The organism is Pseudomonas sp. S04 (assembly GCF_009834545.1).
In the GTDB taxonomy this organism is placed as follows: Bacteria; Pseudomonadota; Gammaproteobacteria; order Pseudomonadales; family Pseudomonadaceae; genus Aquipseudomonas.
Genome location: NZ_CP019427.1, coordinates 1 through 54,804 on the forward strand (window position 1 = coordinate 1; position 54,804 = coordinate 54,804).

Genomic DNA, 54,804 nt, shown 5'->3' on the forward strand with positions numbered 1-54,804 from the left:
GTGTCAGTGGAACTTTGGCAGCAGTGCGTGGAGCTTTTGCGCGATGAGCTGCCTGCCCAACAATTCAACACTTGGATCCGTCCACTACAGGTCGAAGCCGAAGGCGACGAGTTGCGTGTCTACGCACCGAATCGCTTTGTTCTCGACTGGGTCAATGAAAAGTACCTGAGCCGCGTGCTCGAACTGCTGGATGAGCATGGCAACGGCATGGCGCCTGCGCTTTCCTTATTAATAGGCAGCAAACGCAGTTCGGCACCGCGGGCCGCGCCCAATGCACCTTTGGCTGCTGCGGCATCGCAAGCCCAGGCTGCAGCGGTGCCGGCACCGGTCAATACACCAACGCCGGCTCCAACCAGCAAGCGTTCGACGCAGAAAATCGTCGAGGTCAATGAAGAGCCGTCCCGCGACAGCTTCGATCCGATGGCTGGCGCCAGTTCGCAACAGGCCCCGGTGCGTGCCGAACAACGTACCGTGCAGGTAGAAGGTGCGCTCAAGCACACCAGTTACCTGAACCGGACCTTTACCTTCGAAAATTTCGTCGAGGGTAAGTCCAACCAGCTGGCCCGCGCTGCGGCCTGGCAGGTCGCGGACAATCCCAAGCACGGTTACAACCCGCTGTTCCTGTATGGCGGCGTTGGCTTGGGTAAAACTCACTTGATGCACGCTGTGGGTAACCATCTATTAAAGAAGAATCCGAATGCCAAGGTCGTGTACCTGCATTCCGAGCGCTTCGTGGCCGACATGGTCAAGGCGCTGCAACTGAATGCGATCAACGAGTTCAAGCGTTTCTACCGTTCGGTGGACGCCCTGCTCATCGATGACATTCAGTTCTTCGCCCGCAAGGAACGTTCCCAGGAAGAGTTTTTCCACACGTTCAACGCCCTGCTTGAAGGTGGCCAGCAGGTCATCCTCACCAGTGACCGTTATCCCAAGGAGATCGAAGGCCTTGAAGAGCGCTTGAAGTCGCGCTTCGGCTGGGGCCTGACGGTTGCCGTCGAGCCTCCTGAACTGGAAACCCGCGTCGCGATTCTGATGAAGAAAGCCGACCAGGCCAAAGTCGACCTGCCGCACGATGCCGCGTTCTTTATCGCCCAGCGCATTCGCTCCAACGTGCGTGAACTCGAAGGCGCGCTCAAGCGTGTTATCGCGCACTCGCACTTCATGGGCCGCGACATCACCATCGAGTTGATTCGCGAATCCCTGAAAGACCTGTTGGCGCTCCAGGACAAACTGGTCTCTGTGGATAACATTCAGCGCACCGTCGCCGAGTACTACAAGATCAAGATTTCCGACTTGCTGTCCAAACGCCGTTCGCGTTCGGTGGCCCGTCCACGTCAAGTGGCCATGGCCCTGTCCAAGGAACTGACCAACCACAGCCTGCCGGAAATCGGTGATGTGTTTGGCGGTCGCGATCACACCACGGTGTTGCACGCCTGCCGCAAGATCAACGAACTTAAGGAATCCGACGCGGACATCCGCGAGGACTACAAGAACCTGCTGCGTACACTGACCACTTGATGAACACCAGCGCAGCTTATTAAGGCAAGGGACTAGACCATGCATTTCACCATTCAACGCGAAGCCCTGTTGAAACCCCTGCAACTGGTCGCAGGCGTCGTCGAGCGCCGACAGACCTTGCCGGTGCTTTCCAACGTGCTGCTGGTTGTCGAAGGCCAGCAGTTGTCGCTGACCGGTACCGACCTGGAAGTCGAGCTGGTCGGTCGTGTGCAACTTGAAGAACCGGCCGAGCCGGGCGAAATCACTGTCCCGGCACGCAAGCTGATGGACATCTGCAAGAGCCTGCCGAACGACGCGCTGATCGACATCAAGCTCGATGAGCAGAAGCTGGTGGTCAAGGCCGGTCGTAGCCGTTTTACCCTGTCGACCCTGCCAGCCAACGACTTCCCTACCGTGGAAGAAGGCCCGGGTTCGCTGACGTGCACCCTGGCGCAAAGCAAACTGCGTCGTTTGATCGAGCGCACCAGCTTTGCCATGGCGCAGCAGGATGTTCGCTACTACCTCAACGGCATGCTGCTGGAAGTGTCCGCCGGGATCATCCGCGCCGTGGCTACCGATGGTCACCGTCTGGCCATGTGCTCGATGCAGGCTGACATCGGCCAACCGGATCGCCACCAGGTGATCGTGCCACGCAAAGGTATCCTGGAACTGGCACGCCTGCTGACTGAGCCGGACGGCAACGTGAGCATCGTGTTGGGCCAACACCACATCCGTGCCACCACCGGTGAATTTACCTTTACCTCGAAACTGGTCGACGGCAAGTTCCCGGATTACGAGCGCGTCCTGCCAAAAGGCGGCGACAAGTTGGTACTGGGCGATCGCCAGGCCCTGCGTGAAGCATTCAGCCGTACGGCGATTCTGTCCAACGAGAAGTACCGCGGCATTCGCCTGCAACTGGCCAATGGTCAGCTGAAGATCCAGGCGAACAACCCGGAACAGGAAGAGGCGGAAGAAGAAGTAGGCGTTGAGTACAACGGCGGCTCCCTGGAAATCGGCTTCAACGTCAGCTATTTGCTGGACGTGCTGGGCGTGATGACCACCGAGCAGGTGCGCTTGATCCTGTCTGACTCCAACAGCAGTGCGCTGGTGCAAGAGTCCGACAACGACGACTCGGCTTACGTTGTCATGCCGATGCGCCTGTAAACATGTTCAGCAGCCGCTAGATGTCCCTCAGTCGCGTCTCGGTCACCGCGGTGCGCAATCTGCACCCGGTGACCTTCTCCCCCTCCCCCCGCATCAATATTCTGTACGGCGCCAACGGCAGCGGAAAAACCAGTGTGTTGGAAGCCATCCATCTGCTGGGGCTCGCCCGTTCGTTTCGCAGTACCCGCCTGCTACCGGTGATCCAGTACGAACAGTTGGCCTGTACGGTATTCGGCCAGGTCGAATTGGCCGAAGGCGGCCACAGCGCGCTGGGGATTTCCCGTGATCGGCAAGGCGAGTTTCAGATTCGCATCGATGGGCAGAACGCCCGCAGTGCCGCACAACTCGCAGAAATCCTGCCACTGCAATTGATCAACCCGGACAGTTTTCGCCTGTTGGAAGGTGCGCCGAAGATTCGCCGTCAGTTCCTGGACTGGGGGGTGTTCCACGTGGAACCGCGCTTCATGTCCACCTGGCAGCGCTTGCAGAAGGCCCTGCGCCAGAGAAACTCTTGGCTGCGGCATGGTACACTTGACGCCGTTTCGCAAGCGGTTTGGGACAGAGAATTGTGCCAGGCCAGCGCTGAAATTGATGAATACCGCCGCGCTTACATCAAAGCCTTGAAACCAGTCTTTGAACAGACCTTGAGCGAACTCGTCGAACTCGAGGGCTTAACGCTTAGCTATTACCGGGGTTGGGACAAAGAGCGGGAACTGAGTGCAGTGCTCGCCGCGTCCGTACACCGGGATCAGCAAATGGGGCATACCCAGGCCGGACCGCAACGCGCTGATTTGCGCCTTAGATTAGGCGCGCACAATGCCGCGGACATCTTGTCCCGGGGTCAGCAGAAGTTGGTGGTTTGCGCCCTGCGGATCGCCCAAGGGCATTTGGTCAGCCAGGCCCGGCGCGGCCAATGTATTTATCTGGTGGATGATTTGCCGTCCGAACTGGATGAGCAGCACCGCCGCGCGCTTTGCCGTTTGCTGGAAGACTTACGCTGCCAGGTGTTCATCACCTGTGTAGACCACGAATTATTGAGGGAAGGCTGGCAGACGGAAACGCCAGTCGCTTTGTTCCACGTGGAACAGGGCCGTATCACCCAGACCCACGACCATCGGGAGTGAAGGCATGAGCGAAGAAAATACGTACGACTCAACGAGCATTAAAGTGCTGAAAGGCCTGGATGCCGTACGCAAACGTCCCGGTATGTACATTGGTGACACAGACGATGGCAGCGGTCTGCACCACATGGTGTTCGAGGTGGTCGATAACTCGATCGACGAAGCTTTGGCTGGCCATTGCGACGACATCAGCATCATCATCCACCCTGATGAATCGATCACCGTACGCGACAACGGTCGCGGCATTCCGGTAGACGTGCACAAAGAAGAAGGCGTTTCGGCAGCCGAGGTCATCATGACCGTGCTGCACGCCGGCGGTAAATTCGACGACAACTCCTACAAAGTATCCGGCGGTCTGCACGGTGTAGGTGTGTCGGTAGTGAACGCACTGTCTGAAGAACTGATCCTGACCGTTCGCCGTAGCGGCAAGATCTGGGAACAGACCTACGTGCACGGCGTTCCGCAGGAGCCGATGAAGATCGTTGGCGAAAGCGAGACCACCGGTACCCAGATCCACTTCAAGCCATCGGCTGAAACCTTCAAGAACATCCACTTCAGCTGGGACATCCTGGCCAAGCGGATTCGTGAACTGTCGTTCCTCAACTCCGGTGTGGGTATCGTCCTCAAGGACGAGCGCAGCGGCAAGGAAGAGCTGTTCAAGTACGAAGGCGGCCTGCGTGCGTTCGTTGAATACCTGAACACCAACAAGACTGCGGTCAACCAGGTGTTCCACTTCAACATCCAGCGTGAAGACGGCATTGGCGTGGAAATCGCCCTGCAGTGGAACGACAGCTTCAACGAGAACCTGTTGTGCTTCACCAACAACATTCCCCAGCGCGATGGCGGCACTCACCTGGTGGGTTTCCGCTCCGCGCTGACGCGTAACCTGAACACCTACATCGAAGCCGAAGGCTTGGCCAAGAAGCACAAAGTCGCCACCACTGGTGACGATGCGCGTGAAGGCCTGACCGCAATCATTTCGGTGAAAGTGCCGGATCCGAAGTTCAGTTCCCAGACCAAGGACAAGCTGGTTTCTTCCGAAGTGAAGACCGCGGTCGAACAGGAAATGGGCAAGTACTTCTCGGACTTCCTGCTGGAAAACCCGAACGAAGCCAAGCTGGTAGTCGGCAAGATGATCGACGCCGCCCGTGCCCGTGAAGCGGCGCGTAAAGCTCGTGAGATGACGCGTCGTAAAGGTGCGCTGGATATCGCCGGCCTGCCGGGCAAACTGGCGGACTGCCAGGAAAAAGACCCTGCCCTCTCCGAACTGTACCTGGTGGAAGGTGACTCTGCTGGCGGTTCCGCCAAGCAGGGTCGTAACCGTCGCACCCAGGCCATCCTGCCGCTCAAGGGCAAGATCCTCAACGTGGAGAAGGCACGCTTCGACAAGATGATCTCTTCCCAGGAAGTGGGCACCTTGATTACCGCGCTGGGCTGCGGTATCGGCCGTGACGAGTACAACATCGACAAGTTGCGTTATCACAACATCATCATCATGACCGATGCTGACGTCGACGGTTCGCACATCCGTACCCTGCTGCTGACCTTCTTCTTCCGTCAGTTGCCGGAGCTGATCGAGCGTGGCTACATCTACATCGCCCAGCCGCCGTTGTACAAGGTGAAGAAAGGCAAGCAAGAGCAGTACATCAAAGACGACGACGCCATGGAAGAATACATGACGCAGTCGGCCCTGGAAGATGCGAGCCTGCACCTGAACGAGGACGCGCCAGGTATCTCCGGTGAGGCCCTTGAGCGCTTGGTGAACGACTTCCGCCTGGTGATGAAGACCCTCAAGCGTCTGTCGCGTCTGTACCCGCAGGAGCTGACTGAGCACTTCATCTACCTGCCGGCAGTGAGCATGGAGCAGTTGTCCGATCACGCAGCGATGCAGGATTGGCTGGCCCAGTACGAAGTACGTCTGCGGACCGTCGAGAAGTCGGGCCTGGTCTACAAGGCCAGCCTGCGTGAAGACCGTGAGCGTAACGTCTGGCTGCCGGAGGTCGAACTGATCTCCCACGGCCTGTCGAACTACGTCACTTTCAACCGCGACTTCTTCGGCAGTAATGACTACAAGACCGTGGTCTCCCTGGGCGCGCAACTGAGCACCCTGCTGGACGACGGTGCGTACATCCAGCGTGGCGAGCGCAAGAAAGCCATCACCGAGTTCAAGGAAGCCCTTGAGTGGCTGATGAACGAAAGCACCAAGCGCCACACCATCCAGCGCTACAAAGGTCTGGGCGAGATGAACCCGGATCAGCTGTGGGAAACCACCATGGACCCAGCACAGCGCCGGATGCTCAAAGTGACCATCGAAGACGCCATTGGCGCGGACCAGATCTTCAACACCCTGATGGGTGATGCGGTCGAGCCACGCCGTGACTTCATCGAAAGCAACGCTCTGGCAGTGTCGAACCTGGACTTCTGATCCGGTTTCTCCTGCAGTAAACAAAAAGGCCAACGCATCGCGTTGGCCTTTTTTATTGCTCGCTGGTTTCAGGCGCTGACGCTTTCCAGTCGATAGCCGTAACCGTAGATCGTCAGCAGTTGCCAACCCCGGTCGGCGGTCAGCCCCAGCTTGTTGCGCAAGCGGTAGATATGGGTGTCCAGCGGTCGGGAAGAGACCATTTCTTCATGGGTCCAGAAACGCTGGTACAGGTATTCCCGGGACAACGGTCGACCCAGGTTGGCGAACAGGCAGCGTGCCAGGCGGTACTCGCGCTCGGTACAACTGATGGGGATACCGGCACGGGTGACCGTGAGCTCGGCGTCATCGAACACCAGGTCGTTGAAGCTCTGCACTTCGCTGGCGGCGTGGCGCAACACGCCATGGCGGCGCAGCACCGCATTGACCCGGGCCTTGAGCTCGTTGGGGCGAAAGGGTTTGCTGAGGTAATCGTCTGCCCCGGCGTTAAGCGCCTGGACAATATCGCTCTCGGCATCGCGGCTGGTGAGCATGATCGCCGCCGGCGGGGCTTCCATGTGCTCGCGCGTCCAGCGCAACAGCGCCAGGCCACTGAGGTCTGGCACTTGCCAGTCGAGGATCAACAGGTCGAAGGTCTCGCGCCGCAGTTGCCGCAACAGTTCCTCGCCGCGCTCGAAACTGTGCAAGCTCCAGGCGTCTTCCCCGGCTTCCGGCATCTGTCGCAGTGTCTGTTCCACCCGGCGTAGCTCGGCGGGTTCGTCATCCAGTATGGCGACACGCATTCGGGGTCGTTCCTTTATTTCGTGAAGTGTGGACGGGCAAGGCAAGGCCGTGCCGGAGCGAGTTTAGGCTGATTGGTTGAATCTGAACAATTATGGCGATTTGCTCCAGGTCGAGTGATGGCTGGTTACGCTGATATCAATTAGCCGGTAACTGGCCAAAATCTGACTCGATGGCGCAAGGAAAGGAACGATGGTTAGCAGGTTGGATCTTCGCGCCGGGATGTCGGAGGTGACCTTGGGCGTGGTGCTGACCCGGTGCCTGTGTTTGGCATTTTTCACCAGTATGGGGATGGCTTCGCCCACGGTGAACTCCAGCACCGCGGCTGCGCCCGTGGCGCAGGCGCCACGCTACTACAGCCCGGCAGTGATCAATGTCGGCTTCAGTGATTCACGGGGTTTTGCCCCGGTCAGCGGCGCCGAGGACGGCGACCAGGGCACGCGTTTGCGAACCCGGGAAGACCAACCGCGCTGGGTGTTCTGAAGGGCTGGACGGAGAATTCTGAACAAATATGCAGAATCGACTTTTCGGTCATTGGTGTAGGTAAATTCGTAAGTGTCGAGCGGCAATGGAGCATTCGGAAGTGCTCCGACACAGGGAGTGTCGACGCCAACCTGGCGGGACCGCCGATCGCCGGTTCGCTTGCGGTCTGCAGTCCAGGGGGAAAACAGGGAGCCGCTCAAGATCCACGCTGGATCCTGACAGATCCGGCCGACACAGGGACGTGTCACCTCAATCCCTTCAGGTCTGTGCAAATCTGCCTACCTGGCGCAGCGCCCCGTCAGGTATGGTGCGTGCTGCTGTTGACTCAGCGGCTCGAACAGATTTTCAGAAAATGCGCCAAAGCGAATCCCATGACTCCAATCTCCTCCTTGCACTGTCGCCACTTGGGTACTTGCCTGTTGCTCGTGGCAGGCCTGGTCGGTCCGTTGACCCAGAGCGCCACTGCCGCCTCTTCCAGCGCCAAGCGCCTGCCCTACATCGATGACCAGCAGCAATGCCGTGGCCAACCGCTGCCCGCTACGGTCGAACACCTGACGGGCGAAGCCTGGAAGCTTGATCGCAAGGGCCAGCAGGTGGCGCTGGAGGAAGGCATGACGGTGGATGAGGAGGAAGGCGTGAAGACTTCTCCTACAGCCTTTGTCAGCCTGTCCCTGGGTGATGGCTCGCGTATCGTCCTGCCCTCCAGCTCCCAGGTCACCCTGAGCCTCAACGATGAGCTCAAGGTGCCTCAGGTCCTTCTGCAACAAGGTCAGGTCGAGTCTTATGTGATCAAGCGCGCCAGCGACTATGATCGTTTCCAGATCGTCACACCGGTAGGTGTGCTCGGCGTTCGCGGTACCCACTTTCGGGTGCGCAACGATGCTACCGGGCACTCGCTGCTCGAGGTGCTCAATGGCCAGGTGGCCGTGGATCGGGATGAGCTGGCGAAAAAACCTGCGGGCAAACCCTTGCCCGTAGCCCGCGCGGATGATGAAGTACAGGTCATGGCTCGCCAGGGGCTGCGCATCCAGAAGGAAGGCAAGTTGACTCCCAGCGACCTGCTTCCGGCTCCTCGATTGCTCGGCCAGGCCGGGCAGACGGGCCCGACACCGGTCTGGAAATTGATCATGAAACCGCTGGAAGGCGCCACGCGTTATCGGGCCCAGGTCGCCACCGATTCCGGGTTCATGAACATCAAGCAGGAACAGTTTTCCGATACGCCAGAGATCAATTTCAGCGGATTGAAGGCGTTTTATTATCACGTTCGGCTCTCGGCATTCGATCAGCAGGGGCTTGAAGGAGAAACCGGGGTATATGACATCTTCTATTACCCCAGCCCCTCACGGGTCCAATAGCGCCGCGGCGATGGGCCGATGACGCGCTGGCCAAGGAAGGAAGGTCGCGAGCCGACCCAGGCGCAGCGATTGTTTCGGCGAATGGTCCGCGAATGGCTAGGGGTCAGCCTGATCCTGCTGCCGCTGACGGCGGTATTGTCCCTGAGCCACGGCCTGACCCTGAGCAACTTGCTGTACGACAACCTGCGACGCTTGAGCCCGCTGCCGGTCGACCCGCGCATTCTCATCGTGACCATCGACGACTACAGCCTGCAGCAACTCGGCAAGTGGCCCTGGCCGCGGACCGTGCACGCCGACCTGCTCGACCGGTTGACCGCGGCCGAGCCCAAGGGCGTGTTGTTCGATGTGATCTTCAGCGAGCCGGACTCCTCCCCCGAGAATGACCAGCGCCTGGCCCAGGCACTCTGCCGGGCCGGCAATGTGTACATTCCGTTGCTGCGCGAAGGGGCCGCTCGCTTTGACCAACCACTGGGTGAGATCGAACCCGTGGCACCCTTGAGCCAATGCGCCAAAGGGGTCGGACACATCAATGCCGAAGCGGACGCTGACGGCAAGGTACGTAGTGTCTACCTGCGTGAAGGTCCGGCGCCGCAACTGCGAGCGCAATTGGCGTGGCTGCTCTACCAAGCGAGCACCGACGCTCCTGCCGCCCTGCCCGGCTCGTATGCGCCGCAGACGGTGCAAGGCTGGCAACGGGCCAATAGCGTGCGTATTCCGTTCATCAGCCAGCCTGGTGGATTTCCCACAGTGCCTTACGCCAGCGTGTTGCGTGGGGACGTGCCAGCGCAACTGTTGCGCGACCGCTTGATTCTGATCGGGTCCACCGCGCCGGGCCTGGGCGACCGCTATGTGACACCACAGTCAGCGAGCCTCGGCACCACACCGGGCATCGAGATCCAGGCCAATCTACTCAACGGCCTGCTGCAACAGCGCAGCATCCTGGTGCTGGGCAATGGCTGGACGCTGAGTTTATCCACAGCCCTGGTTGCCGGACTGCTGGCCCTGCTGCTGTTCCGGCCGCGGCGCGCGCTGTGGTTGACCCTGGGCGGCATGGCGAGTGCCCTGCTGGTCTCTGCGTTATTGCTGCGGGCAGGATGGTGGTGGTCGCCGATGGCCAGCCTGCTGGGGATGCTACTGGGCTATCTGATCTGGAACTGGCGTCGCCTGAATGCGGTGCTCGCCTATTTCGGCTGGGAACTGGAGAGGCTGGATAACGAACCCAAGGTATTCCCCGAGCGCCGGCGTACAGCGGCCCCGGCTGGCGATGTACTTCAGGGACAGATTGTCGCCCTGGAACAGGCCATGAGTCGCACCCGCGATACTCGTCGGTTTATTGCCGATGGCCTGGAGTACTTGCCAGTGGCGACCTTGATCAGCGGACCGGATGGCCAAGTGCTGTTGGCCAACCGCAATGCCCGCGCGCTGTTCGCCGATGACCTGGTGGGTGAGCCACTGGTGGCCCGCCTGGCCGGACTAGGTTATCCAGGGCTGCAGGAAGGGGCTTTGCCGGCGGTTTCGACCCTGGGCAGCAGCGAGTTTCGCGACCATCAGGGACGCAGTCTGCGGCTGGAGCTGGCACCGTTGCTGCCGGCTGAAGGCGGCGTGGCGATTGGCTGGCTGCTCAGCCTGACCGACCTGAGCCTTGAGCGTGAGGCCGAGGAACAGCGCGCGGTGCTGCTGCGCTTTCTTTCCCATGATCTGCGTGCGCCGCACTCGGCGATCCTGGCCCTGCTCGACGTGCAGCATCAACAAGGCAGCGCGGACCCGCACCTGCACAGTCAGATCGAGCTACAGGTGCGCAAGGCCCTGGGCCTGACCGAAGCCTTCGTACAACTGGCCAAGGCGGAATCGGAGGCCTATCAGTTCGCGCCGAGCATGTTTGCAATGTTGGTGCTCGACGCATTCGATCAAGCCATGAGCAGCGCCCAGCTGAAACAGATCGAGCTGCTGCATGACCTGGATGACGAAGCCGAAGGCATGGTGCTGGCGGACCAGTCGCTGCTGACCCGGGCCCTGTTCAATCTGTTGGAGAACGCCATCAAGTACAGCCCGGCCGGGAGCCAGGTACGGCTGCGGGTCAGTTGTGCACAGGGCTGGCTGAGCTGTGAGATCAGTGATCAGGGCCAGGGTATCGCGGCCGAGGAGCTACCAGAGTTATTCAGCCAGTACCGGCGCTTTGCATCCTCGCAGGGCAGTGAAGGCTTGGGCCTGGGACTGTCGATGGTCAAGGCGGTAGTGGATCGCCATGGCGGGCGGATCCTCTGTCAAAGCCGGGTCGCCGAGGGCACGACTTTCCGGGTTGAGTTGCCGTTACTGGAGGATTGATTGGTGGTTCGAACGGGCATAAAAAAACCGGCATCCATGGCCGGTTTTTTTATCACTGGGAAAACTTATGCACGTTTTACGGAGTTTTATCAGCTTAAGAAATATGCATATAAATCATTAAGTTAGATAAAGAATAAAGCATTCAGCAGGAAATCCGTGCACAGGTTATCCACAGAATCACTGCGCTTGTTTATCCACCGCAGCGGACAGTGGCGGCAGTGAGCCCATGTCGCGCTGGGTCTGCTCATTCCATGCGGCAGCGCGGTCGTTCAACTCGGCAACCGCCCGCGGCCCGCTGCCTTCGGCGTACATTGGCGCGCCGATGACCACGGTGATAACCCCCGGCTTCTTCGCCCAGCCGGTTTTCGGCCAGAACTTGCCAGCGTTGTGCGCAATCGGCAGCACCGGCAACTGGGCGTTGACCGCCAGCGCCGTACCGCCCCGGGAGAACTTGCCGACAGTACCAAACGGTACGCGGGTGCCTTCCGGGAAAATCAGCACCCAGACCTTGTCCTTGAGCAGTTCGTCACCCTTCTTGGCGACATGCTTGAGGGCGGCCTTCGGGTTGTCGCGGTCGATGGCGATCGGGCGCAGCATGGCCATTGCCCAGCCGAAGAACGGCACGAACAGCAACTCGCGCTTGAGCACTTGGCTCAAGGGCTCGAAGTACGCGGAGAGAAAGAAGGTCTCCCAGGTGCTCTGGTGGTTCGACAGGATCACGCACGGCTGGTCCGGGACGTTCTCGGCGCCTTTGACTTCATAGCGGATGCCCAGGAACACCTTGCTCAGCCACAGCGCGCAGCGGCACCAGTAGACGTTGATGAAACGGTAGCGTGCCTTGAACGGCAGGAAAGGCGCGATGAAAAAGCTCAGGCTGCACCACAGCAACGAACTGGTGCCCAGCAGCAGGTAAAAAAGAAAGGTTCTGATTGCCTGCAAGATCGACATGGTCGCGATTACCGTTGCGGGTCAGTGCCCGCCTTCTAAAAGCGCGCTCCCGAACAGTCCTTGGTCAGGAAGTCAGAATCGCCCTAGTTGTTGATAAGTTCTGCGGCAATCGCCGCCAGATCGTCAAAAATCAAAGTGCCTGCCGGCAGGGTCTTGCCCTGAGTCTTTGCGCCTTTACCGGTTTTTACCAAGACTGGCTGAGAGTCGACGGCTTTTGCCGCCTCCAGGTCACTGAGACTGTCGCCGACGAACCATAGGCCCGTCAGCGGCACGTCGTAATGTGCGGCAATGGTTTTTAGCATGCCGGGTTTCGGCTTGCGACAGTCACAGCCTGCGTCCGGCCCGTGGGGGCAGTAGACGATCAGGCCGAGTTCGCCACCCTGCTCGGCCACCAGCGTACGCAAGCGCGCATGCATGGCGTCCAGGGTGGCGACATCGTAATAGCCACGAGCGATGCCCGACTGGTTGGTAGCAACCGCTACCGTCCAGCCGGCCTTGCTCAACTGCGCGATGGCTGCGATCGATCCCGGCAGTGGAATCCACTCCGCCACCGACTTGATGTAAGCGTCGGAGTCATGATTGATCACCCCGTCCCGATCGAGAATCAGCAGTTTCAAACGGTCTTACCCCAGCAACGAAATGTCGGCAACGCCCAGGAACAGGCCACGCAAGCGTGCCAGCAGTGCGTAACGGTTAGCCCGCACGTTGGCGTCTTCGGCATTGACCATTACCGCTTCGAAGAACGCATCCACTGGCTCGCGCAGGGCTGCCAGGCGCGCCAGTGCTTCACGGTACTGGCGAGCGGCGGCCATTGGCTGCACAGCCTGGTCCGCTTGCTGGATCGCCGAGTACAGGGAGAACTCGTTGGCGTTGTCGAAGTACTTGGCCTCAACCGTGGTCGGTACGCTGCCTTCGAGCTTGCTCAGCAGGTTCGACACGCGCTTGTTCACCGCGGCCAGGGCGGCGGCTTCAGGCAACTGACGGAAGGCTTGTACCGCCTGCACGCGTTGATCGAAGTCCAGCGCCGAACCCGGGTTCAGGGCACGCACCGACAGGTAGGTAGCCACGTCCACGCCTTCGTCTTCGTAACGCGCACGCAGGCGGTCGAAGATGAACTCCAGCACCGAGTCAGCCAGGCCTGCGGACTTGACCTTGGCCCCGAAGGCTGCCACGGCGAAGGCCACGGCGTCGGTCAGGTCGAGTTCCAGCTTCTTGTCGATCAGGATGCGCAACACGCCCAGCGCTGCACGGCGCAGGGCATACGGGTCTTTGCTGCCGGTTGGCAGCATGCCGATACCGAAGATGCCGACCAGGGTGTCGAGTTTGTCGGCGATCGCCACGGCCGCACCGGTCAGGGTGCTCGGCAGCTCGGCGCCAGCACCGCGCGGCATGTACTGCTCGTTCAGGGCCAGGGCAACGTCTTCTGGCTCGCCATCGTTGAGGGCGTAGTAGTAACCGGCGACGCCTTGCATCTCCGGGAACTCACCGACCATTTCGGTCGCCAGGTCGCACTTGGACAGTAAGCCCGCGCGCGCAGCCCATTGAGCGTTGCCGCCAATGTGCGGGGCGATGAAGGCGGCGAGCTTGGAAACGCGCTCGGCCTTGTCGTAGACGCTGCCCAGTTTTTCCTGGAACACCACGTTCTGCAGGCGCAGGTTGAAGTCTTCGAGTTTCTGCTTCTTGTCTTGCTTGAAGAAGAATTCGGCATCGGTCAGGCGTGGGCGAACCACTTTCTCGTTACCGTCGATGATCTGCTGCGGGTCTTTGCTCTCGATGTTGGCCACGGTAATGAAGCGTGGCAGCAACTTGCCGTCGGCATCCAGCAGGCAGAAGTACTTCTGGTTGTCCTGCATGGTGGTGATCAGGGCTTCTTGCGGCACGTCGAGGAAACGTTCTTCGAACGAGCACACCAGCGGCACTGGCCATTCGACCAGCGCGGTCACTTCATCGAGCAGCGCTGGCGGAACGATCGCCGTGCCTTCCTGGCGGGTGGCCAGCTCTTCGGTGCGCTTGCTGATGATCTCGCGGCGCTCGTTGGCGTCAGCCAGCACGTAGGCGGCACGCAGGTCGGCCAGGTAGCTTGCCGGCGAACCGATGCGCACGTTTTCCGGGTGGTGGAAGCGGTGACCACGGGAATCGCGACCGGCCTTCTGGGCCAGGATGGTGCAGTCGATGACCTGGTCACCCAGCAGCATGACGAGCCATTGGGTCGGACGGACGAACTCTTCCTTGCGGGCACCCCAGCGCATGCGCTTGGGAATCGGCAGGTCATTGAGGGAATCTTCGACGATGGTCGGCAGCAGGCTGGCGGTTGGCTTGCCCTTGATCACCTGGCTGAAACGCAGTTTCGGGCCGCTCTGGTCGATTTCGCTCAGCTCGACACCGCACTTCTTGGCAAAACCCAGGGCGGCCTGGGTCGGGTTGCCTTCGGCATCGAACGCGGCCTGGCGTGGCGGGCCGTCGAGGTTGATGCTGCGATCCGGTTGCTGGGTCGCCAGCGCGCTGATCAGCACGGCCAGGCGCCGTGGCGCGGCATAGACCTGCTTGGCTTCATAGCCCAGGCCCGCAGCTTGCAGGCCCTTGTCGATACCGGCCAGGAAGGCCTCGGCCAGGGTGTTCAGGGCCTTGGGTGGCAGCTCTTCGGTGCCCAGTTCAACCAGGAAATCTTGCGCACTCATTGTGCAGCCTCCAGCTTGGCCAGTACTTCATCACGCAGGTCCGGTGTCGCCATCGGGAAGCCCAGCTTGGCGCGCGCCAGCAGGTAGGCTTGCGCAACGGAACGCGCCAGGGTGCGCACACGCAGGATGTATTGCTGACGCGCGGTCACCGAGATCGCCCGGCGCGCATCCAGCAGGTTGAAGGTGTGCGAGGCCTTCAACACCATTTCGTAGCTTGGCAGCGGCAGCGGCTGGTCGAGTTCGATCAGGCGCTTGGCTTCGCTTTCGTAGAAGTCGAACAGTTCGAACAGCTTCTCGACGTTGGCGTGCTCGAAGTTGTAGGTCGACTGCTCCACTTCGTTCTGGTGGAACACGTCGCCGTAGGTCACCTTGCCCATCGGGCCGTCAGCCCAGACCAGGTCATAGACCGAGTCCACGCCTTGCAGGTACATGGCCAGGCGCTCGAGGCCGTAGGTGATTTCGCCGGTCACCGGGTAGCACTCGATGCCGCCCGCCTGCTGGAAGTAAGTGAATTGGGTCACTTCCATGCCGTTGAGCCAGACTTCCCAGCCCAGACCCCAGGCGCCGAGGGTCGGCGATTCCCAGTTGTCTTCGACGAAACGGATGTCGTGCACCAGCGGATCCAGGCCCACGTGCTTGAGGGAGCCCAGGTACAGCTCCTGGAAGTTGTCCGGGTTCGGCTTCAGGACTACCTGGAACTGGTAGTAGTGCTGCAGACGGTTCGGGTTTTCGCCGTAGCGGCCGTCAGTCGGGCGACGACTGGGCTGCACATAAGCGGCGTTCCAGGTTTCCGGGCCGATGGCGCGCAGGAACGTGGCGGTATGGAAAGTGCCGGCGCCTACTTCCATATCGTAGGGCTGAAGTACCACACAACCTTGCTCGGCCCAGTATTGCTGGAGGGCGAGGATCAAGTCTTGGAAGGTACGCACGGCTGGCGTAGGCTGGCTCACGAAATTCACCTGTTTCTTGGGCTGCGATTTAAAGAGCGGGAGTATACCCGATTCGTTCGTGCGCACGCCCCCTGGAGCCTTATGCCACGCTGCTTTTGGTGTTCCGAAGATCCGCTGTACATGGCCTATCACGATCAGGAGTGGGGCGTACCGCTACGCGATGCGCAGCGCTTGTTCGAGTTGCTTTTGCTCGAAGGGTTCCAGGCCGGACTGTCATGGATCACTGTGCTGAAGAAGCGCGAACGCTACCGTGAGGTGCTGTACGGCTTTGATGTGCAGCGCGTGGCGCAGATGAGCGACGCCGAAATCGATGACCTGATGCTCGATCCCGGGATCATCCGCAACCGCCTGAAACTCAATGCCGCCCGGCGCAACGCCCAGGCCTGGCTGGCGCTGGAAGATCCGGTGGGCTTTCTGTGGTCGTTTGTTGGCGGGGTGCCGACCATCAACCATTTTCAGGATCGCAGCCAGGTGCCGGCCGTGACCCCGGTCGCCGTGGAAATGAGTCGCGGGCTGAAAAAGGCCGGTTTCACGTTCGTCGGGCCGACCATTTGTTATGCCCTGATGCAGGCCTCTGGCATGGTCATGGACCACACCCGCGATTGTGATCGTTACGCCGAGTTGGCGGTGCGCGGTTAGAATAGCCGGCTCGCAACAGGATTCAGACAACAGGAGTGACCTGTGGATAAGTTTAAAGGCGCCTTGCTGGTAGGCGCTCTAAGGTTGTTTGCCCTGCTCCCGTGGCGGGCAGTGCAAGCGGTGGGCGCGGCGATTGGCTGGGTCATGTGGAAAACCCCCAACCGTTCCCGCGACGTGGTGCGCATCAACCTGGCCAAGTGTTTCCCTGAAATGGACCCCGCCGAGCGTGAGCGCCTGGTGGGCCAGAGTCTCAAGGACATCGGCAAGTCCCTGACCGAAAGCGCCTGCGCGTGGATCTGGCCTGCCCAGCGTTCGATCGACCTGGTGCGTGAAGTCGAAGGCCTGGAGGTGCTCAAGGAAGCCCTGGCGTCGGGCAAGGGCGTAGTCGGCATCACCAGCCACCTGGGCAACTGGGAGGTGCTCAACCACTTCTATTGCAGCCAGTGCAAACCGATCATTTTCTACCGTCCACCCAAGCTCAAGGCGGTGGATGAACTGCTGCGCAAGCAGCGCGTGCAACTGGGCAACCGCGTGGCGGCGTCCACCAAGGAAGGCATTCTCAGTGTCATCAAGGAAGTGCGCAAAGGCGGCGCGGTGGGGATCCCGGCTGACCCGGAGCCGGCTGAATCGGCCGGTATCTTCGTGCCCTTTTTCGCCACCAAGGCCCTGACCAGCAAGTTTGTGCCGAACATGCTCGCCGGCGGCAAGGCGGTCGGGGTATTCCTGCACGCCCTGCGCCTGCCGGACGGCTCGGGCTACAAGGTGATCCTGGAAGCCGCCCCCGAGGCGATGTACAGCACCGACACCGAGACGTCCTGCGCGGCCATGAGCCAGGTGGTCGAACGCTATGTGCGGGCGTATCCGAGCCAGTACATGTGGAGCATGAAGCGCTTCAAGAAGCGTCCGCCGGGTGAAGAGCGCTGGTACTGAAGATTCACTGAGCTTCAGGATACCCGTGTCATCGTTGACGACCATCGCGGGCAAGCCCGCTCCCACAAAAGCCGCGATGGTCTCAAGAGCACCGCGCCCCTACAGGGCGCTCGTGCGATCGAGCTTTTTCAGGAACACCGTCATTTCCTTTTCGGCCTGCTTGTCGCCATGGGCGCGAGCAGCTTCCAGGCCCTGTTCCCAGGCCTGGCGCGCGGCCGGATAGTCCGCGAGCGCCAACTGAGCCTTGCCCAATAGCTTCCAGGCCGCAGAATATTTCGGATCGAATGCCACGCAGCGCGTGAAGTGTTCGGCGGCCTTGGCGTTTTCTCCCAGATCCAGATACCCCTTGCCCAGCCCGAAGCGCAGCAATGAGTTATCCACACCCTTGGCGAGCATTTTTTCCAGGGATTCGAGCATGGTTCAATTCCTTAAATCCAATGTAGGAGCGGGTGCCCGCTTGCGGCTTACTCGCGAAGAGGCCCGCCCAGGCGCCGCAAATCCGCGATCAGAAGAAGCTCAATCCCACGTGGAACAGCTTCTCCACATCGCGAATATGCTTTTTATCCACAAGGAACAGAATCACATGGTCCCCGGCTTCGATCACTGTGTCGTCGTGGGCGATCAACACTTCCTCGTCGCGGATGATCGCGCCAATGGTGGTACCTGGCGGCAATGCGATGTTCTCGATGGCCTTGCCGATGACCTTGCTCGACTTCTCGTCACCGTGGGCAATTGCCTCGATGGCTTCTGCCGCCCCCCGGCGCAGTGAGTGCACGCTGACGATGTCGCCTCGACGCACGTGAGCCAGCAAGGTGCCGATGGTCGCCAGTTGCGGGCTGATGGCGATGTCGATGTCACCGCCCTGGATCAGGTCCACATAGGCGGGGTTGTTGATGATGGTCATGACCTTCTTCGCACCCAGGCGCTTGGCCAGCAGCGAAGACATGATGTTGGCTTCATCGTCGTTGGTCAGCGCCAGGAAGATATCGGCGTCGGCGATGTTCTCCTCCAGCAGCAAGTCGCGGTCCGATGCGCTGCCCTGCAACACCACGGTGCTGTCGAGGGTGTCCGACAGATAGCGGCAGCGGGCCGGGTTCATCTCGATGATCTTGACCTGGTAGCGGCTTTCGATGGCCTCGGCCAGGCGCTCGCCAATCTGCCCGCCACCGGCGATGACGATGCGCTTGTAGCTTTCGTCGAGGCGGCGCATTTCGCTCATGACCGCGCGAATGTTGGCTCGGGCGGCAATGAAAAACACTTCATCGTCGGCCTCGATTACGGTGTTGCCTTGCGGCAGGATCGGCCGGTCACGCCGGAAAATCGCCGCCACCCGGGTATCGACGTTCGGCATGTGTTCGCGCAACTGGCGCAGTTGCTGGCCTACCAGCGGTCCGCCGTAGTAGGCCTTGACCGCCACCAACTGGGCCTTGCCCTCGGCGAAGTCGATCACCTGCAGGGCACCGGGGTGTTCGATCAGGCGCTTGATGTAGTTGGTCACTACTTGTTCCGGGCTGATCAGCACATCGACCGGAATCGCGTCATTGTCGAACAGCTCGGCGCGGGTCAGGTAGGACGCCTCGCGCACCCGGGCGATCTTGGTCGGGGTGTGGAACAGGGTATGGGCGACCTGGCAGGCGACCATGTTGGTTTCGTCGCTGTTGGTCACGGCCACCAGCATGTCGGCGTCGTCGGCGCCGGCCTGGCGCAGCACCGTAGGCAACGAGCCGCGACCTTGCACCGTGCGGATGTCGAGGCGATCGCCGAGATCGCGCAGGCGTTCGCCGTCGGTGTCGACCACAGTGATGTCGTTCGCTTCGCTGGCCAGATGTTCTGCCAGTGATCCACCCACCTGCCCTGCGCCGAGGATGATGATCTTCATCCGTCTACTCCCTTAAAACCGGTTAACCGCGCGCGGCGGCAATCTTGATCAGCTTGGCGTAATAGAACCCGTCATGGCCACCCTCTTGCGCCAGCAACTGGCGACCATGGGGTTGCTTGATGCCGGCCTGGCTGGCGATGTCCAGTTCGCGAGCGCCGGGGGTGCGCCCGAGGAAGGCTGCGATCACTTCGGTGTTCTCGGTCGGCAGTGTCGAGCAGGTGGCGTACAGCAAGATGCCGCTTACCTCGAGGGTTGGCCACATCGCGTCGAGCAGTTCGCCTTGCAGCACGGCCAGCGCGGCGATGTCATCGGGTTGGCGGGTCAGCTTGATGTCCGGGTGCCGGCGAATTACGCCCGTCGCCGAACAAGGCGCGTCGAGCAGAATCCGCTGGAACGGCTTGCCGTCCCACCAGGCCTGGGTGTCGCGGCCATCGGCGGCGATCAGCTCGGCGCTCAGGCCCAGCCGTTCGAGGTTCTCCTTGACCCGTACCAGGCGCTTGGCTTCGAGGTCCACCGCCACCACACCGGCCAGCCCAGGCTCGACTTCGAGGATATGGCAGGTCTTGCCGCCGGGTGCGCAGCAGGCGTCGAGCACTCGCTGGCCCGGCGCCAGGTCCAGCAGTTCGGCGGCCAGTTGCGCCGCTTCGTCCTGCACGCTGATCCAGCCTTCGCTGAAGCCCGGCAGGCTGCGCACATCAGTCGGGGTCTCGAGCACGATACCGTCCTGGCTGAAGGTGCACGGCTGAGCGGCTACCCCGGCCTGGCTCAGCAACTGCAGGTAGGCAGCGCGGTCATGATGGCGGCGATTGACCCGCAGAATCATCGGAGGGTGTGCGTTGTTCGCGGCGCAAATGGCTTCCCACTGCAGGGGCCAGAAGGCCTTGAGGGATTTTTGCAGCCAGCGTGGATGGGCGGTGCGTACTACCGGGTCGTGCTCGAGTTCGGCCAACAGCGCTTCGCTTTCACGTTGCGCGCGGCGCAGCACGGCGTTGATCAGGGCCTTGGCCCAGGGCTTTTTCAGCTTGTCGGCGCAGCCCACGGTTTCACCGATGGCGGCGTGGGCTGGTACCCGGGTGTAGAGCAGTTGGTACAGGCCGACCAGCAGCAACGCCTCGACATCGGCATCCGCCGCCTTGAAGGGCTTTTGCAGGAGTTTTCCCGCCAGCGCCGACAAGCGTGGCTGCCAGCGTGCGGTACCGAAGGCCAGGTCCTGGGTGAAGCCGCGATCGCGGTCTTCGACCTTGTCCAGTTGAGTCGGCAGGGAGCTGTTGAGGGACGCTTTGCCACTGAGGACAGCGGCCAGTGCCTTGGCGGCGGCCAGACGTGGGTTCATTGCGCGTCCACCGACTGGCCGAGCACGGTGCCCAGGGCAAATTTCTCGCGGCGGCTGTTGAACAGGTCGCTGAAGTTCAGGGCCTTGCCACCGGGCAATTGCAGGCGGGTCAAGCACAGCGCTTGCTCACCGCAGGCGACGATCAGGCCGTCCTTGCTGGCGCCGAGCACCTCGCCCGGGGCGCCTTGGCCATCGGCCAAGTGGGCGGCCAGGACTTTCAGGGCCTCGCCATTGAGGGTGCTGTGGCAGATCGGCCATGGGTTGAAGGCGCGTACCAGGCGTTCCAGTTCGACCGCCGGGCGGCTCCAGTCGATGCGCGCCTCGTCCTTGTTCAATTTGTGCGCATAGGTGGCGAGGCTGTCGTCCTGCACTTCGCCTTGCAGGGTACCGGCGGCCAATCCGGCAATCGCCTGCAGCACTGCGGGCGGGCCCATCTCGGCAAGTCGGTCATGCAGGGTGCCGCCGGTGTCCTGGCCGCTGATCGCAGTGCTCACCTTGAGCAGCATCGGCCCGGTGTCGAGCCCCGCCTCCATGCGCATCACGGTGACGCCGCTCTGCGCATCGCCCGCTTCGACGGCGCGCTGGATCGGCGCCGCACCGCGCCAGCGCGGCAACAGGGAAGCATGGCTGTTGATGCAACCCAGGCGTGGGATATCCAGCACCACCTGCGGCAGGATCAGGCCATAGGCGACCACCACCATCAGGTCCGGCTGCAGCGCGGCCAGTTCGGCCTGGGCGTCGGCATTGCGCAGGGTCGGCGGCTGGAATACTGGAATGTTGTGTTCCAGGGCCAGTTGCTTGACCGGGCTTGGCATCAGCTTTTGCCCACGACCTGCCGGACGGTCCGGTTGGGTGTAGACCGCCACGACCTCGTAAGGGCTGTCGAGCAGGGCCTTGAGGTGTTCGGCGGCAAATTCGGGGGTGCCGGCAAAGACGATGCGCATTGAGGAGGCTCTCGGTTTCAGAAGCAGTCACAAAAGAAAAAGGCTTGCCGCAGCAAGCCTTTGGAAGAAAGGAATCAAGCGTTCTGGCGATGGAGCTTTTCCAGCTTCTTCTTGATCCGGTCGCGTTTGAGCGTGGACAGGTAGTCGACGAACAATTTGCCGTTGAGGTGATCGCATTCATGTTGAATGCACACCGCCAGCAGGCCTTCGGCGATCAGTTCGTACGGCTTGCCGTCGCGATCCAGGGCCTTGATCTTGACCTTCTGCGGGCGATCGACGTTTTCGTAGAAGCCGGGTACCGAAAGGCAGCCTTCCTGGTACTGGTCCATTTCGTCGGTCAGGGTCTCGAACTCGGGGTTGATGAACACCCGCGGTTCACTGCGGTCTTCGGACAAGTCCATGACCACGATGCGCTTGTGCACATTGACCTGGGTCGCCGCGAGGCCGATACCTGGCGCTTCATACATTGTTTCAAACATGTCATCGACCAACTGCCGCACTTCGTCGTCCACTACGGTCACCGGTTTGGCGATCGTGCGCAGGCGCGGGTCGGGGAATTCGAGGATGTTCAAAATGGCCATAAGCGTAATTGCTGCACGTGTGAAGTAAGGTCAGGGCCGATCGCCTGGCAGTCCGCAGAGGCTGGCGATGGCTGTAAAACGAAGCCCCCTCGCGGGAGCGAGCCATGCCGGCTCTGGCGTTTTACGCGAGCCCACATAATAAAGGGATTCACTGCGTGAGGGAAATCACAAACCTTTGGCCGTCGCCCGCCACAGCCTGCACGCAGGGCAAAAATCCCTGCCCTCCAGGGCCTCTGGGCGGGAAAACACTCAACAAGTTACCAACAGACTTATCCACAGCTTGTTCCTGGCTCGTCAGGCGCAATTACGATCAAGGATGATCTTATGCCGTCGTCTATATCCCTGCCGGTTTCGCCGGCGGAACTGGAAGCTCGTCTGCGTTTACACCTCCTGCCTGAACTGGGGCCGCGGCGTTTTCAGAAGTTGCTGCAAGCCTTTGGTTCGGCCTCCAAAGCCATCAGCGCCCCGGCCAGTGCCTGGCGCGCCCTGGGTTTGCCCGCCGCCTGCGCAGAGGCCCGGCGCAGCCCGTTGATTCGTGATGGCGCGCATCACGCAATGACCTGGCTAGAGCGTGAGGGCCAGCATTTGCTGATGATTGACCAGCCCGGTTACCCCGCGTTGCTGGCCGAGATCAGTGACCCGCCGCCCTTGTTGTTTGTCGCCGGGGATCCGTCGATCCTGGAAAAACCGCAACTGGCGATGGTCGGCAGCCGTCGCGCTTCCAGGCCGGGAATGGACACCGCGGCGGCGTTCTCCCGCAGCCTGGCAGGCGCCGGTTTTGTGATCACCAGTGGCTTGGCGCTGGGCATCGATGCGGCTGCGCACCAGGCCGCGCTGGATGTTGGAGGGCAGACGGTGGGCGTGCTGGGTACTGGCCTGGAAAAATTTTATCCACAGCGCAACCGCGCCCTTGCCGAGGCGATGATTGCCCAGGGTAGCGCGGTGGTTTCCGAATTTGCCCTGGATGCCGGGCCGCACCCCAGCCATTTTCCAAGGCGTAACCGGATCATCAGTGGTTTGTCCCTGGGCGTGCTGGTGGTCGAGGCCAGTGTCGCCAGTGGTTCGTTGATCACCGCCCGGCTGGCGGCAGAGCAAGGGCGCGAGGTCTATGCGATTCCCGGCTCCATCCATCACCCCGCTGCCCGAGGCTGTCACCAGTTGATTCGCGATGGGGCAACCCTGGTGGAGACCATCGAGCATATTCTCGAAGGCTTGCGTGGCTGGCAGTACCTGCCGGCCGCCCCGGTCATGGCCCCGGTCCCAGCCGAACTCGATCACCCGCTGTTGCGCCTGCTGTTTGCCGCGCCCCATACCAGCGAAGCCCTGGCCGACTCCAGCGGCTGGGCCTTGCCCAAAGTGCTGGTGGCGCTGACCGAGCTGGAAATGGAAGGTCGGGCGGTGGCGGAAGGCGGACGCTGGTTTGCCCGCCTAAGCTAGGTTCATGCACTGGGATTTATAAGGAAGATGGGTAAACTGCGCACAGCCTTATTTTGGAGAGTCGGTCATGGTCAACAGTTGGCGTGTGCAACAAGCCGCACGAGGAATTCGCGCAGGGGCGGTGCTTGCCTATCCAACCGAAGCCGTCTGGGGCCTGGGGTGCGACCCCTGGGATGAAGAGGCGGTGTATCGCCTGTTGGCGATCAAGGGACGCTCGGTGGAAAAGGGCCTGATCCTGGTAGCCGACAATATCCGCCAGTTCGATTTCCTGTTCGATGACTTCCCGCAGTTGTGGCTCGATCGAATGGCCAGCACCTGGCCAGGGCCGAATACCTGGCTGGTGCCCCACCAGAACATGTTGCCGCAATGGATCACCGGGGTTCACGAAACCGTGGCCCTGCGCGTCAGCGATCACCCGCAGGTGCGCGATCTGTGTGCGTTGGTCGGGCCACTGGTGTCGACGTCCGCCAACCCTCAGGGACGGCCGGCGGCGCGCACGCGGATTCGCGTCGAGCAGTATTTCCGTGGGCAAGTCGACCTGGTGTTGGGCGGCCAACTCGGCGGGCGCAGGAACCCCAGTGTGATTCGCGACCTGGCGACCGGCCACGTGGTGCGTCCGGACTGAGATCGCGCTGCTGCGGTTCGCTGCAGGAGCAAAGCTTGCTCGCGTACGCCACCTTCGCGAGCAAGCCGCCAGCGAAGACCTCCTGTCTGAGGCAATAACTCTCAGGGCAGCAGAATGGTCGAGCCAGTGGTACGTCGAGCCGACAGCTCGGTCTGGGCCTTCGCCGCTTCAGCCAGCGAGTAACGTTGGCTGATATCAACCCGCAACTGACCACTGATGATCATCTCGAACAGCTCATCGGCCATGCGCTGCAGGTTCTCTGCATTGTTGGCGTAGGTCGCCAGGGTCGGTCGGGTGACGTACAGCGAACCCTTGGCCGAGAGAATTCCCAGGTTCACCCCGTCCACCGCCCCCGACGCGTTGCCGAAACTCACCACCAGCCCACGGGGTGCAGTGCTGTCGAGGGAGGTCAGCCAGGTGTCTTTGCCGACGCCGTCGTAGACCACCGGGCACTTCTTGCCGTCAGTCAGTTCCAGTACCCGCTCTGCGACATTTTCATGGCTGTAGTCGATGGTCGCCCAAGCGCCGTTGGCCTTGGCCAGTGCGGCCTTTTCCGGTGAACTGACGGTGCCGATCAGCTTCACGCCCAGGGCCTTGGCCCATTGGCAGGCCAGCGAACCGACACCGCCGGCAGCGGCGTGGAACAGGATGGTTTCGCCAGCCTTGAGTTCATAGGTCTGACGCAGCAGGTATTGCACCGTCAGGCCTTTGAGCATTACACCGGCGGCCTGTTCGAAGCTGATGGCCTCGGGCAGATGCACCAGGTTGGCTTCCGGCAGTACGTGTACATCGCTGTAGGCCCCCAGTGGGCCGCTGCCATAGGCCACGCGGTCGCCGACCTTAAATCGGCTGACCTGGCTGCCGACGGCCTCGACCACGCCGGCACCCTCGGCGCCCAGGCCCGATGGCAAGGCTGGAGGCGCATACAGGCCACTGCGAAAATAGGTATCGATGAAATTCAGGCCGATGGCTTTGTTGCTTACGCGCACCTGCTGCGGGCCCGGCTCGGCCGGCTGATAGTCCACATACTCAAGCACTTCGGGGCCGCCATGGGCACGGAACTGGATTCGTTTGGCCATCTGCACTCTCCTTGGGTGGTTTTGCGTAGGGTCCTATCGGACTCCTAAGCTTGATCTTCGTCAACTGTGGCAGGCCCGGGTGCAGTGTTATGCTACGCGCCCATTTGCGTCGGCTGCCGTTCTGATCGAGCGCCGCGTAGCTTTGCCCGATTCAAGGTGATGCCATGACTACCCGCACCGAAGCCGTTAAAGCCTACCTGCTCGACCTGCAAGACCGCATTTGTGCCGCGCTGGAAACAGAAGACGGCGGCACGCGCTTTGTCGAAGACGCCTGGACCCGACCAGCCGGCGGTGGCGGGCGGACGCGGGTGATCGAAAATGGTGCGGTGATCGAAAAAGGCGGCGTCAACTTTTCCCACGTGTTTGGCAGCGGCCTGCCGCCCTCGGCCAGCGCACACCGGCCGGAGTTGGCTGGACGCGGCTTTGAGGCCCTCGGCGTGTCACTGGTGATCCACCCGCACAACCCTCACGTGCCGACGTCCCACGCCAACGTGCGCTTTTTCATCGCGGAAAAACCCGGTGAAGAGCCGGTGTGGTGGTTCGGTGGTGGCTTCGACCTGACCCCTTACTACGGCAATGAAGAAGACTGCGTGCATTGGCACCGTGTCGCCGCCCAGGCCTGCGCGCCATTCGGGCCGGATGTCTACAGCCGTTACAAGGCGTGGTGCGACAGCTATTTCCACATCAAGCATCGCAACGAGCCCCGGGGCATCGGCGGCCTGTTTTTCGATGACCTGAACGAGTGGGATTTCGACACCTGCTTCGCGTTCATCCGCGCCATCGGCGATGCCTACATCGAGGCGTACCTGCCGATCGTGCAGCGCCGCAAGGCCCAGGCCTACACCGAGCAACAGCGTGAATTTCAGGAATTTCGCCGTGGTCGCTACGTCGAATTCAACCTGGTTTACGACCGTGGGACGCTGTTCGGCCTGCAGTCGGGCGGGCGTACCGAGTCGATCCTCATGTCGCTGCCACCGCAAGTGCGCTGGGCCTACGACTGGAAGGCCGAGCCGGGTAGTGAAGAAGCGCGCCTGACGGAGTACTTCCTGCAAGACCGCGATTGGCTGGCGGGCTCGGCCTGATCTGCAGGCGCCGGATAGCCGGCACACAACGCTAAGTGGTTGAGCACAAAAGCGCCTGCAGGGGCGCGCTCCAAGAGGGTTTGAGATGGATCAGTACGTCGTTTTCGGTAACCCGATTGGCCACAGCAAGTCGCCGTTGATCCATCGCCTGTTTGCCCAGCAGACGGCACAGCAACTGGACTACAACACCCTGCTGGCACCGCTCGATGATTTTTCCGGCTGTGCCACGGCATTTTTCGCTGAAGGGCGCGGGGCCAATGTCACGGTGCCCTTCAAGGAAGAGGCCTACCGCCTGGCCAGCCAACTGACGGCCCGTGCGCAACGGGCCGGGGCGGTCAATACCCTGAGCAAGTTGGCCGACGGCAGCCTGTTGGGTGACAACACCGATGGCGCCGGGCTCGTTCGAGACCTGACGGTCAATGCCGGATTCAGCCTGCACGGCAAACGCATCCTGTTGCTCGGCGCCGGTGGCGCGGTGCGCGGTGCGCTGGAGCCGTTGTTGGCCGAGCATCCGGCCTCAGTGATCATCGCCAATCGCACGGTGGAAAAAGCCGAGCTGCTGGCCGAGCTGTTCGCCGATCTGGGCCCGGTCTCGGCCAGCGGCTTCGATTGGCTGCGCGAGCCAGTGGACCTGATCATCAACGCCACGTCGGCCAGCCTGTCAGGCGATGTACCGCCGATCGCCAGCAGCCTGATCGAACCCGGCAAGACCCTGTGCTACGACATGATGTACGGCAAGGAGCCAACATCCTTCTGCCGCTGGGCCAGTGCCCATGGCGCCGCCATGGCACTGGACGGCCTGGGCATGCTCGCCGAACAGGCCGCCGAAGCCTTCTTCCTGTGGCGCGGGGTGCGTCCGGACACGGCACCAGTGTTGGCTGAACTGCGCCGGCAATTGGCGCTGTAGTTCAATCCTCGAAGCGGATCGGGCATTTCTCCGCGCCTTCGAGTTTGCGCAACTCTTCGACCACATGCCCCCGCGCCCGACGCAAGGTCAGGCTGCGGTCCTGTCTGAGCAGGCGGCGGGCTTCCTGGTGGAGCATTTCCACACCGGAATAGTCGATGAAGTTGATGTATTGCGCCTCGATCACCACCGCCAGGCCCTGGGTGCGCTGCAGGCGCACTTGCAGGTAATGGCTGGCGCCGAAAAAGATCGAACCGCCGACCCGCAGAATCTCTTCATCGCCCTCGCGCCATTGCTGCACGCGGGGCTGTGAGGTGCGCTTGAGGTAGAAGAACAGCGAGGCCAGCACGCCGGCGTAGATTGCCGTTTGCAGCTCCAGCAGCAGCGTGGCGACGCAGGTCAGCGCCATCACCGCAAACTCGGCCCGGCTTACCCGAAACAGCGCCCGAATGCCGCGGTGGTCCACCAGGCCCCAGCAAATCAACAGAATGCTGCCGGCCATGGCAGGGATCGGGATGTGCGCGATGAGTTTTGCTCCGGCCAGTGCAAACAGGGCTACCCACAGCGCCGAGAACACGCCCGCCAGCGGTGAGCAGGCCCCGGCTTCATAACTCAAGCCGGAGCGGGTGAAGGAGCCGGCCGACAGTGAGCCGGAGAAAAAACTGCCGACGATGTTGGAAAAGCCCTGGGCGCGGACTTCCTGATTGGCGTCGAGCAACTGTTGCGAGCGTGTCGACAGCGAGCGGGCAATCGACAGGCTGGTGACCAGCCCCAGCATGCCGACCGCCACGGCACTGGGCAGCAGGCGCAGGATCAGGTCCAGATCCAGGGGCAAGGGGTTGAACGGTGGCAGTCGCCCGACAAACGCGCTGACCCGTTGCACATGACCGAACCACGAGGGCCACAGCCAGACCACCAGGCTGCTCAGTACCAGGGTGATCAACAGGCTCGGCCAGCGCGGCAGGCACAGCTTCAGGGCGAAACCCAGCGCCAATGTGCCGAGGCCCAGCGCCAACGAGGGTTTGTCCAGCTCATGCAGATGGCTGGCCAGCGACACCAGGCTGTCGAGTGCCGTGGCCTGGCTGGGCAGGTCCAGCCCCAGCAAGTTTGGTAGTTGCCCGAGGGCGATGACCACCGCGGCACCGAGGGTGAAGCCCAGCACCACCGAATGCGAGACGAAGTTCACCAGGGCGCCGAACCGCAGCAGGCCGAGCAGCCACTGGAACGCCCCCGCGAGGAAAGTCAGCAACAGGATCAGGGTGACGTAGTCCTGGGAACCGGGCACGGCCAGCGGGCTGACACTGGCGTACAGGACGATGGAGATGGCCGCCGTAGGACCGCAGATCAGATGCCAGGAGGAGCCCCAGAGGCAGGCAATCAGCACCGGGATGATGGCGGCGTACAAGCCGTACTCCGGCGGCAGGCCGGCAATCAGTGCGTAGGCAATCGATTGTGGCAGCGCCAGAATCGCCCCGCTCAACCCGACGACAAGATCGCGGCCGACGCTGGCGCGGGTCTGCCGGGGCAGCCAGCGGAGAAAGGGAAAGAGCGAATGGCGGCTGGGGAGTGCCATGAATCCTCGCGAATGGGCTTTTGCCAAAGAGTATCAGGGCAAAGGTGATTGTTCCCACGTGTGCGCAGGAACAATCCCGTGGGCCAGTGCTTAGAGCTTGGCCTTGACCGCCGGCAATGCCTCTTTGCCGTCTGCCGTTTGCACCCCGTCCAGCCACTTGTCCAGCACCGCCGGGTTGGCCTTGAGCCAAGCCTTGGCGGCCTCGGTGTTGCTGACCTTGTTGTTCAGCACCTCGGCCATGATGCTGTTTTCCATGTCCAGGGTGAAGCTCAGGTTGCTCAGCAGTTTGCCGACGTTCGGGCAGGCTTGGGCATAACCCTTGCGGGTCAGGGTATGGACACTGCCGGTGTCGCCGAAGTACTTCTCACCGCCCTTGAGGTAGCGCATTTTCAGCTGTACGTTCATCGGGTGTGGAGTCCAGCCGAGGAAAGTCACGAACTTGTGTTTCTTCACTGCGCGCGAGACTTCCGCGAGCATCGCCTGCTCACTGGACTCCACCAGCTTCCATTGGCCCAGGTCGAAGTCGTTTTTCTTGATGATGTCCTGCAACGAGAGGTTGGCCGGTGCACCGGAGCCGATGCCGTAGATTTTCTTGTCGAACTGCTCGGCGTACTTGTTCAGGTCGGCGAAGTCATGCACGCCGGCCTCCCAGACGTAGTCCGGAACTGCCAGGGTGAACTCGGTGCCGTCGAGGTTCTTCGCCAGTTGGGTGACCTCGCCGCTGGCCACGAACTTGTCATAGAAGCCCTGCTGGGCTGGCATCCAGTTACCGAGGAAGACATCGACCTGACCGTCCTTGAGGCCACCAAAGATGATCGGCACCGCCAGGGTATCGATCTTGGCCTTGTACCCCATGCCCTCAAGCAGCACGCTGGTGATCGCGTTGGTCGCGGCGATGTCGCTCCAGCCGGGGTCGGCCATCTTCACGGTGTCGCAACGTTGCTCGGCCCAGGCCGAAACACTGCCAAGCATCAGTAACCCGGCGGTCACTACTGTGGATAACCTTTGCATGCGCTTCCCCTTACATTATTGGTTTTGGCAGGGTTGTGGATAACGAGCCTTGCGCTCCAGATCATCGAGGTCGATGTGGTTGCGCATGTACTGCTGGCTGGCGTCGACCAGTGGCTGGTGGTCCCAGCTCTTCAGGTGGCCAAGGCGCAGTGCGTCAGCCACGAATCGCCGGCGGCGCTGGCTGGCCAGGACCTGCTGGTGAATCGCCGGGATATCCCACTTGGCGCGAGCTTCGGCAAGAAAGGCGGCGTAAACCGGTTGATGCTGAGGCGAGTGACTGAGCTCTTCCTGTTCGCGAGGGTCGTTGCGTACATCGAACAACAGGCAGGGGTCGTCTTCACTGTAGATAAATTTGTAGGGCCCCCGGCGGATCATCATCAACGGGCTGACGGTGCCTTCGGCCATGTACTCACCAAACACTTCATCGTGGCCGCCCTGCCCCTGCAGGTGCGGCAACAGCGAGCGGCCGTCCAGTGGCAGGCCAGGCTGCAGCTCGCCACCGGCCAGGGCGACGAAGGTCGGGAGCAGGTCGGCGGTGGACACGGCGGCACTGACGCGTCCGGCCGCGAACTGGCCAGGCGCATAGACCAGCAGCGGCACCCGGGCGGCCATTTCGAACCAGTGCATTTTGTACCAGAGGCCACGCTCGCCGAGCATGTCGCCGTGGTCGCCGGAAAACACGATGATGGTGTCGTCGCTCAGCCCGGTGTCTTCGAGGGTCTGCAGGAGTTTGCCGACGTTGGCATCGATGTAACTGCATGCGCCGAAATAGGCTCGGCGGGCATCACGGATCTTGTCCACGGGCAGTGGCTTGTTCCACAGGTCGTAGACCTTGAGCAGGCGTTGGGAATGTGGATCGAGGTCGGCCTGCGCCGGGGTCGCCGGCAGCGGGATGTCCTGGTCGTCATACAGATCCCAGAATGCCTTGGGAATGGTGTACGGGTCGTGTGGGTGGGTCATCGACACCGTCAGGCAAAACGGTTGGTCGCCGTCTTCGCGGATGTGATCGAACAGGTACTGCTGGGCCTTGAAGACCACCTCTTCATCGAAGTCCAGCTGGTTGGTGCGCACGCAAGGTCCGGCCTGCAGGACTGAGGACATGTTGTGATACCAACTCGGGCGCACATCCGGTTCATCCCAGTTGACTGCCCAACCGTAATCGGCCGGGTAGATGTCGCTGGTCAGCCGTTCTTCATAGCCATGCAGTTGGTCCGGGCCGCAGAAATGCATCTTGCCGGACAGGGCGGTGCGATAGCCGAGGCGACGCAGGTAGTGGGCATAGGTCGGCACATCGGCGGGAAAGTCTGCGGCGTTGTCGTAGGCGCCGATCTTGCTCGGCAACTGGCCACTGACCAGGGTGAAGCGCGAGGGTGCGCATAACGGGCTGTTGCAGTACGCAGCGTCGAATACCACGCCCTTGTCCGCCAGTCGGCTCAGGTTGGGCAGCTTGATCGGTGAAGCGCCGTAGAACGGCAGCAAGGGCGCGGCCATTTGGTCGGCCATGATGAAAAGAATGTTCTTGCGCTTCATGTGATAGCGGCATTCCATAGTGGGCAGTTATGCGAAAGTGCTGTGATCGAGAATGTAGCCCGTGCTCTTCGCGGTAAAGCCCATGTCCGGCAATGACTAGGATAAGCCCACCTTATGTATGACGCCCTTGGTGAACTCTCCCTGGACTTGTTGCGCACCTTTGAAGCGGCAGCGCGCCATGGCAGTTTCACCGCCGCCGCAGTGGAGTTGGGCACCACCCAACCTGCTGTCAGCCAACAGCTCAAGCGGTTGGAGGAGCAACTGGCAACACGCTTGTTCGACCGCATCTACCGGGGCATCGAGCTGACCGAAGCCGGGTCGATCCTGTTCGAGCAGGTGCAGGGCGGCCTGCAGAGTATCGAGGCCGGGTTGAGCGCGATCAGTGCCCAGCACCAGCATGAGGTGTTGCAGGTGGCCACCGATTTCGCCTTCGCCGCTTACTGGCTGATGCCGCGTCTGCATCGCTTTCACGAGGCCAACCCCCGGGTGGATGTCAGCCTGGTGACCAGCGAACGTAATCACAACATGTTGCGTCCCGACATCGATGTGGCCGTGCTGTTCGGCGAAGGGCGCTTCAAACAGGGTGAAAGTCACTGGTTGTTCAGCGAGGAAGTGTTCCCGGTGTGCAGCCCGCAGTTACTCAAGGAGCGGCTCATGCCCCTGCCCGCCCACGCTTTGCTGGAGTTGCCGCTATTGCATCTGCGGGGCGAGAACAGCAGCCATTGGTTCGACTGGAGCGGTGTGTTCCGCAGCCTGGGTATCGCCACCGCGCCGACGCCTGGGCAATTGCGGTTTGATAATTACACCCTGTTGATTCAGGCGGCGATTGGCGGTCAGGGCGTGGCCATCGGTTGGCGGCATTTGGTCGATGACCTGCTGGCGCAGGGGCTTTTGGTGCGGCCGATTGCCGAGACGGCGATCTCGGGGTTCGGTTACTACGTGGTGCTGCCCCAGCGCAAACGCCGCAGTGCGTTGATCCAGCAGTTCGTCGACTGGCTGATGAGTGAACAGGCCAGCAGCGCTGAGTCGCTGGCAGGATTGGCCCTGCCGTCCATTGCGGTGTAGCGTTGCCCTTGGGACTTGGATTGGGCAAGACGAGAGCACTATGCAACGGATCAAGGGCTACCACGCCCATGTTTATTTCGACGCGAGCACCCTTGCTCAGGCGCGGGCGCTGTGTGAAGAGGCTGCCCTGCTATTTCCCCTGCAAATGGGTCGAGTCCACGAACGCCCGGTGGGGCCGCACCCGGACTGGAGCTGCCAGTTGGCCTTTGGGCCGGAATTGATCGGCGTGGTGCTGCCGTGGCTGGCGCTGCATCGCAACGGACTGGTGGTGTTCCTGCATCCCGAGACCGGGGATGAGCTGGCCGATCACACGGACCACGCGATCTGGATGGGGGCGATCCGGCCGCTGGACCTGTCGATTTTTTGAGGGGTGGGCGGGCGCCAGAAAAAAAGGGCCCGGAACATGGTTCCGGGCCCTTGGTTGTTACGGGATCAAAACTTAGCCAACGCGAGCGTTGCGTACACCTTCAGACAGCGCCGCACACAGGCTCAGCACGCCATCAATGGCCTGGTCCGGCGTGGTGGCATTGGCGATATGGTCGATCAATGCCGAACCCACCACCACCCCATCTGCCAAGCGGGCAATTGCCGCCGCTTGCTCTGGCGTACGGATGCCGAAGCCGATGCTGATCGGCAGGTCGGTGTGGCGGCGCAAACGGGCCACCGCTTCTTCGACGTGCTCCAGGGTGGCAGCACCTGCGCCCGTCACACCCGCCACCGAGACGTAGTAGACAAAACCGGAGCTGCCATTGAGTACGGTTGGCAGGCGTACGTCGTCGGTAGTCGGGGTGGTCAGGCGGATAAAGTCCAGGCCCGCGGCTTGGGCCGGATCGCACAGTTCGCCGTTATGTTCAGGTGGCAGATCGACCACGATCAGGCCATCCACCCCCGCTTCCTTGGCGTCCGCGATGAAGCGTGGAACACCGTAATAGTGAATAGGATTGAAGTAGCCCATCAGTACCAGTGGTGTGTCGTTGTTGCTCGCCCGGAACTCGCGAACCATTTGCAGGGTTTTCGCCAGGTTCTGTTTGGCGCCCAGGGCCCGGATGTTCGCAAGCTGGATCGCCGGGCCATCGGCCATCGGATCGGTGAATGGCATACCGAGCTCAATTACATCGGCACCGGCAGCCGGCAGCCCCTTGAGGATCGCCAGGGAGGTGTCGTAGCTGGGGTCGCCAGCAGTGACAAAGGTCACCAGGGCCGCACGGTTTTGCTCTTTGAGTTCGGCGAAACGGGTTTGCAGGCGGCTCATCAGTGTTTCTCCTGCTGAGAGTGTTCCATGTGGAACATTACGGTTTGCATGTCCTTATCACCACGACCAGACAGGTTGACCACCATCAGGTGATCCTTGGGCAAGGTCGGTGCGCGCTTGAACACTTCGGCTAGGGCGTGGGCGCTTTCCAGTGCCGGAATGATCCCTTCCAGGCGGCAGCACTTGTGGAACGCGTCGAGGGCTTCATCGTCGGTCACAGAGGTGTACTGGGCGCGACCGATGTCATGCAACCAGGCGTGCTCAGGGCCAATGCCCGGATAGTCGAGGCCAGCGGAAATCGAGTGGGCATCAATGATCTGGCCGTCGTCGTCCTGCAGCAGGAAGGTGCGATTGCCGTGGAGTACACCAGGTACCCCGCCGTTCAGGCTGGCGGCGTGCTTGCCGGTTTCGATGCCATGACCGGCCGCTTCAACCCCGATGATCTCGACGCTGGTCTCGTCGAGGAACGGATGGAACAGGCCCATGGCGTTGGAGCCACCGCCGATGCATGCCACCAGGCTGTCAGGCAGACGACCTTCCTGGGCTTGCAACTGGTCACGGGTTTCCTTGCCGATCACGGCCTGGAAGTCACGGACCATCGCCGGATAAGGATGCGGGCCGGCGACGGTGCCGATCAGGTAGAAGGTGTTGTCGACGTTAGTCACCCAGTCACGCAGGGCTTCGTTCATTGCGTCTTTCAGGGTGCCGGTGCCGGCCACTACCGGGATCACTTCGGCACCCAGCAGTTTCATGCGAAACACGTTGGCCTGTTGGCGCTCGATGTCGGTGGTGCCCATGTAGATCACGCACTCCAGACCAAAACGCGCGGCTACAGTGGCAGTGGCCACACCGTGCATGCCGGCGCCGGTCTCGGCGATGATGCGTTTTTTGCCCATGCGCCGTGCCAGCAGGATCTGGCCGATGCAGTTGTTGATCTTGTGTGCGCCGGTGTGGTTCAGCTCTTCACGCTTGAGGTAGATCTTGGCGCCGCCACAGAATTCGGTCAGGCGTTCGGCAAAGTACAGCGGGCTCGGACGTCCGACGTAATCGCGCTGGAAGTAAGCCAGTTCTTCTTTGAAAGCCGGATCTTCCTTGGCCGCTTCGTATTCGCGGGCCAGGTCGAGGATCAACGGCATCAGGGTTTCGGCGACGTAGCGGCCACCGAACGCGCCAAACAGGCCGTTGGCGTCAGGGCCGTTGCGCAGATTAGTCTGGGTCATGGGGCGCTCCAGTTGAATGCGTGAAGTGACAATGGCGTTCACTCTACCCCTGACGTCGATGGCTGAAAACCGATAAGATCGCCACAACCTGTCAGGAAAACTCACAGATACCATGAGCCACGACCTGCCCCCTCTCAACGCTCTGCGCGCCTTCGAAGCCGCTGCCCGCCTGCACAGTGTCAGTCAGGCGGCGGAGCAATTGCACGTTACCCATGGAGCAGTCAGCCGGCAGCTGAAAGTGCTCGAGGAGCACTTGGGGGTGAGTCTGTTCGTCAAGGACGGACGCGGCCTGAAACTCACAGATGCCGGCGTACGCCTGCGCGACGCCAGCACTGAGGCATTCGAGCGCCTGCGCACGGTCTGCGGTGAGCTGACTCAGGGCCACGCCGAGGCGCCTTTTGTCCTGGGCTGCTCCGGTAGTCTGCTGGCTCGTTGGTTTATTCCGCGCCTGGGGCGGTTGAATGCCGATCTGCCGGATTTGCGCTTGCACCTGTCGGCCGGCGAAGGTGACCTGGACCCGCGTCGTCCGGGCCTGGATGCCTTGCTGGTATTCGCCGAGCCGCCATGGCCTGCGGATATGCAGGTGTATGAACTGACCAGCGAACGAATCGGCCCGGTGCTCAGCCCCCGCTTCTCCGGGTATGAGTTGCTGCGTGACGCACCGGCCAGTGCCTTGCTCGAATTACCCTTGTTGCATACCACATCGCGACCGCAAGCCTGGCCCAGCTGGGCACAGCACAACCAACTCGACCCAGGGGCCTTGAAGTTCGGCCAGGGTTTCGAGCATTTGTATTACTTGCTGGAGGCGGCCGTGGCCGGGCTGGGTGTGGCGATTGCCCCACAGCCATTGGTGGCCGAGGACGTGAAGGCGGGTCGCCTGGTTGCGCCGTGGGGGTTTTCTCAAACCCCGGCGCAACTGGCGTTGTGGTTACCCAAGCGCGCCGCGGACGGACGCGCTCGGCAGCTGGCGCAGTGGCTCAAAAACGAGCTGCGCCAGGCAGATTAATCACCGCGTTTGCACAGCAGGTAGGCCGCCAGCAAACCCAGGGCCCCGACGGCTACACCCGCGGTGGTCCAGGGGTGTTCCTGCGCGTAATCGCGGGTCGCGATCCCGGTCTCACGGGTTTTCACTTTGACTTCTGTGTAGGCATCGCTGAGCAGGCTGCGCGAGTGTTTCAGCGCGCTCTCGGCATTGCTTTTGAGGGACTTGAGGGTTTTCAGCGACTCGTCCGAGGCATCACTTTTCAGGCTTTCCAACGACTTGAGCAGACTCTCGATCTCGGCTTCCATGCTTTGCAATGAGGCTTTACGTAAAGAGGTGTTGGCCATGGTGGCTCTCCTGCATTGATTGAGTAGCGTGTGTTGGTTCCGACTCCAGCAGTTCGTGAAAGTGCAGAAAATATGAACCTTAGCAGCAGAAATGCCCACAGAAGAAATACCGAAAATCACTGCTAGGCTGTAGGAACACCCAAGGAGATCGCCATGACAGACCACCACACGTACAAGAAAGTCGAACTGGTTGGCTCCTCGCCCACCAGTATCGAGGACGCCATCAACAATGCCTTGGCTGAGGCCAGCAAAAGCATCAAGCACCTGGAATGGTTTGAGGTCACTGAAACCCGAGGCCACATCAAGGACGGCAAGGCTGCGCACTTCCAGGTGACGCTGAAGGTCGGGTTCCGGATTGCGAATAGCTGAAGATGAACTAGATTTCTGAACTTGTGAGCTGGCCGATTGCCATAGGGAGTGGCAAAGCGCTACTTAATCTGCGAGCGCTGATGCCTTGGGCTAAACGCTAATCCTATTGATCCGACCAGGGAATGTGACCGATGAAGAAGTTGATTCTGGCTATTGGTTTGCTGAGCATCGCAGGAACAACCCTTGCGGCCGGCAAGCCTTGTGAAGAACTGAAAGCGGAAATTGCAGCGAAACTCGATGCCAAGGGCGTGTCAGGTTATTCGTTGGAAATCGTCGACAAGGGCACTGCGGCTGACGGTAAAGTCGTAGGCACCTGTGAAGGTGGTTCCAAGGAAATCGTCTACAAGAAGTAGTTTGAATTCGCTGCAAGTGAAAAGCCGACGCTCTGGCGTCGGCTTTTTTATGGGCGCGGGGTAAGTGCTCAGCCTCTCATCACCTGCGCCAGCAGCTCGTAGGAGTGCAGGCGATCGGCGTGCTCGTACAGGTCGCAGGTGAAGATCAGTTCATCGGCCTGGGTCTGTTCGATCAGGACTTCCAGCTTGCCGCGAATTTTTGCCGGACTGCCGACCATGGCCAGCCCGAGGAAATCCCCGACTGCCTGTTTCTCATGGGGTAACCACAGGCCGTCCATGCTCTCGACGGGCGGGCGCTGAACCAGGCTTTGCCCACGCATCAGCGCGAGGATGCGCTGGTAGACCGACGTAGCCAGGTACTCGGCCTGCTCATCGGTGTCGGCGGCGACCAGTGGTACGCCGAGCATCACATAGGGCTTGTCGAGGACCGCTGATGGCTTGAAGTGATTGCGATAGACGCGAATCGCCTCGTGCATGTAGCGCGGTGCGAAATGCGAGGCAAAGGCGTAGGGCAAGCCTCGTTCGCCCGCCAGCTGTGCGCTGAACAGGCTGGAACCCAGGAGCCACACCGGGACGTTGGTGCCGGTACCGGGCATGGCGATGATGCGTTGGTCCGGTGTGCGGGGGCCGAGGTAGCGCACCAGTTCGGCGACGTCTTCGGGGAAGTCATCGGCGCTGCCGGAACGTTCGCGACGCAAGGCGCGAGCGGTCAGTTGATCGGAACCTGGGGCACGGCCCAGGCCGAGGTCGATCCGGCCCGGATAGAGGCTTTCCAGGGTGCCGAACTGTTCGGCGATCACCAGTGGTGCATGGTTGGGTAGCATCACCCCGCCGGAGCCGACACGAATGCTCGACGTGCCGCCGGCCAGATAACCCAGCAACACCGAGGTGGCGGAGCTGGCAATGCCGTCCATGTTGTGGTGCTCGGCGACCCAGAAGCGGTTGTAACCCCATTTTTCGACGTGCTGCGCCAGGTCCAGCGAGTTGCGCAAGGATTGGGCCGGGCTGCCGTTCTCCCGCACGGGCACCAGGTCGAGGGTCGAGAACTTGATATCGGACAGTTGTTTCATAAGCCTGCGTCTCCAAGGGGTATGCAGGCTTTTCTCACTAACGAAAACCTGCCGAATGTATAAGCCTGTTCTATGCAATGTGGGCATATACCCGAGTTTCAATAGCTGACCTGAAAATGCCTACCAGATAAGCGGTTCTATCCGACAGGGTGAACTTTGTCCGGCCATCTATCCTCAGAACCCTTAGCTACCGAAAACCATCAAGGCGCGACTCTCGCGCCGGATCTTGAGGAGGCACACATGAGCATCAAGAAGAAAGCATCGGCACATTGGGAAGGTGACCTGAAAACCGGGATCGGCTCGATTTCCACGGAAACCGGGGTCCTCAGGGAAGCCCCCTACGGCTTCAAGGCGCGTTTCGAGGGTGGTAAAGGGACCAACCCCGAAGAACTGATCGGCGCAGCACATGCAGGCTGTTTCTCCATGGCCTTTTCGATGATTCTCGGCGACGCCGGCCTTAAGGCCGAGAGCATCGATACGCAGGCAGAGGTGACCCTGGATCAGGTCGACGGTGGTTTTGCGATTACCGCCGTGCACCTGATTCTCAAGGCAAAAATCCCCGGCGCCAGCCAGCAGCAATTTGACGAGTTGAGCAAAAAAGCCAAGGAAGGTTGCCCGGTGTCCAAGGTGCTGAACGCGACAATCACCCTGGATGGCACGCTCGTCAGTTGAACCTCTCCTCCCCCACATAGGAGTTGGCTTGCCAGCGAAACGGACCTGTCTGACACCACGAGTTGGCAGATTCGCCAACAAGCCGACTCCTACAAATCAGAACTCCCAGGGCGAAATTGTGGTCGAATAAATGACAGCAGCCCAAGCGCACACCCGTGCGCGCTGCTTCAAGGGAGCTTCAACCATGAAACGTTTTGCCTTGGCGGTTATCTGCGGTGCGCTGGCCACATCGGCCCTGGCGGCGCCAAAACCGTGCGAAGAACTCAAGGCCGAGATCGAAGCCAAGATCCAGGCCAACAACGTATCGTCCTATACGCTGGAAATTGTCAGCAAAGATGATGCGCATGACCCGAACATGGTAGTCGGCACCTGCGACGGCGGTAGCAAAAAAATCATCTATCAAAAGAACGACCGCTAAGACGCCTCAGGGCACGCAATTGACCTGACGTTCTTCGGCAACGAGCTGGCGCTGGGCGTTGTACAGCCGGGCGCTGGGGGTAAAGGCCAGTGAGCGGGCCTCGAGCCGGTAACGCTGGCCCGCTTCGAAATGCTCGTAAGAGATGGTCATGTAGCACAACCGCTCCTGCGGGTCGGTGTTCATGCCCATGCCACCGCCAAACACTTCAAAGTCAAAACGCACGGTCAGTTCATGGCTGCCCGGCGTGACCTGGAAAAAACGCCCATCACGCTGTGGTTGATTGTCCAGGCGCTCGGCCATCAGGACTTTTCCGCCGGGGGTTGGCATGGCGAAGTCGACCCAGGCCATGTTCGGATTGACATCCGGCAGGGGGCTGGCGGCGCACGCAGACAATGCGCCGAGGGCAAAGAACAGCAAATACCTGTGCATGATTCAGTTCCGGGTGGTCAGGTATTCAGCATAGCGCCGATCAGGTGCGCTGACAGCCCGCTGGTTGCGCCTGGCCAACCACTTTGCGCTGTTCGTCGTAGAGTTTGGCCCAGGGACGGAAGCCAATGTTGCCAGCCTGCAACTGATAGCGCTGGCCAGCGTTGAAGTCGTTGAATTTCACGCTCAACTGACAATCTCGCCACAACGGCTCGGCGTTTGGGCCGATGTTGGTTGGATCGACGGTGAACTGATAACGCACCGTCAGTTCATGGCGGCCGGGCGGAACCTGGAAGTAGCGTTTGTCCACAGAGGTTTTGTCATCCACCTCCAGCGCTTGCAATGCAGTGTCTTCAGGGTGAGGGGCGAGGTCGATCCAGGCTTGCGTCGGGTCGGGTTGGGGCAATCCAGCACAGCCGGCCAGCATCAGCAGGCCTCCAGTCAGCAGTAACGCGCGCATAGCGAAGCTCCAGTCAGGCGAGATAGTCTTGCGGGCAGACTCCCCAAGGATGATTCGATGTGATCAGGCTGCTTCCAAGCCATCGGTTACTTGATCGCGTTTTGCGCGTTTTGTTTCCGGCTATGATGTTTTTGTTGCTCAACGGTTGTGCCAGCGTCGATTACTACAGCCAGTTGGCCAGCGGTCAGTGGCAGTTGCTGCGGGCTCGCGAGCCGGTCAGCAAGGTGCTGGCTGACCCGGCCAGCGACGCGACATTGCGCGCGCACCTGGAGCAATCGCAAAAGGCCCGCGACTTCGCCAGCCAGCACCTGCACCTGCCGGACAACCTGAGCTATCGCCTATACGCAGACCTAGGTCGCCCCTATGTGGTGTGGAATGTGTTCGTCACTGCGGAATTTTCCCTCAGTCCGCAGAACCATTGCTTCCCAATTGCCGGGTGCGTGGCCTACCGCGGGTACTACCGCCAGAGTGCGGCGCGGGGCGAGGCAGCCCTGCAGCGACTGCAGGGCATGGATGTCTCGATCAGTGGCGTGGAGGCCTATTCAACCTTGGGTTGGTTCAATGACCCGATCCTCAATTCGATGCTGGGCTGGGGCGACGAGCGCCTGGCCAGCCTGATTTTTCATGAGCTGGCGCATCAGCGTTTTTATCTGAAGGACGACACTGAGTTCAACGAGTCGTTTGCCACCTTCGTTGAGCAGCAAGGCACTCGGCAATGGCGCATAGCCCGCGGGTTACCCCCGGCCAACGACGCCCGGGTGCGACAGCGCGAGCAGTTCACCCAGTTGCTGCTGGACTGTCGCACGCGCCTGGAGGCCCTGTACGCCCTGCCCTTGCCGAGTGAGCAGATGCGCCAGCGCAAAAACGCCGAGTTCGAGCGCTTGCGCAGCGACTACCGAACCCTACGTGACAGCCAATGGGCCGGCGATAAGCGTTACGACGCCTGGATTTACGCCCCCATGAACAACGCGCGTCTGCTGCCCTTCGGTCTGTACGAGCAATGGGTGCCGGCGTTTGCCCAGTTGTTCAGGCAGTTGGCGGGGGATTGGCAGAGGTTTTACGACGCCGTCGAACAGTTAGGTGCGTTACCGGCGCAGCAGCGCAAGGCGGCCCTGAGGTCGTTGTCTGGCTAAGGGGCGCCATCGCGGGCAAGCCTCGCTCCAAGGGGGGCGCTTGTAGCAGCAAGGCTTGCCCGCGATGACAATCTTAATCGTCGCGCAAAAACGCTTGATGCAACTGCGCCAGCGTTTCGAAGTAGTACGCTGGGTGCTCGGCGTTCAGTTCTTCAAGGCTGCCAAAGCCATAGCCCACCGCGGCGGCATCCAGGCCGTTGCGCTTGGCGCCGATCAGGTCGTGTTTACGATCGCCGATCATCAGGGTGCTGCTTGGGTCCAGCCCCTCCTCGGCCACCAGGTGGGCAATCAGTTCGACCTTGTCGGTGCGGGTGCCGTCCAGCTCACTGCCGTAGATCACCTTGAAGTGTCGGTCGAAATCGAAGTGGCGCGCGATCTCCCGGGCAAAGATCCAGGGTTTCGACGTTGCGATATACAGCTCTCGCCCCTGCCCGCTCAAGGTTTCCAGCAGTGGTGTGACGCCATCGAACACCCGATTTTCATAGAGCCCGGTGACTTTGAAGCGCTCACGGTAGAAGTTCACCGCGTCCCACGCCTTGGCCTCGTCGAAGGCGTAGAACTGCATGAAGGCCTGCAGCAAGGGCGGGCCGATGAAGTGTTCAAGTTTGCCGAGGTCCGGCTCATCAATCCCCAGTTTGCCCAAGGCGTACTGGATGGAACGGGTGATCCCTTCGCGCGGGTCGGTCAGAGTGCCATCAAGGTCGAATAAAACGCTTTGGTAATGCATGAAAATTCCCGAATGAGAGTCAGAGCTGGTCGTAGCCTTCGGCCAGATGCAGGTCTTTGAGCTTGACGTAGTTGGCCGCGCTGTAGGTAAAGAATGCGCGCTCCTTGTCGGTCAACGGCCGGGCCTGTTTTACCGGGCTGCCCACATACAGGAAGCCGCTGGCCAGGCGTTTACCTGGCGGCACCAGGCTTCCCGCGCCGATGATCACCTCGTCCTCGACCACGGCCCCGTCCATCACAATGCTGCCCATGCCGATCAGAATCCGGTTGCCGACGGTGCAGCCGTGCAGCATGACTTTGTGGGCAATGGTCACGTCATCGCCGATCAGCAGCGGGAAACCGTCCGGGTTGAATGGCCCGGCGTGGGTGATGTGCAGTACGCAGGCGTCCTGCACGCTGGTGCGCTGGCCAATGCGGATGCGGTGCATGTCGCCGCGGATCACGGTCAGCGGCCAGACGGAGCTGTCGGCGCCTATTTCGACGTCGCCGATCACCACTGCCGAACCGTCGACAAACGCGCCATGGTCGAGCACGGGAGTGTGGTTCTGATACTTGCGAAGGGACACGATAGGCTCTCTCTCTGTTGCTGATAGCTGCGGTTGGCGTCGATTGTAATTAAGATGGGGCAATGTTTCTTCCAGCCAAGGTGCCAACCGTGAGCGTGAACAACCCTCTTTTGCAGTCCTACGACCTGCCGCCGTTCTCGGCGATCCGCGCCGAGCATGTACAACCGGCCATCGAACAGATACTCGCGGACAACCGCGCTGCCATTGCCGACCTCCTCAAGACCCAGGGCACTGAACCGACCTGGGCCGGCCTGGTGCTGGCGATGGATGAGCTCAACGACCGCCTGGGCGCCGCCTGGAGCCCGGTCAGCCACCTTAACGCGGTGTGCAACAGCGCCGAGTTGCGTGAAGCTTACGAGTCCTGCCTGCCAGCGCTGAGCGCCTACTCCACCGAGCTGGGGCAGAACCGTGAACTATTCCAGGCCTTCGAGGCCCTGGCCAACAGCCCGCAGGCGGCCGGCTTTGATGTGGCGCAAAAAACCATTCTCGAACATTCCCTGCGGGACTTCCGCCTGTCGGGTATCGACCTGCCGGAGGCTGAGCAAAAGCGTTATGCCGAGGTGCAGAGCAAGCTGTCTGAACTGGGCAGCCGCTTTTCCAACCAGTTGCTCGATGCCACCCAGGCCTGGACCAAGCACATCACCGAGGAGGCCGCCCTCGCCGGCCTGACGGATTCGGCCAAGGCGCAAATGGCCGCCGCGGCGCAAGCCAAGGAGCTGGATGGCTGGTTGATCAGCCTGGAGTTTCCGAGCTACTTCGCGGTAATGACCTACGCCCATGACCGTGCATTGCGCGAAGAAGTCTACGCCGCCTACTGCACTCGTGCGTCGGACCAGGGTCCCAACGCCGGTCAGAACGATAACGGGCCGGTGATGGAAGAGATCCTCGACTTGCGTCAGGAACTGGCCCGGCTGCTGGGCTACAGCAGTTTCTCGGAACTGAGTCTGGCGACCAAAATGGCGGAGTCCAGCGATCAGGTCCTGAGCTTCCTGCGGGACCTGGCCAAGCGCAGCAAGCCGTTCGCCGCCCAGGATCTGGAGCAGTTGAAGGCCTATGCGGCCGAACAGGGCTGTGCTGACCTGCAAAGCTGGGACAGTGGTTTCTACGGGGAAAAACTCCGTGAGCAGCGTTACAGCGTCGCTCAAGAGGCGCTGCGCGCGTACTTCCCGATCGATAAAGTACTGGGCGGTCTGTTCGCTATCGTCCAGCGCCTGTACGGCATCGAGATCGCCGAGCAGACGGGGTTCGACACCTGGCATCCGGATGTTCGCCTATTCGAAATCAAGGAAAACGGCGAGCACGTTGGCCGCTTCTTCTTCGACCTGTACGCGCGCGCCAACAAGCGCGGTGGTGCCTGGATGGACGGTGCCCGCGACCGTCGTCGCACTGCCGAGGGCGTTCTGCAAAGCCCGGTAGCCAACCTGGTGTGTAACTTCACCCCAGCCGACAGCGGCAAGCCGGCGCTGTTGACCCATGATGAAGTCACCACCCTGTTCCACGAGTTTGGCCACGGCTTGCATCACCTGCTGACCCGAGTCGAGCATGCGGGTGTATCCGGTATCAATGGTGTGGCCTGGGATGCGGTCGAGTTGCCGAGCCAGTTCATGGAGAACTGGTGCTGGGAGCCGGAAGGCCTGGCGCTGATTTCCGGTCACTATGAAACCGGCGAGCCACTGCCACAGGACTTGCTGCAGAAAATGCTCGCGGCGAAGAACTTCCAGTCGGGCCTGATGATGGTGCGTCAGTTGGAGTTTTCCCTGTTCGACTTCGAACTGCACGCCACCCACGGCGATGGTCGCAGTGTGCTGCAGGTGCTCGAGGGCGTGCGCGACGAGGTCTCGGTCATGCGTGCGCCGGCCTACAACCGCTTCCCCAACAGTTTCGCGCACATCTTTGCCGGTGGTTACGCCGCGGGTTACTACAGCTACAAATGGGCGGAAGTGCTGTCGGCTGACGCGTTCTCCAGATTTGAGGAGGAAGGTGTACTCAACGCTGCGACCGGTCGGGCCTTCCGTGAGGCGATCCTGGCGCGTGGAGGCTCCCAGGAGCCAATGGTGCTGTTCGTCGACTTCCGCGGACGTGCACCGTCGATTGACGCACTCTTGCGCCACAGCGGCCTGGATGAGGGCGCGGCAGCATGAGTGATGGGCCTGTGAGCATAACCAAGAAGCGCTTTATTGCTGGAGCAGTGTGCCCGGCGTGCAGCGAGCCGGACAAATTGATGATGTGGAGTGAAGACGACGTACCGCACCGCGAATGCGTGGCGTGCGGTTACTCGGACACACTCAATGAGCAGGGTCTGTCGGTTCCCAAGGAGTTGGGGACGCGGGTCAACACCGGTGCTGTGAAGGTGGCTGATACCAAGGTTCAGACTGTGCAGTTCTTTGTGAACCCGAAGTTGAAGAAAAAAACTGACGAGGCACAGTAACGGCAACTAACAAAGCCGGCTCTCTGAGAAGCCGGCTTTGTTCAGGCTAATGTGCTGATTTATGATCAGCCATTAACTTTAATCCACTTTAATGTCATTCGACTTATAAGTTCAATTCAAGGACTGGTAATACTGGCGTAGGCTTTTGCCAAGGCCAGGAGTTTTGCCTTGTCATCCTCATCGATATCACGGTCATCATCGACATCCTTGTTGATGTTGGCAATGCTGAACGACTGGCCGCCATCGTAGGAGGACGCAATAATTGTGGTGGAGTCCAGCAGCGCCTCGGTCGGCGCCTCGTTTTGTGGATCCCAGCCTGACTCTTTTAATGCAAACTGCATGGACACCAGGACTTCATTTGGATCGACCACAGTGGGACCCAGTTTTTGCAGAAAAATACCACGACGATTGAAGTACGACATTATTAAATCCTTTTAAATAATGATCAAAGTTATAAACGAGCGTCTGGATACTATCGAGGTGCACATGACGATCGCCACTTCATTGTTGTAACGCAGCATGTCGCCAAGTTCATTGTGTTGTTATAAGAGCGCTCATTAGCGTTGTGCAGGTGCCGAACGGCACTAGGCGGAGAAAGGTTCGGGGTGTACTGTATATTCATACAGTCAAAGGGCTCCGCCATGAATTCGCCATTACCCCCGCGCGGTCGTGGTACCGCAACAAACCCGCACAACCGCTTCGCGTCGAGCTGCTCAGTCGCCGAAGACGATGGTTGGTACCAGGAAGTGCCGCTGACCCAAGGCACCGAGGTGCGCATTGAAACGGCGAAGACCATCATCACCCGCAACAACTCGCCAGACTTACCCTTCGACCGTTCGATCAATCCTTATCGGGGCTGTGAGCACGGTTGCATCTACTGTTATGCGCGGCCCAGCCATGCGTATTGGGACCTATCCCCCGGTCTGGATTTCGAGACCCGGCTGATTGCCAAAACCAACGCCGCCGATGTGCTTGAGGAGCAACTGTCCAAGCGTGGCTACCGGTGCGCGCCGATCAATCTCGGCTCAAATACCGACCCCTATCAGCCGATCGAGCGCGAACACCGAATTACCCGGCAAATTCTCCAGGTACTACTACGCTATCGGCATCCAGTGACGATTATCACCAAGGGGTCGCTGATCCTGCGCGATCTGGATCTGTTGACCGAATTGGCTTCGCAGCGGCTGGTGGCGGTGATGATCAGCCTGACCAGTCTCGACGACGAGCTCAAGCGCATTCTTGAGCCGCGTACAGCGGCGCCCAAGGCGCGATTGCGGGCCATCAGGGTGATGCGTGAGGCAGGTATTCCGGTGGGCGTACTGTGCTCGCCAATGATTCCGATGATCAACGATAGCGAGTTGGAGAGTCTGCTGGCGGCCGCCCAGGCGGCTGGTGCCCAGAGCGCGGCCTACATGATGTTGCGTCTGCCGCTGGAGGTCGCACCGCTCTTCGAGGAATGGCTGGCGGCGCATTACCCGCAACGAGCGGCGCATGTGCTGAGCCTGATCCGCCAGAGTCGTGGCGGCGAGTTGTACGACAGTCGCTTTGGCGCGCGAATGCGCGGTGAGGGGCCGTTCGCTGACTTGCTGGCACAACGGTTTGCCAAGGCCATGAAGCGGCTGGGGCTGAATCAGCGTGAGGGGTTCAACCTCGATTGCACGGCTTTTTGTCCTCCGGGTGCGCAGATGTCGTTGTTGTAGATAACGATTAGGCCTGTTTTATCGTGGTACGTAATATGCGTAACGGTACGTTATTGTCGGTTTTTGGCTTGTGGCGCTTGTGGCGCTTGTGGCGCTTGTTGCCGGGTGGTCGATTTCGATTGAGATACGTATTACCAGCCGCTGGTTGCGCCAGCTTCGCTTAGCCAGACCTTCGGCCAACTACTCAGGTATCAAGGGGGGGGGCGGTAGACGGATAATGTACCGACGCCCCAGGTTGACCGTAACTCGCCAAGCCTGTCCTTGGTCTTGGATTACAGCACTGGGACGTCGGGTGCTCAGAGTTACTAGCGTAATTAATTAACTGGTAAACCAGCCTTGAATCCAGCCGCTAATATTATTGAAAGTCGACTTGATATCGGCGAAGGCGTTTTTAACCCACGTGATAGTTTCGGCTACAACTTTTGTAATGAAGGCATTGAGTTTTTCCGACATGATTCGGAATAGATTGAAAATAATATCAGTTGTGGACATTATTGCTTTTTGTGCGTTCGGGTGCCGCTCGCCGATTTCAATGGCCTTATCGAAAATCCGGTCGATATTTTTTTCGGATTGCTCTTTTTCGTAAGCGCGTCTTTCATTCATTTGCTGTTTGAATGTCGCAATGGCAGCTGCATCACCCGCAGCGTTGCTCAAGTTTTGGGCGTCGTTGGTAATGCTGAGCTCTACGCTCTGATTCTGGGTGGTAGCCAGCATTTTTGCTTCCGACTTCAGTTCTTCCAGTGCGATTGCTTCATCTGGGGAAATGTCATCTAGTTGGGTAGCGTTGGGCATGGAGAAACTACGAGCGGGTTGTTGTTTGCCACCCGCCAACACGGATTTGTGGTGGGCGCGAAGTTCGTTCATGGTTTCGACAAAAGCAGTCATTGGGTTCATTCCTTTGAAGGTGTTTTTAGTTTTCAAGTGCTGGTGCACTTGCTGGTTAGATTAATGAGAATTTCAGAATAAAGTAGGCTTAAAGCCTTTCTTTTTGTTTCTTGAGCCAGGCATAAAAGTTGTTCGCTGCCCTGTCAGGATTAGGTGTTGCTGTTAATGTATTCGTAGCGATTGTTCGTGCCACAAGTGTTGAACTGTCGCATATGCTGCTCAATTGTCTTTGTTCAGTCTCAATTAAGTCCGAGGGTTATTGCGGTGTCTGGCTTGTTCTTTGTGGTGACGCCACCGTCGTTTGCATTGCACCTGAGTGATGTAAACTCTGGGGCACCCCCCCTAATGTGCCAACGAGGATGAGTGATGAGTGACAAAGACAAGCCACCGTTGGCTGCATCGGCTTCAGCCCTTCCAGAGGCTGAAAGCGCCGATGCAGCGCTGCAGCACATTGTTGACGGCTTTCTGCATTTTCATCATGAGGTCTTCCCGCAACAGGAAGAACTCTTCAAGAAGCTCGCTACGGCCCAGCGGCCACGGGCAATGTTTATCGCGTGTGCCGATTCGCGAATCGTCCCTGAACTCATCACGCAAAGCGCGCCAGGCGACCTGTTCGTCACGCGCAATGTGGGCAACGTCGTCCCGCCTTACGGGCAAATGAATGGCGGTGTTTCTACGGCCATCGAATACGCCGTGCTGGCGCTGGGTGTTCAGCACATCATCATTTGCGGGCACTCCGATTGCGGCGCCATGCGGGCGGTCCTCAACCCGCAGAGCCTGGAAAAGATGCCCACGGTCAAAGCCTGGCTAGTTCATGCGGAAGTCGCCAAAAGCATGGTCCAGGACAACTGTCAGTGCGCCACCGAACACGAAAGCATGCAGGTGCTGACCGAAGAAAACGTGATCGCCCAGCTGCAGCATTTGCGTACTCACCCCTCAGTGGCTTCGCGCATGGCCAACGGTCAGTTGTTCATCCATGGCTGGGTCTACAGTATCGAATCCAGTGAAATAAAAGCCTACGACGCGGACAAGGGCTGCTTCTTGCCTTTGGACGGTAGCCTTCCGATCCCCATGGCGACGCCCAAGGCGCGCTTCTAGATCTTGCGTGGCTGGTCGGGGCGGCTGAAAAAGCGTGCAGGCTTCGCCATACCGAATCAATCCGGGGAAGGCTCATGGAGGGGGCGACTGAAAGCGCTTCAGCCAAGGAAGCTGCTGGCTTGCAGGGTGATGTTTCTGGCTGAGGTTCAGCCGGTCAAAGTCCTTGTGGGAGTAAGCAAGGCTACTCCCACAAGTGTTGGAGGGGTCAGGCGGCTGGTTGATCCAGCTCCAGGCCCACACCCAGTTGGCGCGACAGGCACGGCCAGCGTTTCCAGGCGGCACCGGTGTCCGGGCTGTTGAGTTTTTCCCGATAGGCTTCGACGGACTCCAGGGCGAAGCTGTCTTCGTTGAGCATTTCGTCAACGGCGTGATGAACCGCCTCATCCAGTTGATTGGCGAAGTCTTCGCCGATCAGTTGGTGGGCAATCAGGTTGGCGACAGTCATGTCCAAGGGGATCAGTGGCTGGCCGAAATGTTTGATGTAGAGGTCGTTCACTTCTTCTACCAGGCGATGGGCCAGGTAGGCTTCGTCCAGCAGGCTGTCCAGGCCTACGTGGCCGTTCATGATTGCCGGCGGTTGGAGGAAGAACTGCTCGGCGATCTTCAGGACCGGCTTGATCTGTGATTCGATCCCGGCTTCGCGCGCGACTTCGTTGGCAGCGTCGAGCAGGTCCGGGACCTGGTCGATGTAGGCGGCCACAAAACGGGTCATCACGCCCTTGGCGTCGACGTCCGGCAATTGGATAGCGGCATGCAGGTGGGGCAATTGGACTTCCAGCTGACGGGTCAGCTGACCGGTTTCGGACTCATGTAAATGGGCACGTTGAATCTGCTCGCGCAATGCGGCGGTGTTCATGAAAACTCCAGGAAACGAAGGCAAGGAAATAGGGGAAGACATAAGTTAGCTTGCTTATGAAAACCGTTAAGACGTATTTGTCATAATTGTTTCACCTTTGATGCATCCAAGTTATATCGATTTGCCATCACCTGGTCACATCCTTCTCCATCCGCAGCCTGCGGCGCAAGCCCCAGGTGTTTCAGCTGATTTACGCCATCGCGTTGCGAGGTCCCACTCGCTGTCTATACTCGGTTCTGTATGAAGTTAGCTGATGACGCCCGACTGCATGTGCAGCAAGGCTTGGCGGTTTAAGTTCGTAGTCTAGGCAGCCGCTCCCTTGGACGCAGGTGAAAGCCGGCGGGATAACAAGAACGATAAGGGGAACCCGCAATGATGCGACATCCACAAGTCTGGATGGGCCTCCTGTTGTGGTCGATTTTCAGCCAGGCGCAAGCCGCCTGGACTGTGAATATGGCGCCTGGGGCTACTGAAATCAGTCACGCAGTCTTCGACCTGCACATGACCATTTTCTGGATCTGTGTAGTGATCGGCATCATCGTCTTCGGTGCGATGTTTTGGTCGATGATCATGCATCGGCGCTCCACCGGGCAGGTGGCCGCCAAATTCCATGAAAGTACGACGGTCGAGATCCTCTGGACCGTGGTGCCCTTCATCATCCTTGTCGCCATGGCTGTTCCTGCGACCGCCACCCTGATCAAGATGTACGACAGCAGTGAGCCGGATATCGATATCCAGGTCACCGGCTATCAGTGGAAGTGGCACTACAAATACCTGGGCCAGGACGTCGAGTTCTTCAGCAACCTGGCCACCCCGCAAGAGCAGATCCGCAACCAGAGCACCAAGGGCGAACACTACCTGCTGGAGGTCGATCAGCCATTGGTGCTGCCGATCGGTGCCAAGGTACGCTTTCTGGTGACCTCCGCCGATGTCATTCACTCCTGGTGGGTGCCGGCCTTTGCGGTCAAGCGCGATGCCATCCCCGGCTTCGTCAACGAGGCCTGGACCCGGGTCGACAAGCCTGGGATCTACCGTGGCCAGTGCGCCGAACTGTGCGGCAAGGACCACGGCTTCATGCCCATTGTGGTCGACGTCAAAAGCCAGGCCGATTACGACACCTGGCTGGCCGAGCGCAAGGCCGAAGCGGCCAAGCTCAAAGAGCTGACCAGCAAGGAATGGACGCTGGAGGAACTCAAGGAGCGCGGTGACAAGGTCTATCACACCACCTGCGTGGCCTGTCACCAGGCTGAAGGCCAGGGCTTGCCGCCAATGTTCCCGGCGCTCAAGGGTTCGAAAATCGCCACCGGCCCCATAGCGGATCACTTGGGCATTGTCTTCCACGGCAAGCCAGGCACCGCCATGGCGGCGTTCGGCAAGCAACTGTCGGAAGTCGATATCGCTGCCGTGGTGACCTACGAGCGCAATGCCTGGGGCAACAACAAGGGCGACATGGTCACGCCAAAAGACGTGCTGGCCCTCAAGCAGGAGGAAAGCAAATGAGGCGCTCGATTGCATGTTCCCGTGAGCGCTTGGGGCGTGATGCCTCGAGCCGCCCAGTCCATCCGTCTACAGGAGTCAGGACATGAGTGCAGTGATCGATGACCATGGTCATGCCGGCCATGACCACGCCCATGGCCCTGCCAAGGGCCTGATGCGCTGGGTACTGACCACCAACCACAAGGACATCGGCACGCTGTACCTGTGGTTCAGCTTCATGATGTTCCTGCTCGGTGGCTCGTTTGCCATGGTGATCCGTGCCGAGCTGTTCCAGCCCGGGCTGCAGATCGTCGAGCCGGCGTTCTTCAATCAGATGACCACCATGCATGGCCTGGTCATGGTCTTCGGCGCGGTGATGCCGGCGTTTGTCGGCCTGGCCAACTGGATGATCCCGCTGATGATCGGCGCGCCGGACATGGCCCTGCCGCGGATGAACAACTTCAGTTTCTGGCTGCTGCCGGCAGCGTTCCTGATGCTGGTCTCGACCTTGTTCATGCCTGGTGGCGGACCGAACTTCGGCTGGACCTTCTACGCGCCCCTGTCCACGACCTACGCCCCGGAAAGCGTGACCTTTTTCATCTTCGCGATTCACCTGATGGGTATCAGTTCGATCATGGGGGCGATCAACGTGATCGCCACCATCCTCAACCTGCGCGCCCCCGGCATGACCCTGATGAAAATGCCATTGTTCGTCTGGACCTGGCTGATCACCGCCTTCCTGCTGATCGCGGTGATGCCGGTGCTGGCCGGTTGCGTGACCATGATGCTGATGGACATCCACTTCGGCACCAGCTTCTTCAGTGCCGCCGGTGGCGGTGACCCGGTGCTGTTCCAGCATGTGTTCTGGTTCTTTGGTCACCCCGAGGTGTACATCATGATCCTGCCGGCCTTCGGTGCCGTCAGCTCGATCATCCCGACCTTTTCGCGCAAACCGTTGTTTGGCTACACCTCGATGGTCTACGCGACAGCGAGCATCGCCTTCCTGTCGTTCATCGTCTGGGCGCACCACATGTTCGTGGTGGGCATCCCGCTGGTGGGCGAGCTGTTCTTCATGTACGCCACCCTGCTGATCGCGGTACCCACCGGGGTCAAGGTGTTCAACTGGGCCAGTACCATGTGGCAGGGCTCGCTGACGTTCGAGACGCCCATGCTGTTTGCCGTGGCGTTCGTGATCCTGTTCTCGATCGGCGGTTTCTCCGGATTGATGCTGGCCATCGCGCCGGCGGACTTCCAGTACCAGGACACCTACTTCGTGGTGGCGCACTTCCACTACGTGCTGGTGCCGGGGGCAATCTTCGGGATCTTCGCGTCCGCCTACTACTGGATGCCCAAGTGGACCGGGCACATGTATGACGAGACCCTGGGCAAGCTGCATTTCTGGTTGTCCTTCATCGGCATGAACATGGCGTTTTTCCCGATGCACTTCGTCGGGCTGGCGGGCATGCCGCGCCGGATCCCCGACTACAACCTGCAGTTTGCCGATTTCAACATGGTGTCTTCGATTGGCGCCTTCATGTTTGGCGCCACGCAGATCTTCTTCCTGTTCATCGTGATCAAGACCATTCGCGGCGGCGAGCCAGCACCGGCCAAGCCATGGGATGGCGCCGAAGGCCTGGAGTGGAGCATTCCCTCGCCCGCGCCGTATCACACCTTCACCACCCCGCCGGAAGTGAAATGAACGCCCCGGCAGGGTTCTCGGCGGAGGTCGTGAATCATGGCTGATTCGATCTCCACGAAAAAACTGGTTACCCGCTTATTGCTGGTGGTGGCGGCGATGTTTGTCTTCGGGTTTGCCCTGGTGCCGATCTATGACGTCATGTGCAAGGCGCTGGGAATCAATGGCAAGACTGGCGGGCAGTATTCCGGCGAGCAGCAGGTGGACGAGTCGCGCCAGGTGCGCGTGCAGTTCCTGTCCACCAATGCGATCGACATGGTCTGGGAGTTTTATCCCAAGTCCGATGACATCGTGGTCCACCCCGGTGCGGTGAACGAGATGATTTTCATCGCCCGCAACCCCAGCAGCCACCCGATGAGCGCCCAGGCGGTGCCGAGCATTTCACCTAGCGCGGCGGCGATGTATTTCCACAAGACCGAATGCTTCTGTTTTACCCAGCAAGTGCTGCAGCCCGGTCAGCAGATCGAGATGCCGGTACGTTTCATCGTTGATCGCGATATGCCCAAGGATGTGAAGCACTTGACGCTGGCTTACACGCTGTTCGATATCACCGCGCGTCATCCACCCGTGGCCGTTGCACAAAAGACCGGTGGCTAGACGTTCAAGCGTGCCCGATAAGGAGAACAATAAATGGCAACTCATGAGCATTATTACGTTCCCGCCCAAAGCAAATGGCCGATCATCGCCACCGTCGGCATGTTCGTCACGGTGTTTGGCCTGGCTACCTGGTTCAACGATCTGAAGGCGGCGCGCCCGGATTCCCACGGCCCGCTGATCTTTTTCGTCGGGGGGTTACTGCTGGCCTACATGCTGTTTGGCTGGTTTGGCGCGGTGATCAAGGAAAGTCGTGCGGGGCTGTACAGCGCCCAGCTGGATCGCTCGTTCCGCTGGGGCATGAGCTGGTTCATCTTCTCCGAGGTGATGTTCTTCATCGCGTTTTTCGGTGCGCTGTTCTACGTGCGGCATATCTCGGGGCCGGCGCTGGGCGGTGAAGGGGCCAAGGGCATTGCGCACATGCTCTGGCCGAACTTCCAGTTCGTCTGGCCGTTGCTGGAAAACCCGGACTCCAAGCTGTTCCCGCCACCCAAGGACGTCATCAGTCCCTGGGGCCTGCCGCTGCTCAATACGGTGATCCTGGTCAGCTCCAGCGTCACCGTGACCATCGCCCACCATGCTCTGAAAAAAGGCCATCGCGGGGCGCTGAAAATCTGGCTGGCGCTGACCGTACTGCTGGGCTGCGCCTTTCTCGGCTTCCAGGCCGAGGAATACATCCACGCCTACCACGAACTGGGCCTGACCCTGGGCTCGGGCATCTACGGCGCAACCTTCTTCATGCTCACCGGATTCCACGGCGCCCACGTAACCATCGGCACCCTGATTCTGTTCGTGATGCTGATGCGGGTGTTGCGCGGGCACTTCGATGCCGAGCACCAGTTCGGCTTCGAGGCCGCGAGCTGGTACTGGCACTTTGTGGACGTGGTCTGGATCGGCCTGTTTGTTTTTGTCTACGTACTCTGAAGCGCGCTACCAGGGGGCATGAGACACCAGTTGGCCACTGAAGAAGCCCCAAGCGATCAGGCCAACGGTAAGTGCGGCAAGGCCGACACGAATGCTCAAGGCGATGACCAGGCGATGTGAGCTGCTGTCGTCCTTGACCAGAAAAAACAGGCCGCTGAACAGGCTGACGACCGTGGCAATCAGCATCAGGACGATGGCTGCTTTGAGCATGGTGGGACTCCGGGGGAAATGCGATGCACTTGAGTATAGCTAGCTCGCCCGCTGACTTTCTGGCGCTGCCATGAAGCGTTTCCGGCCGGGCCTCGTGCCGACGCTGGTGGTGGCACTGTTGCTGCCGCTACTGGTGTCGCTGGGGTTCTGGCAACTGAGTCGGGGCGCGGAAAAAAGCGCGCTGCTGCACAGCTACGCTGAGCGTCGGGTCGCCGAGCCGATGGCCAGCGCCGAGCTGCAGCACACCGAGGATCCAGCCTTTCGCCGAGTGCGTCTGCATGGCCAGTTCGATGCCGGGCACAGTCTGCTGCTCGATAACCGGCAGCGCGATGGCAAGGTTGGTGTCGAGTTGCTGCAACCGTTCCAGGATCAGGCGACGGGACTCTGGCTGCTGGTCAATCGTGGCTGGCTGCCATGGCCGGACCGGCGCACACCACCGCAATTCACCACGCCGCAGGCGGTGCTGAGCCTCGACGCCTGGGTGTATGTCGCTCCGGGCGCGACCTTCCAGCTGCACGCCGACCCGAAGTCCGCGACCTGGCCACAACTGGTCACCGCAGTCGAGCCGGGCAAACTTTGGGCGACGCTGGGTCGTGAAGGTTTCGCCT

The 54,804-nt window shown here is 60.5% G+C and carries 56 protein-coding genes (1 of these 56 only partly in view); 30 read left to right on the forward strand and 26 right to left on the reverse strand.

Features of this window, described 5'->3' with window-relative positions; genetic code table 11:
* From dnaA to gyrB, 4 genes are read left to right on the forward strand one after another with little or no spacing between them, the layout of a single operon-like run.
* Entirely contained in the window at positions 1-1,518 is a 1,518-nt protein-coding gene (gene dnaA, locus PspS04_RS00005; RefSeq protein WP_159992934.1) for a chromosomal replication initiator protein DnaA, read from the forward strand.
* Positions 1,519-1,557: 39 nt separating this feature from the next.
* On the forward strand, positions 1,558-2,661 hold the full coding sequence (gene dnaN, locus PspS04_RS00010) for a DNA polymerase III subunit beta (protein WP_095165074.1): 1,104 nt from the start codon (positions 1,558-1,560) through the stop codon (positions 2,659-2,661).
* A 20-nt stretch (positions 2,662-2,681) separates the two neighbouring features.
* Positions 2,682-3,785 carry a DNA replication/repair protein RecF gene (gene recF / locus PspS04_RS00015; RefSeq protein WP_019694407.1) on the forward strand — a complete coding sequence of 368 codons (1,104 nt, stop codon included), beginning with the start codon at positions 2,682-2,684 and terminating at the stop codon, positions 3,783-3,785.
* A gap of 4 nt (positions 3,786-3,789) precedes the next feature.
* On the forward strand, positions 3,790-6,207 hold the full coding sequence (gene gyrB, locus PspS04_RS00020; protein WP_095165077.1) for a DNA topoisomerase (ATP-hydrolyzing) subunit B: 2,418 nt from the start codon (positions 3,790-3,792) through the stop codon (positions 6,205-6,207).
* A 68-nt stretch (positions 6,208-6,275) separates the two neighbouring features.
* Here gyrB and PspS04_RS00025 read toward each other — a convergent pair whose 3' ends face one another.
* Positions 6,276-6,986: a response regulator transcription factor gene (locus tag PspS04_RS00025; protein WP_159992936.1), complete on the reverse strand. Its 711-nt coding sequence runs from the start codon at positions 6,984-6,986 to the stop codon at positions 6,276-6,278.
* A gap of 190 nt (positions 6,987-7,176) precedes the next feature.
* On the opposite strand from PspS04_RS00025, the gene PspS04_RS00030 reads away from it, so the two are divergent.
* From PspS04_RS00030 to PspS04_RS00040, 3 genes are all read left to right on the forward strand, one after another.
* Positions 7,177-7,467, forward strand: a complete 291-nt coding sequence (locus PspS04_RS00030) for a hypothetical protein (RefSeq protein ID WP_159992938.1) — start codon at positions 7,177-7,179, stop codon at positions 7,465-7,467.
* 371 nt (positions 7,468-7,838) lie between these two features.
* On the forward strand, positions 7,839-8,822 hold the full coding sequence (locus PspS04_RS00035) for a FecR family protein (protein ID WP_159992940.1): 984 nt from the start codon (positions 7,839-7,841) through the stop codon (positions 8,820-8,822).
* 18 nt (positions 8,823-8,840) lie between these two features.
* A complete protein-coding gene (locus PspS04_RS00040; RefSeq protein WP_159992942.1) occupies positions 8,841-11,147 on the forward strand; it encodes a CHASE2 domain-containing protein in 2,307 nt (768 codons plus the stop codon).
* 177 nt (positions 11,148-11,324) lie between these two features.
* Here the strand turns inward: PspS04_RS00040 and PspS04_RS00045 are convergent, their stop codons facing one another.
* From PspS04_RS00045 to glyQ, 4 genes are all read right to left on the reverse strand, one after another.
* Positions 11,325-12,095, reverse strand: coding sequence for a lysophospholipid acyltransferase family protein (locus PspS04_RS00045; protein WP_095165082.1), 771 nt, complete (start codon positions 12,093-12,095; stop codon positions 11,325-11,327).
* 83 nt (positions 12,096-12,178) lie between these two features.
* Positions 12,179-12,712 (reverse strand): D-glycero-beta-D-manno-heptose 1,7-bisphosphate 7-phosphatase, encoded by a 534-nt coding sequence (gene gmhB / locus PspS04_RS00050; RefSeq protein ID WP_159992944.1) that lies wholly within the window; start codon positions 12,710-12,712, stop codon positions 12,179-12,181.
* A gap of 6 nt (positions 12,713-12,718) precedes the next feature.
* The gene (glyS, locus tag PspS04_RS00055; RefSeq protein WP_159992946.1) at positions 12,719-14,773 is read right to left on the reverse strand and encodes a glycine--tRNA ligase subunit beta; all 2,055 of its coding nucleotides are present in this window, start codon (positions 14,771-14,773) and stop codon (positions 12,719-12,721) included.
* Positions 14,770-15,723 carry a glycine--tRNA ligase subunit alpha gene (glyQ, locus tag PspS04_RS00060; RefSeq protein ID WP_008155694.1) on the reverse strand — a complete coding sequence of 318 codons (954 nt, stop codon included), beginning with the start codon at positions 15,721-15,723 and terminating at the stop codon, positions 14,770-14,772. The genes glyS and glyQ overlap by 4 nt, the downstream gene beginning before the upstream one ends.
* 81 nt (positions 15,724-15,804) lie before the next feature.
* On the opposite strand from glyQ, the gene PspS04_RS00065 reads away from it, so the two are divergent.
* Both PspS04_RS00065 and PspS04_RS00070 read left to right on the forward strand, forming a co-directional pair.
* On the forward strand, positions 15,805-16,362 hold the full coding sequence (locus PspS04_RS00065; protein ID WP_095165085.1) for a DNA-3-methyladenine glycosylase I: 558 nt from the start codon (positions 15,805-15,807) through the stop codon (positions 16,360-16,362).
* 42 nt (positions 16,363-16,404) lie between these two features.
* Positions 16,405-17,292 (forward strand): lysophospholipid acyltransferase, encoded by an 888-nt coding sequence (locus PspS04_RS00070; RefSeq protein ID WP_095165086.1) that lies wholly within the window; start codon positions 16,405-16,407, stop codon positions 17,290-17,292.
* A 99-nt stretch (positions 17,293-17,391) separates the two neighbouring features.
* Here the strand turns inward: PspS04_RS00070 and PspS04_RS00075 are convergent, their stop codons facing one another.
* The 5 genes from PspS04_RS00075 to def form a co-directional block, all read right to left on the reverse strand.
* Positions 17,392-17,709: a tetratricopeptide repeat protein gene (locus tag PspS04_RS00075; RefSeq protein WP_095165087.1), complete on the reverse strand. Its 318-nt coding sequence runs from the start codon at positions 17,707-17,709 to the stop codon at positions 17,392-17,394.
* An 88-nt stretch (positions 17,710-17,797) separates the two neighbouring features.
* The gene (gene trkA / locus PspS04_RS00080; RefSeq protein ID WP_095165088.1) at positions 17,798-19,171 is read right to left on the reverse strand and encodes a Trk system potassium transporter TrkA; all 1,374 of its coding nucleotides are present in this window, start codon (positions 19,169-19,171) and stop codon (positions 17,798-17,800) included.
* Positions 19,172-19,193: 22 nt separating this feature from the next.
* Positions 19,194-20,504: a 16S rRNA (cytosine(967)-C(5))-methyltransferase RsmB gene (gene rsmB, locus PspS04_RS00085; protein ID WP_159992948.1), complete on the reverse strand. Its 1,311-nt coding sequence runs from the start codon at positions 20,502-20,504 to the stop codon at positions 19,194-19,196.
* Complete coding sequence (fmt, locus tag PspS04_RS00090) at positions 20,501-21,448, reverse strand: methionyl-tRNA formyltransferase (protein ID WP_159992950.1); 948 nt, start codon at positions 21,446-21,448, stop codon at positions 20,501-20,503. Before fmt ends, rsmB begins: the two co-directional genes overlap by 4 nt.
* A 74-nt stretch (positions 21,449-21,522) precedes the next feature.
* The gene (gene def, locus PspS04_RS00095; protein ID WP_095080986.1) at positions 21,523-22,029 is read right to left on the reverse strand and encodes a peptide deformylase; all 507 of its coding nucleotides are present in this window, start codon (positions 22,027-22,029) and stop codon (positions 21,523-21,525) included.
* 324 nt (positions 22,030-22,353) lie between these two features.
* Here def and dprA point away from each other — a divergent pair, with 324 nt between their 5' ends.
* Positions 22,354-23,466, forward strand: a complete 1,113-nt coding sequence (gene dprA / locus PspS04_RS00100; RefSeq protein WP_159992952.1) for a DNA-processing protein DprA — start codon at positions 22,354-22,356, stop codon at positions 23,464-23,466.
* A 67-nt stretch (positions 23,467-23,533) separates the two neighbouring features.
* Positions 23,534-24,091: an L-threonylcarbamoyladenylate synthase gene (locus PspS04_RS00105; protein WP_095165092.1), complete on the forward strand. Its 558-nt coding sequence runs from the start codon at positions 23,534-23,536 to the stop codon at positions 24,089-24,091.
* Between the two features lie 101 nt (positions 24,092-24,192).
* Here the strand turns inward: PspS04_RS00105 and PspS04_RS00110 are convergent, their stop codons facing one another.
* Positions 24,193-25,170, reverse strand: coding sequence for an NADPH:quinone reductase (locus PspS04_RS00110; protein ID WP_159992954.1), 978 nt, complete (start codon positions 25,168-25,170; stop codon positions 24,193-24,195).
* Positions 25,171-25,334: 164 nt separating this feature from the next.
* Between PspS04_RS00110 and hemF the strand changes: the two genes are divergently transcribed.
* Positions 25,335-26,252, forward strand: coding sequence for an oxygen-dependent coproporphyrinogen oxidase (gene hemF, locus PspS04_RS00115; RefSeq protein ID WP_095165094.1), 918 nt, complete (start codon positions 25,335-25,337; stop codon positions 26,250-26,252).
* A gap of 85 nt (positions 26,253-26,337) precedes the next feature.
* Entirely contained in the window at positions 26,338-27,159 is an 822-nt protein-coding gene (aroE, locus tag PspS04_RS00120) for a shikimate dehydrogenase (protein WP_159992956.1), read from the forward strand.
* A 1-nt stretch (position 27,160) separates the two neighbouring features.
* Here the strand turns inward: aroE and PspS04_RS00125 are convergent, their stop codons facing one another.
* The 3 genes from PspS04_RS00125 to betC form a co-directional block, all read right to left on the reverse strand.
* A complete protein-coding gene (locus PspS04_RS00125; protein ID WP_159992958.1) occupies positions 27,161-28,729 on the reverse strand; it encodes a SulP family inorganic anion transporter in 1,569 nt (522 codons plus the stop codon).
* A 90-nt stretch (positions 28,730-28,819) separates the two neighbouring features.
* Positions 28,820-29,740, reverse strand: coding sequence for a choline ABC transporter substrate-binding protein (gene choX, locus PspS04_RS00130; RefSeq protein ID WP_095165097.1), 921 nt, complete (start codon positions 29,738-29,740; stop codon positions 28,820-28,822).
* 15 nt (positions 29,741-29,755) lie between these two features.
* On the reverse strand, positions 29,756-31,270 hold the full coding sequence (gene betC / locus PspS04_RS00135; RefSeq protein WP_095165098.1) for a choline-sulfatase: 1,515 nt from the start codon (positions 31,268-31,270) through the stop codon (positions 29,756-29,758).
* 114 nt (positions 31,271-31,384) lie between these two features.
* Between betC and PspS04_RS00140 the strand changes: the two genes are divergently transcribed.
* Positions 31,385-32,335, forward strand: a complete 951-nt coding sequence (locus PspS04_RS00140; protein WP_159992960.1) for a choline sulfate utilization transcriptional regulator — start codon at positions 31,385-31,387, stop codon at positions 32,333-32,335.
* A 40-nt stretch (positions 32,336-32,375) separates the two neighbouring features.
* On the forward strand, positions 32,376-32,702 hold the full coding sequence (locus PspS04_RS00145; RefSeq protein WP_095165100.1) for a DOPA 4,5-dioxygenase family protein: 327 nt from the start codon (positions 32,376-32,378) through the stop codon (positions 32,700-32,702).
* A 72-nt stretch (positions 32,703-32,774) separates the two neighbouring features.
* Here PspS04_RS00145 and trpA read toward each other — a convergent pair whose 3' ends face one another.
* Together trpA and trpB are read right to left on the reverse strand one after the other, a co-directional pair.
* Positions 32,775-33,587, reverse strand: a complete 813-nt coding sequence (gene trpA / locus PspS04_RS00150; RefSeq protein WP_095165101.1) for a tryptophan synthase subunit alpha — start codon at positions 33,585-33,587, stop codon at positions 32,775-32,777.
* Positions 33,587-34,807: a tryptophan synthase subunit beta gene (trpB, locus tag PspS04_RS00155; protein WP_095165102.1), complete on the reverse strand. Its 1,221-nt coding sequence runs from the start codon at positions 34,805-34,807 to the stop codon at positions 33,587-33,589. Before trpB ends, trpA begins: the two co-directional genes overlap by 1 nt.
* A gap of 112 nt (positions 34,808-34,919) precedes the next feature.
* Between trpB and PspS04_RS00160 the strand changes: the two genes are divergently transcribed.
* A complete protein-coding gene (locus PspS04_RS00160; protein ID WP_159992962.1) occupies positions 34,920-35,813 on the forward strand; it encodes a LysR family transcriptional regulator in 894 nt (297 codons plus the stop codon).
* On the opposite strand, the gene PspS04_RS00165 is transcribed toward PspS04_RS00160, so the two are convergent.
* Positions 35,810-36,136 carry a DUF883 family protein gene (locus PspS04_RS00165; protein ID WP_095165104.1) on the reverse strand — a complete coding sequence of 109 codons (327 nt, stop codon included), beginning with the start codon at positions 36,134-36,136 and terminating at the stop codon, positions 35,810-35,812. The two genes, PspS04_RS00160 and PspS04_RS00165, sit on opposite strands and share 4 nt — an antisense overlap.
* A gap of 153 nt (positions 36,137-36,289) precedes the next feature.
* On the opposite strand from PspS04_RS00165, the gene PspS04_RS00170 reads away from it, so the two are divergent.
* Together PspS04_RS00170 and PspS04_RS00175 are read left to right on the forward strand one after the other, a co-directional pair.
* A complete protein-coding gene (locus tag PspS04_RS00170) occupies positions 36,290-36,505 on the forward strand; it encodes a dodecin (protein WP_029290270.1) in 216 nt (71 codons plus the stop codon).
* Positions 36,506-36,636: 131 nt separating this feature from the next.
* A complete protein-coding gene (locus PspS04_RS00175) occupies positions 36,637-36,858 on the forward strand; it encodes a DUF1161 domain-containing protein (RefSeq protein ID WP_095165105.1) in 222 nt (73 codons plus the stop codon).
* A gap of 68 nt (positions 36,859-36,926) precedes the next feature.
* Here the strand turns inward: PspS04_RS00175 and PspS04_RS00180 are convergent, their stop codons facing one another.
* The gene (locus PspS04_RS00180) at positions 36,927-37,928 is read right to left on the reverse strand and encodes an LLM class flavin-dependent oxidoreductase (RefSeq protein WP_095165106.1); all 1,002 of its coding nucleotides are present in this window, start codon (positions 37,926-37,928) and stop codon (positions 36,927-36,929) included.
* Between the two features lie 240 nt (positions 37,929-38,168).
* Between PspS04_RS00180 and PspS04_RS00185 the strand changes: the two genes are divergently transcribed.
* On the forward strand, positions 38,169-38,600 hold the full coding sequence (locus PspS04_RS00185) for an OsmC family protein (RefSeq protein ID WP_095165107.1): 432 nt from the start codon (positions 38,169-38,171) through the stop codon (positions 38,598-38,600).
* Positions 38,601-38,784: 184 nt separating this feature from the next.
* On the forward strand, positions 38,785-39,018 hold the full coding sequence (locus tag PspS04_RS00190) for a DUF1161 domain-containing protein (protein WP_159992964.1): 234 nt from the start codon (positions 38,785-38,787) through the stop codon (positions 39,016-39,018).
* Between the two features lie 6 nt (positions 39,019-39,024).
* On the opposite strand, the gene PspS04_RS00195 is transcribed toward PspS04_RS00190, so the two are convergent.
* Both PspS04_RS00195 and PspS04_RS00200 read right to left on the reverse strand, forming a co-directional pair.
* A complete protein-coding gene (locus PspS04_RS00195) occupies positions 39,025-39,447 on the reverse strand; it encodes a PA0061/PA0062 family lipoprotein (protein ID WP_159992966.1) in 423 nt (140 codons plus the stop codon).
* Between the two features lie 40 nt (positions 39,448-39,487).
* Positions 39,488-39,904, reverse strand: a complete 417-nt coding sequence (locus PspS04_RS00200; RefSeq protein WP_159992967.1) for a PA0061/PA0062 family lipoprotein — start codon at positions 39,902-39,904, stop codon at positions 39,488-39,490.
* Between the two features lie 59 nt (positions 39,905-39,963).
* Between PspS04_RS00200 and PspS04_RS00205 the strand changes: the two genes are divergently transcribed.
* Positions 39,964-41,037 (forward strand): aminopeptidase, encoded by a 1,074-nt coding sequence (locus PspS04_RS00205; RefSeq protein ID WP_159992969.1) that lies wholly within the window; start codon positions 39,964-39,966, stop codon positions 41,035-41,037.
* A gap of 73 nt (positions 41,038-41,110) precedes the next feature.
* Here the strand turns inward: PspS04_RS00205 and PspS04_RS00210 are convergent, their stop codons facing one another.
* Positions 41,111-41,764, reverse strand: coding sequence for an HAD family hydrolase (locus tag PspS04_RS00210; protein WP_095165113.1), 654 nt, complete (start codon positions 41,762-41,764; stop codon positions 41,111-41,113).
* Positions 41,765-41,783: 19 nt separating this feature from the next.
* Positions 41,784-42,329 carry a gamma carbonic anhydrase family protein gene (locus tag PspS04_RS00215; protein ID WP_095165114.1) on the reverse strand — a complete coding sequence of 182 codons (546 nt, stop codon included), beginning with the start codon at positions 42,327-42,329 and terminating at the stop codon, positions 41,784-41,786.
* Positions 42,330-42,391: 62 nt separating this feature from the next.
* Between PspS04_RS00215 and prlC the strand changes: the two genes are divergently transcribed.
* Both prlC and PspS04_RS00225 read left to right on the forward strand, forming a co-directional pair.
* On the forward strand, positions 42,392-44,470 hold the full coding sequence (gene prlC / locus PspS04_RS00220) for an oligopeptidase A (RefSeq protein WP_174244558.1): 2,079 nt from the start codon (positions 42,392-42,394) through the stop codon (positions 44,468-44,470).
* The gene (locus PspS04_RS00225) at positions 44,467-44,757 is read left to right on the forward strand and encodes a YheV family putative zinc ribbon protein (protein WP_095165115.1); all 291 of its coding nucleotides are present in this window, start codon (positions 44,467-44,469) and stop codon (positions 44,755-44,757) included. The genes prlC and PspS04_RS00225 overlap by 4 nt, the downstream gene beginning before the upstream one ends.
* A gap of 116 nt (positions 44,758-44,873) precedes the next feature.
* Here the strand turns inward: PspS04_RS00225 and PspS04_RS00230 are convergent, their stop codons facing one another.
* A complete protein-coding gene (locus PspS04_RS00230; RefSeq protein WP_095165116.1) occupies positions 44,874-45,179 on the reverse strand; it encodes a hypothetical protein in 306 nt (101 codons plus the stop codon).
* 219 nt (positions 45,180-45,398) lie between these two features.
* On the opposite strand from PspS04_RS00230, the gene PspS04_RS00235 reads away from it, so the two are divergent.
* Positions 45,399-46,457, forward strand: coding sequence for a PA0069 family radical SAM protein (locus PspS04_RS00235; RefSeq protein WP_159992971.1), 1,059 nt, complete (start codon positions 45,399-45,401; stop codon positions 46,455-46,457).
* A gap of 318 nt (positions 46,458-46,775) precedes the next feature.
* Here PspS04_RS00235 and PspS04_RS00240 read toward each other — a convergent pair whose 3' ends face one another.
* Positions 46,776-47,342 (reverse strand): hypothetical protein, encoded by a 567-nt coding sequence (locus PspS04_RS00240; protein WP_159992973.1) that lies wholly within the window; start codon positions 47,340-47,342, stop codon positions 46,776-46,778.
* 366 nt (positions 47,343-47,708) lie between these two features.
* Between PspS04_RS00240 and PspS04_RS00245 the strand changes: the two genes are divergently transcribed.
* Entirely contained in the window at positions 47,709-48,440 is a 732-nt protein-coding gene (locus PspS04_RS00245; protein ID WP_159992975.1) for a carbonic anhydrase, read from the forward strand.
* 205 nt (positions 48,441-48,645) lie between these two features.
* Here PspS04_RS00245 and PspS04_RS00250 read toward each other — a convergent pair whose 3' ends face one another.
* Positions 48,646-49,296 (reverse strand): hypothetical protein, encoded by a 651-nt coding sequence (locus PspS04_RS00250; protein ID WP_095165121.1) that lies wholly within the window; start codon positions 49,294-49,296, stop codon positions 48,646-48,648.
* Between the two features lie 372 nt (positions 49,297-49,668).
* On the opposite strand from PspS04_RS00250, the gene coxB reads away from it, so the two are divergent.
* The 4 genes from coxB to PspS04_RS00270 all read left to right on the forward strand — a co-directional run bounded on the left by coxB (position 49,669) and on the right by PspS04_RS00270 (position 53,986).
* Positions 49,669-50,796 (forward strand): cytochrome c oxidase subunit II, encoded by a 1,128-nt coding sequence (gene coxB / locus PspS04_RS00255; protein WP_159992977.1) that lies wholly within the window; start codon positions 49,669-49,671, stop codon positions 50,794-50,796.
* 82 nt (positions 50,797-50,878) lie between these two features.
* Entirely contained in the window at positions 50,879-52,471 is a 1,593-nt protein-coding gene (gene ctaD, locus PspS04_RS00260) for a cytochrome c oxidase subunit I (RefSeq protein ID WP_095165123.1), read from the forward strand.
* A 36-nt stretch (positions 52,472-52,507) separates the two neighbouring features.
* Complete coding sequence (locus PspS04_RS00265; protein WP_095165124.1) at positions 52,508-53,065, forward strand: cytochrome c oxidase assembly protein; 558 nt, start codon at positions 52,508-52,510, stop codon at positions 53,063-53,065.
* 33 nt (positions 53,066-53,098) lie between these two features.
* Positions 53,099-53,986, forward strand: a complete 888-nt coding sequence (locus PspS04_RS00270; protein WP_095165125.1) for a cytochrome c oxidase subunit 3 — start codon at positions 53,099-53,101, stop codon at positions 53,984-53,986.
* 6 nt (positions 53,987-53,992) lie between these two features.
* On the opposite strand, the gene PspS04_RS00275 is transcribed toward PspS04_RS00270, so the two are convergent.
* Positions 53,993-54,196, reverse strand: coding sequence for a twin transmembrane helix small protein (locus PspS04_RS00275; RefSeq protein WP_095165127.1), 204 nt, complete (start codon positions 54,194-54,196; stop codon positions 53,993-53,995).
* 70 nt (positions 54,197-54,266) lie between these two features.
* Between PspS04_RS00275 and PspS04_RS00280 the strand changes: the two genes are divergently transcribed.
* Positions 54,267-54,804, forward strand: the 5' portion of a protein-coding gene (locus PspS04_RS00280) for an SURF1 family protein (protein ID WP_159992979.1). The gene runs 203 nt beyond the window's last position; only the first 538 of its 741 coding nucleotides appear in the window; it begins with the start codon at positions 54,267-54,269; its stop codon lies off the right edge, out of view.

Bases quoted from the DNA above. Each gene is read 5' to 3' on its own strand.
- dnaN (WP_095165074.1), top strand. From the start codon at position 1,558: ATGCATTTCACCATTCAACGCGAAGCCCTGTTGAAACCCCTGCAACTG.
- recF (WP_019694407.1), top strand. From the start codon at position 2,682: ATGTCCCTCAGTCGCGTCTCGGTCACCGCGGTGCGCAATCTGCACCCG.
- gyrB (WP_095165077.1), top strand. From the start codon at position 3,790: ATGAGCGAAGAAAATACGTACGACTCAACGAGCATTAAAGTGCTGAAA.
- PspS04_RS00025 (WP_159992936.1), bottom strand. From the start codon at position 6,986: ATGCGTGTCGCCATACTGGATGACGAACCCGCCGAGCTACGCCGGGTG.
- PspS04_RS00030 (WP_159992938.1), top strand. From the start codon at position 7,177: ATGGTTAGCAGGTTGGATCTTCGCGCCGGGATGTCGGAGGTGACCTTG.
- PspS04_RS00035 (WP_159992940.1), top strand. From the start codon at position 7,839: ATGACTCCAATCTCCTCCTTGCACTGTCGCCACTTGGGTACTTGCCTG.
- PspS04_RS00040 (WP_159992942.1), top strand. From the start codon at position 8,841: ATGACGCGCTGGCCAAGGAAGGAAGGTCGCGAGCCGACCCAGGCGCAG.
- PspS04_RS00045 (WP_095165082.1), bottom strand. From the start codon at position 12,095: ATGTCGATCTTGCAGGCAATCAGAACCTTTCTTTTTTACCTGCTGCTG.
- glyS (WP_159992946.1), bottom strand. From the start codon at position 14,773: ATGAGTGCGCAAGATTTCCTGGTTGAACTGGGCACCGAAGAGCTGCCA.
- PspS04_RS00065 (WP_095165085.1), top strand. From the start codon at position 15,805: ATGCCACGCTGCTTTTGGTGTTCCGAAGATCCGCTGTACATGGCCTAT.
- PspS04_RS00075 (WP_095165087.1), bottom strand. From the start codon at position 17,709: ATGCTCGAATCCCTGGAAAAAATGCTCGCCAAGGGTGTGGATAACTCA.
- trkA (WP_095165088.1), bottom strand. From the start codon at position 19,171: ATGAAGATCATCATCCTCGGCGCAGGGCAGGTGGGTGGATCACTGGCA.
- rsmB (WP_159992948.1), bottom strand. From the start codon at position 20,504: ATGAACCCACGTCTGGCCGCCGCCAAGGCACTGGCCGCTGTCCTCAGT.
- fmt (WP_159992950.1), bottom strand. From the start codon at position 21,448: ATGCGCATCGTCTTTGCCGGCACCCCCGAATTTGCCGCCGAACACCTC.
- def (WP_095080986.1), bottom strand. From the start codon at position 22,029: ATGGCCATTTTGAACATCCTCGAATTCCCCGACCCGCGCCTGCGCACG.
- dprA (WP_159992952.1), top strand. From the start codon at position 22,354: ATGCCGTCGTCTATATCCCTGCCGGTTTCGCCGGCGGAACTGGAAGCT.
- PspS04_RS00105 (WP_095165092.1), top strand. From the start codon at position 23,534: ATGGTCAACAGTTGGCGTGTGCAACAAGCCGCACGAGGAATTCGCGCA.
- PspS04_RS00110 (WP_159992954.1), bottom strand. From the start codon at position 25,170: ATGGCCAAACGAATCCAGTTCCGTGCCCATGGCGGCCCCGAAGTGCTT.
- hemF (WP_095165094.1), top strand. From the start codon at position 25,335: ATGACTACCCGCACCGAAGCCGTTAAAGCCTACCTGCTCGACCTGCAA.
- aroE (WP_159992956.1), top strand. From the start codon at position 26,338: ATGGATCAGTACGTCGTTTTCGGTAACCCGATTGGCCACAGCAAGTCG.
- PspS04_RS00125 (WP_159992958.1), bottom strand. From the start codon at position 28,729: ATGGCACTCCCCAGCCGCCATTCGCTCTTTCCCTTTCTCCGCTGGCTG.
- choX (WP_095165097.1), bottom strand. From the start codon at position 29,740: ATGCAAAGGTTATCCACAGTAGTGACCGCCGGGTTACTGATGCTTGGC.
- betC (WP_095165098.1), bottom strand. From the start codon at position 31,270: ATGAAGCGCAAGAACATTCTTTTCATCATGGCCGACCAAATGGCCGCG.
- PspS04_RS00140 (WP_159992960.1), top strand. From the start codon at position 31,385: ATGTATGACGCCCTTGGTGAACTCTCCCTGGACTTGTTGCGCACCTTT.
- PspS04_RS00145 (WP_095165100.1), top strand. From the start codon at position 32,376: ATGCAACGGATCAAGGGCTACCACGCCCATGTTTATTTCGACGCGAGC.
- trpA (WP_095165101.1), bottom strand. From the start codon at position 33,587: ATGAGCCGCCTGCAAACCCGTTTCGCCGAACTCAAAGAGCAAAACCGT.
- trpB (WP_095165102.1), bottom strand. From the start codon at position 34,807: ATGACCCAGACTAATCTGCGCAACGGCCCTGACGCCAACGGCCTGTTT.
- PspS04_RS00160 (WP_159992962.1), top strand. From the start codon at position 34,920: ATGAGCCACGACCTGCCCCCTCTCAACGCTCTGCGCGCCTTCGAAGCC.
- PspS04_RS00165 (WP_095165104.1), bottom strand. From the start codon at position 36,136: ATGGCCAACACCTCTTTACGTAAAGCCTCATTGCAAAGCATGGAAGCC.
- PspS04_RS00170 (WP_029290270.1), top strand. From the start codon at position 36,290: ATGACAGACCACCACACGTACAAGAAAGTCGAACTGGTTGGCTCCTCG.
- PspS04_RS00175 (WP_095165105.1), top strand. From the start codon at position 36,637: ATGAAGAAGTTGATTCTGGCTATTGGTTTGCTGAGCATCGCAGGAACA.
- PspS04_RS00180 (WP_095165106.1), bottom strand. From the start codon at position 37,928: ATGAAACAACTGTCCGATATCAAGTTCTCGACCCTCGACCTGGTGCCC.
- PspS04_RS00185 (WP_095165107.1), top strand. From the start codon at position 38,169: ATGAGCATCAAGAAGAAAGCATCGGCACATTGGGAAGGTGACCTGAAA.
- PspS04_RS00190 (WP_159992964.1), top strand. From the start codon at position 38,785: ATGAAACGTTTTGCCTTGGCGGTTATCTGCGGTGCGCTGGCCACATCG.
- PspS04_RS00195 (WP_159992966.1), bottom strand. From the start codon at position 39,447: ATGCACAGGTATTTGCTGTTCTTTGCCCTCGGCGCATTGTCTGCGTGC.
- PspS04_RS00200 (WP_159992967.1), bottom strand. From the start codon at position 39,904: ATGCGCGCGTTACTGCTGACTGGAGGCCTGCTGATGCTGGCCGGCTGT.
- PspS04_RS00210 (WP_095165113.1), bottom strand. From the start codon at position 41,764: ATGCATTACCAAAGCGTTTTATTCGACCTTGATGGCACTCTGACCGAC.
- prlC (WP_174244558.1), top strand. From the start codon at position 42,392: ATGTTTCTTCCAGCCAAGGTGCCAACCGTGAGCGTGAACAACCCTCTT.
- PspS04_RS00225 (WP_095165115.1), top strand. From the start codon at position 44,467: ATGAGTGATGGGCCTGTGAGCATAACCAAGAAGCGCTTTATTGCTGGA.
- PspS04_RS00230 (WP_095165116.1), bottom strand. From the start codon at position 45,179: ATGTCGTACTTCAATCGTCGTGGTATTTTTCTGCAAAAACTGGGTCCC.
- PspS04_RS00235 (WP_159992971.1), top strand. From the start codon at position 45,399: ATGAATTCGCCATTACCCCCGCGCGGTCGTGGTACCGCAACAAACCCG.
- PspS04_RS00240 (WP_159992973.1), bottom strand. From the start codon at position 47,342: ATGACTGCTTTTGTCGAAACCATGAACGAACTTCGCGCCCACCACAAA.
- PspS04_RS00245 (WP_159992975.1), top strand. From the start codon at position 47,709: ATGAGTGACAAAGACAAGCCACCGTTGGCTGCATCGGCTTCAGCCCTT.
- PspS04_RS00250 (WP_095165121.1), bottom strand. From the start codon at position 49,296: ATGAACACCGCCGCATTGCGCGAGCAGATTCAACGTGCCCATTTACAT.
- coxB (WP_159992977.1), top strand. From the start codon at position 49,669: ATGATGCGACATCCACAAGTCTGGATGGGCCTCCTGTTGTGGTCGATT.
- ctaD (WP_095165123.1), top strand. From the start codon at position 50,879: ATGAGTGCAGTGATCGATGACCATGGTCATGCCGGCCATGACCACGCC.
- PspS04_RS00265 (WP_095165124.1), top strand. From the start codon at position 52,508: ATGGCTGATTCGATCTCCACGAAAAAACTGGTTACCCGCTTATTGCTG.
- PspS04_RS00270 (WP_095165125.1), top strand. From the start codon at position 53,099: ATGGCAACTCATGAGCATTATTACGTTCCCGCCCAAAGCAAATGGCCG.
- PspS04_RS00275 (WP_095165127.1), bottom strand. From the start codon at position 54,196: ATGCTCAAAGCAGCCATCGTCCTGATGCTGATTGCCACGGTCGTCAGC.